The following is a 57671-nucleotide window of genomic DNA, read 5'->3' on the forward strand; positions in this document are numbered from 1 at the left end:
TTTCAGTTCTTCGCCGCTTGCGATCCATTTGTCGGCAACCTCTTGAGCTATATCTGTTTCTGCCAAGGTTACTGCAACCACATAATCGGATAGCATAAAAAAATAAGCCTCATCAATCCAACGATCAAAATCCGCTTCAGTCATTGCTTTCGGGTCTGCAATTACGCCGGCAAAGTACATGGCATCGTAGTTCCCTGTGGCGTACAGCTGCTCAGCCAAAGCTTGATTTTTTTTAATTTTCTTGGCAATCGGCTTCATACTACCTGTTGTCACTCCAAAAAGCGGCTCGTGTGCGCCATTGGATTCGTAAATTTTCTTAGTTCGTTCCTTGCCTAGAGCTTCAAGCTCCTGCATAACTATTTCTAAATTCATACTTTAGCACTTCCTTCTTTGTAGAGGTTTACTTCATAAAGCGCGAAAGCTTTCAAGAGGACGGGATAAGCTCGATTTAGGCTTGCGGTTGACCAAATAAATACTGACTCCGATGAGAACAAGCCCCACCAAAAGATAAATAGAAAAAGATTCGTTCAAGAATATAACTCCGCTAGCAACGGATATGAGTGGGACTAGAAAGGTATAAGAAGCGACCTTGCTGGCATCTCCTGAACTCACCAGCTTGAAATAAACGACCCAAGATGTTGATATTCCGAGAATGATCCCGAAGAGAAGGCCGAAGATCAAATGCTCATTCCAAACGATGTCCGACCATTTTTCCGTAACCGAACCAACAGAAGTGAGAGCAATTCCCCCAAACGTACATTGAAAGGCCACCAGCCATATTGAATCTACCCGCAGACTCACTTTTTTGACATAAATCGTGCCGATAGCCCAACTAAGAGAGGTAATAAACGCCAAAACGATACCTAGAGCAGCGATATGTCCGGATAAACCTCCTGCGCTAACCGCCGCAACGCCAAGTATCCCAATAATCAAGCCTGCGATTTTTAACCTCGTCATCGACTCCCCTAGCCATAACCAAGCCATAATCCCTACAAGAACAGGCTGAAGGTACACGATAACCGAGAACAATCCAGCTGGCGTATGCATCATCCCAACAGTCTGAAGCCCATAAAATAGAGCAATATTAAACAAAGACGAAATGAGATAGATCGGCCAGCTTTCTTTCCAACGGATTTCCTTCCGTTTGGACCAAAAGACGACTATTAAAAGCATTCCTCCAATAAAAGTACGTAATCCGGAAAAAAGAAGAGGAGGGGTATATTCTAAGGCAATCTTATAGATCGGCCACGATATTCCCCATATAGTAACAAGAAAAGTGATTAGGATAATGGTCTGGGAGCGTGATAATTCCTTCATTGTGTGTGCCATTCTCCTATTCTGAAGTCTAATAACTCCTAAGAATCTATCATACGCCCCTTTTTTTTAGTTATCAAATGACTTTTTTAAGAAAAGATAGGCCATGAGCTCTACTCCTGTAGAAGATCATAGCCTGTCTGTCCACCTATAAGTTGTGTTGTGTAGCGCGCTAATTAAGACTGAATTTCGTTTACGATTTGACGGAGAGCCTCTTCAAGCCGCGTGGCCGAATGTCCTAACAGCTTCTGCAAATCATTGCTCTCGATTTCCAATGCACCCTCTCGGATCGCGCTCTGAAACCCCACCAGAATCGGAACGACTGGTTCAGGTACGCCTGCGCTGCTCATGATGCTAGCATAAGTAGCGTCATCGACTTGTTGAACAGGAACTTCCCGGCCTAACACCCCGGCAAGGATCGAAACCAATTCTTCTTGTGTAGTTAGTTTGCCAGATAGTTCATAGATGGAATTCTCATGACCTTCCCCGGTCAGTACAGCTACAGCTGCTTGTGCATAATCGCGTCGGGTTGCCCAACCTACTTTACCGGATCCTGCCGACGTTAACCAAGGAGCTCCTCCAAGGACCGCCTGAATGCTGCTCGTCTCGTTCTCCAAGTACCAGTTGTTGCGTAGGAAGGAATAAGGAATGCCCGTGTTTTTAATGGCTTCCTCAGTCGCACGATGCACTGGCGCAAGGAAAATGGGGTTCTCGCTAGCATTCCCTAAACTGGTATAAGCAATGAAACTAACATTAGCACGCTGAGCTGCCGCTACTGCAGCGTCATGCTGACGAATTCGCGTTTCGTTGTCGCCGTCCGTGGATACAATCAAGAGGCGATCGATACCCTCGAACGCTTTATCTAGCGTACCTGGTTGGTCAAAATCCCCAAGACGTACGTCCACGCCACGGGCACGAAGACTTTCCGCTTTCTGCGGGTTGCGGACGCTGACGGCCAAATCCTTAGCCGGAACAGTTTCCAACAACGTCTCTATTACAATCGATCCTAATTTCCCTGTTGCGCCTGTCACCAAAATTTTCATGTTAATTCCTCCATATTGTCGAATTTATTGTAACCCCGTCGTTATAACCGATTTAGTTACAACAAAGAGGTAAAAAAAAGCTCTAAGAGCTTTTTTTATACAAAGTGAGCTGTCAGCTGGCTTAAGTTTACTTGAGCTAACCTTTGTTCCATCGCTGATTGAGCTTCCTTCATTTCCAAACGAAGAGCTGCTTCAATGTTCCGGCCTACCAGGCAATGAGGATTCGGTTCATCGTGAAAATTAAACAGTTGACCGTCCTCGATGACTTCCACTGCGCGGTAAACGTCCAGAAGAGTGATCTGATCCCGGTCCCTCAGCAGGGAAGCACCGCCCACCCCGGGTCGAATGTCCACTAATCCTGCCTTCTTAAGCATCCCCATAATTCTGCGGATGATAACAGGATTCGTATTGACACTGCCCGCAATATAATCGCCGGTACAATCTTTCGAACTAGTGGCGATCAGCGAAAGGATGTGAACCGCAATGGAAAATCTGCTACTAATCTGCTTCACTTAGTATCACCACCGTTGTAACCATTGTAGTTACTACTCAACATAATGTCAACCTATAACCCATAATCCTGGCGTTAAGGAAGAAAAACGAATTTAGACTTATTCGATTTATCTGGCTCGAGCATAATAAGCTCACCTGCTTTGGTTACAGCAAGATTGGTATCCACCTTGACGATGCCCCGTTCCCCATCAATTCGTTCCACTTCCTTGCCCGTCATATAATCAAAGCCAAGCGTCGTTCCGTCATCGGCGACTGCCCACAATATCTCTGTATTGCCTCCGCCAAGCGATACGATGGAATGACCTTCCTTAAGCTTCGGATGAACGGTTACAGTTGAATTTTGTCTATCCCAAATGGAAATAGAGCCGTCTTCATGCAATGCCGCCTGATATCCTCTTCTGCTTGTAATCGCAATCGACTTGGGAAAATCAAGAGTTTCACTATACGGCTTACTCCTACCACCCCAAGTAACGATCGAACCGTCTGTTTTCAATGCAAGAGCTATATCTCCTGCCGAAATGGCTACGACATCCTTCAATTCGGATGGAACCTTAGTGTATCCAAGTCTGCTTGTCCCCCAAGCGATAACAGACCCGTCCTTTTTGAGCGCGAGCGAATACTCGTAACCTGCTTCTACGGCAACAACATCTCTCAAATCGGCAGGCACCGTTGATTCTCCGTAAGAGTTGTTTCCCCAGGCGAGTACATTCCCTGCTTTCGTTAAAGCAAGACCATGATTGGAAAGCGATACTGAGGCTATTCCCTCGGTAGTCGCCGGAATATCGCTTAACCCCGCGGTGCCAAGATCACCTTTTACAAATACCGTCCCATCCGATCGGACTGCAACATAGTCACTACTATAACTAGGAACGGCAATTGAAGCAATCGAAGTAAGGGCCTCTCCGCCTAGCGCCCTATGAGAGAAAGACTGACTCCATTTCATATATCGTCCGTCGCTTGTAAGACCGATCAGCTCGTCCTCGCCGGATGAAGCGATTGCCGCAAGCTTCGGCAAGTGTGTGGGCGTGTACGCTTGTCCTTCCTGCCAAACAACAAGGGAACCGTTTGACCGTAGTAGGAAAACCTCGGCAAATCCGGCGGCAATACCGACGACATCGCGGTACGGAATCTTTTGCTTCGATGGGGTATTCAGTCCCATCCCCCATGCAACGGCCGTCCCGTCACTTCGTAGCGCAGAGGACACCGTTGTTCCTGCCGCAATAGCAACGACATTCGAGAGACCGCTTGGCACGCGCGTGTTGCCCGCATAATCTTTGCCCCAAGCCACTACCGCTCCGTTCGATTTCAAAGCCAGCGCATGACTGTCACCGGCAGACACATCTTTCACGCCCGAGAGATTTTTCGGAATATTCGTTATGACATGTCCACCATCATCAATATAATGATAAAACGAAACTTTACCTGTGCGGTGTACCGTTAATAAAGTTCCTCTGTTCGACGAGATGGCAACAGCGTCTTTCGTCGTCGAAGGATTAATGCCCATAGTAACGGGGGAAAGGTCTTTCCCAGTGCCCCACTGCGCAATAGAGCCGTCTTTCCTAAGAGCGAACGACTTTGAGCGAGATGAGGCTACGCCGACAATATTTTTCAAGCTGTTTGGCGTCGTCGGCTCTCCTTTCTGCCGAGCCCCCCATACAGAAACGCTCCCATTACCCTTAACTGCCATATAATGCTTATCCATGGACGAAAGCTTTTTTTGCGAGGCTAACACCTGCTGATAGGTCAATGGCTTCGTTTCTTCGGCAGCGCTAACAGTTCCTCCAGCCGAAATCGTGCTAATAAGGAAGGTTAATGCCAAAAATAGCATTCCTGCCGTTTTCATCTTTCTTGCTGTAAGTACCTTCACGTGTGCAGCCTCCGAGTAGTTATTTCTTTGATAGTTACAAGTTCATGTCTAATAGAAAATATTAAATTCAAACTGACCGGATTGAGGATTATGACTCATAGAATATCTCATCTTGACCCCATTAATCTGGACAGTAGCATCAACATCCTCTTTTTCGTTAACTACTTTTTTAAGTAATTCCTTTAAACCCACTAGCTTAGTATTCGTTTGCTTTTCCATAATTTCTTTCATTACATCTAAAATCTTATCCTCTGTTTCAGGAAAGATGCGAATAATAGAAAGGCGATGTATGAAGGGATCATTTGAACCCACATCATAAAATAGTGCTGTTTCATCGTCCCCCTGCTTGAATGAATACCATCCACTATCGATATAATCTTCGTCAAGTATATATCCATATTTTAATCCTATTTCTTTAATTGGAGCCATATGCTTTACCATCTTATTATGCACGTAATCGGTCAAGCTCTCAGGCTCACCTAAGTCGGCTTTAATATGTACCGTCTGTGTAGCCCCATCCCATTTCACTTCAGCACCTATCGCTTCACTAACAAATCGGATTGGCACAAACGTACTGTTCATTTTTACAAATGGAGCCGCTCCAAGCTTAACCATTTTCCCGTTAACAAAAGCTTTTGTATCCCCAATAGTTAGTTTGATTTCAGTTTGCTGCTTATTGACAATAACCGTACGAGTTTTGGGATCCCACGTTACCTTTGCGTTAAGCATCTCAAAAACACCCCGCAACGGTATATACACATTCTTGTCTACTATGACTGGACTTTGGTCGAAATTGTATATGTTTTTCCCATTGATGCTTACCTTTACTCCTTTATCATAGGCCTCTTGCTCTGCTTTGCTAAAAGAGTGCTTTATCGTCTTAAAAGACCAGGTTTTGTTCTGCTTATTACCATTGATTTCATAATCAACGGATACGGTATAAGTCTCATCGTACGATAATTCACGTGCAGGATAGAGGAACAATGTTCCGGCGTATTCTTGAAAAAAGGGTATTTTATCTCCATTGCTGTTCTTTATGGTGGCCTTGATACTATCCGTTAGATCAGCGGGATGATTAAATGTAATGATGTATCCAGAATGGACGAGATCGTATTTTTTAATCGGGTTAGGTATTTCTGACTCTCCAAAAAAACTCAAAGCTACATTATTCATCCCATCATAAGGAAATACACTTATATCCTTGTTGCCTGTCCCAGTAACCATATTTAATACAGCAGCACCCTGTTCAATTCCAAAGCCGAACTCAGTCGCATTCGGATCAACTAGTGGTTCTCGGTGATAGGCTGTATCTAACCACGAATCTATAGCAGCTTTTGCAGTCGAAGCCCCTGTTACGATTTCACCAGCCGATTGAAACCCTCCAGCAGCTATTATCCTATCAGTAGGAGTAGCACCCGTATAGCCTACTTTCCCCGCTCTTTCAAAATGAACTTCTAATCCATCCCATAAGGTCTTATTAATTGAAATGTATTTCGCATGATTTTCAGCTGCTTTCGTAACATAGGCATTTAGCTTGACCGGCTTCACTCCGATCTTAGCTCTGATCTCATTCACGTAGTTCAGTGCTTCTATTTGATATTTTTTATAGGCATAGTCGGTGATTTCAGTGGGATTAATATTAACGATTATTGGGTCATGGTGAAAATCATTTTCCCATGTGCCAAATGTAATTGTTGCTTGAAATTTATACGAGAGTGGTTTGGTAGTAACAGTAAATGTGCGATCTGCTCCAATGGCAGGTTCATAGGTTTCATCACCTGTAAAAGGGTTGCCTGTTTCTTGCATCGCATACGAATTGGAAATGTAAATAGTTACTGCAGACTCTGAGCTATTCGTTATTCCTTTGAACGTTAGGGAACGATCATTATTAACATAAACTTGAATGCGATTATCCGAAAATGCGGCTGCATTACTGGATTCTGAAGCTGATACAGTAGCATAACCTAAATGATTTAATAGCCCAAATACTAGAACTAAAAGTAAGCCTTTTAACGTTTTTTTCACTGTTAGTCACTACCTTTTCATTATGTATTTCTTCACTATCGCTGCTTTAAAAGTAGGAACTTAACTAGTTAGACAAATAAAAAGAAAGCCATTTCGTTCAAGAATCGGACGGAATGGCTCCTTTTTATTATGAGATGTACTTACAAATCAGATTAATTCTGAATTTTGAAGAAGTCTTCTGATAATAACCGCTACCTCTGCTCTTGAAATATTAGCTTTTGGAGCAAGGGTTGAACTGCTTCTACCTGTAATGATTCCCGATTGAATGACTTCAGCAATACTTGCTTTAGCCCACTCTGCAACTTTATTGCCATCTGCGAATGGTTTAAGCAAATCAGCTGTTTCTTTAACGGAGAGCTTAGATTTCAGGTCGGTTAGTACCATTGCTTGAGAAATAATCTTCATCGCCTGCTCACGAGTAATGGTATCCGTCGGTCTGAAGGTTCCATCTTCAAATCCATTAATAAGCTTATACTCATATAAGGTTTGAACAGCCCCGCTGAACCAATCTGTTGTTTTCACATCGCTAAAAGAAGTAACTCCATTAACTAACTTTAAGCCTAATCCACGTACCATAACGGCTGCAAACTCAGCCCGTGTAATAGCTTGATTTGGATTAAACAAATCATTACCGATACCATTAATGACCATTCTTGAACCCATGTCGTTAACCTCTGTTTTAGCCCAATGCTGAGCTACGTCATCGAACGCTATCGGGTTATAAACAATGGAATAGGTACTATTCGTCAAGCTGTTCACCTTTGCATAATACTCGGTCCCGATAACAACGATTTTGGTAGGTACATGACGAACCATACCATCTGGTTCCACGACAATACCTGTTGTAATTTTATTCGGATCTACGCCGTCCGGGATCGCAATCGTTCTTTCTACATAGGCTTCAAACTTAGTAACGTCAATCCTTTTATCTCCATAGACAGCTCTTACGATAAAGTCAATAGATGGAACGACGATGGAAAAATCACCTTTCTGAGCGGAGCTTTCCACTAGGTTTACAGTATTCAGAGTTGGTGAGGCTATTTCAATCTGAATTTTAATGTCCTGAAGTCCTATAGCCTTTCCAAGTTGTTCGGATATAGAGCTAATATTTATTTGCTGTGCAGGTATCGTATAGGTTGCTTTATCTGACTTGATTTCGATAACTGCTTGCTTTTGCTCCATACTTTGGATCATTCGTCCGTTAAGCTCTCCGACAACAACGTCAACCTTAGTATCAATCGGGATAGTAATAACAGCTTTTTGACCTTCTGCTGTAAGTCTTTGATCCAGCTTTTTCTCATCTACGAGTATGTTTATTACCTTCTGATTGTTTCTTGTTGATGCTGTGGCATTTCCCGCATTTACCACCTTACCATTAACAAGTACATTAACTGTAATATCCTCCGGCGCTGATGGTGTTGATGTTGAAGGGGCCGACGGGTTTGTTATGAAGCTCAGCGTCGTTTCTGCTCCTGCTGGCGTTCCTGTTCCTGGGTCTGCTGCTACTCTGACTTTGACCGTATGCGTGCCCGAGAGATTAGGTGCATTCGTTCCCGTGTATCTCGTATAAGCTCCACCATCAACCTGGAACTCCATCGCTGTTGTTAAGCCTGTGATTGTGTTTGTTACATCATCCGCGCTCACGCTTGGCGCTGCTGGCGGGTTCGGCGTGAAGCTCAGCGTCGTTTCTGCTCCTGCTGGTGTTCCTGTTCCTGGGTCGGCCGCTACTCTGACTTTGACCGTATGCGTGCCTGAGAGATTTGGTGCATTCGTTCCGTTGTATTTCACATACGTTCCACCATCAACCTGGAACTCCATCGCTGTTGTTAGACCTGTGATCGTGTTTGCTACATCATCCGCGCTCACGCTTGGTGCTGCCGGCGGGTTCGGCGTGAAGTTCAGTGTCGTTTCTGCTCCTGCTGGCGTTCCTGTTCCAGCATCAGCTGCTACTCTGACTTTGACCGTATGCGTGCCTGAGAGATTTGGTGCATTCGTTCCGTTGTATTTCACATACGTTCCGCCATCCAGCTGGAACTCCATCGCTGTTGTTAGACCTGTGATTGTATTTGTTACATCATCCGCGCTCACACTTGGCGCTGCTGGCGGGTTCGGCGTGAAGCTCAGTGTCGTTTCTGCTCCTGCTGGCGTTCCTGTTCCAGCATCAGCCGCTACTCTGACTTTGACCGTATGCGTGCCTGAGAGATTTGGTGCATTCGTTCCGTTGTATTTCACATACGTTCCACCATCAACCTGGAACTCCATCGCTGTTGTTAGACCTGTGATTGTGTTTGTTACATCATCCGCGCTCACGCTTGGCGCTGCTGGCGGGTTCGGCGTGAAGCTCAGCGTCGTTTCTGCTCCTGCTGGTGTTCCTGTTCCTGGGTCGGCCGCTACTCTGACTTTGACCGTATGCGTGCCTGAGAGATTTGGTGCATTCGTTCCGTTGTATTTCACATACGTTCCACCATCAACCTGGAACTCCATCGCTGTTGTTAGAGCTGTGATCGTGTTTGCTACATCATCCGCGCTCACGCTTGGTGCTGCCGGCGGGTTCGGCGTGAAGTTCAGTGTCGTTTCTGCTCCTGCTGGCGTTCCTGTTCCAGCATCAGCTGCTACTCTGACTTTGACCGTATGCGTGCCTGAGAGATTTGGTGCATTCGTTCCGTTGTATTTCACATACGTTCCGCCATCCAGCTGGAACTCCATCGCTGTTGTTAGACCTGTGATTGTATTTGTTACATCATCCGCGCTCACACTTGGCGCTGCTGGCGGGTTCGGCGTGAAGCTCAGTGTCGTTTCTGCTCCTGCTGGCGTTCCTGTTCCAGCATCAGCCGCTACTCTGACTTTGACCGTATGCGTGCCTGAGAGATTAGGCGCATTCGTTCCGTTGTATTTCACATACGTTCCGCCATCAACCTGGAACTCCATCGCTGTTGTTAGACCTGTGATTGTATTTGTTACATCATCCGCGCTCACACTTGGCGCTGCCGGCGGGTTCGGCGTGAAGTTCAGCGTCGTCTCTGCTCCTGCTGGCGTTCCTGTTCCAGAATCAGCTGCTACTCTGACTTTGACCGTATGCGTACCCGAGAGATTTGGTGCATTTGTTCCCGTGTATCTCTCATACGTTCCGCCATCAACCTGGAACTCCATCGCTGTTGTTAGACCTGTGATCGTGTTTGTTACATCATCCGCGCTCACGCTTGGCGCTGCAGGTGGGTTCGGCGTGAAGCTCAGTGTCGTTTCTGCTCCTGCTGGTGTTCCTGTTCCTGGGTCGGCCGCTACTCTGACTTTGACCGTATGCGTACCCGAGAGATTAGGTGCATTTGTTCCCGTGTATCTCTCATACGTTCCGCCATCAACCTGGAACTCCATCGCTGTCGTTAGACCTGTGATCGTGTTTGTTACATCATCCGCGCTCACACTTGGTGCTGCCGGCGGGTTCGGCGTGAAGTTCAGCGTCGTTTCCGCCCCTGCTGGCGTTCCAGTTCCAGCAACAGCCGCTACTCTGACTTTGACCGTATGCGTGCCCGAGAGATTAGGCGCATTCGTTCCGGTATATCTCGTATAAGTTCCACCATCAACCTGGAACTCCATCGCTGTCGTTAGACCTGTGATCGTGTTTGTTACATCATCCGCGCTCACACTTGGCGCTGCCGGCGGATTCGGTGTGAAGCTCAGTGTCGTCTCTGCTCCTGCTGGCGTTCCTGTTCCAGCTGCTACTCTAACTTTAACCGTACGGGTGCCTGAAAGATCAGGCGCGTTCGTTCCGGTATATTTTGTATAAGCTCCGTCATCAACCTTGAACTCCATTGCTGTCGTTAAACCTATGATTGTGTTTGTTACATCATCCGCGCTCACGCTTGGCGCTGCTGGCGGCGTTACTGTTATAACGGGGTCACTAATTTCAATGTTATTAAATGCAATATTAATTCCATAATTCATATCCCCACCGGTCTGATTAGTTAATCTAACTTCATCGACATTTTGAAAATACGAAGCGGTCAATCCGTTAGATTGCGTAAAGGTTTCCATATAGGTGTCTCCATTAATACTGAGAATGACCGATCCCTTCGATTCAGCATTAAGAAATCCTTCAAATTTAACTAACCTAGCCTCGTCTGGATTCATCATAAAAATGGATTTAAAACTAAAGGCTTCGCCATTATCACTTTTAATAATCATTACATCGACGCCACCATCTACAATTCCGGAGCCTGATGTCGCATCAATCGGTGCAACGCCAGATTGATTCCCAGCAGAGGGTAGCCAATCCGTCCGATAAGCAAAGCTGCCCATTCTTAACGATATACTGTCTTCTTTGTTTACATCGCCTCTTTTTACATTGTATATTTTCAAACTAATTCCCAGGATATCATCGGCTTTCACATCTCCACTATTATAATTCATCCCGTCTGTTAAGATTAAGCCCCCATTAGCTTCATTAACACCAGAAAAAGTTAATATGCCCGATGCCGCAAAAGCTTTGGGTACCAAATGACCAAATACTGGCGAACTGAGAAGAACGATCGCTAGCATTCCCGAAAGCAATTTTCTTTTTGTCGATAGAAATTTTGATGATTTTTCACCCACAATTAAAGCCTCCATTTATATAGATATTAACTTGCATGATCAGACCCTATAAAATAGATTCCAAATATTACATTCATGATTATACTACAGTTATATCGACAAATTATGACTTATATTTATGTTTTTTGCTACTATTTTTCTACTGATTTTTTGTTCATCCCGACCGTAAAATAGTATACGAATAACGTTGATATGATCAGCTTTATTGATCGCATCAGTCGGTTACATATCTTCGCGCTTGCCCCCTACAGTTAAGATATATTTTCAACACGAAAAAAAGCCTCCACCCTGTTCGAAGGGGAGAAAGTGGAGGGTTAAAATGTAGGGAGATTGCAAATTTAACCGTTCATTCTTAATGAAGATAAAATTTCTCGCTACATATCAAGTTATGAGTGTTATAATCTCCATAGTTTTGAATTTCAGAATACAGAAACTCACAGAAGCCGGTGATCGAATGTTTCAGCTCAAGTGGTTATGGCACAATTTGATAGGGGATCGGGTACGGTATATTCTCGCGTTAATTCTCTCGGTAGTAGGCTCATCGCTCACCATTATAAACCCGTATATCGGTCAACGCATTGTCGATACATTTATCGCGGGAGACGATGCGGCGCAAAATCTAACGAACGAGCGAGCGTTGCTGATCGGCCTTTGTTTGGGCATCATTGGATTTTCCTTGTTGCGTACGGGTTTGGCTTATTTTACGACCATCCTGTATGAGCGTGCCTCGCAAAACATGCTGTATCGTGTAAGGATTTACTTGTACAACAAAATTCAAGGTCAAGACATGCACTATTACGATCGCAACCGCACCGGGGACCTCATGACCAAAATGACCGGTGACCTTGATATGGTGCGTCACTCCATGGCATGGATCATTAAGACGATTATTGAATCGCTGACGATTTTCATCGCAGCTATCGTATATTTCTTCTTCATTGATGTTGGTCTGACTTTGTGGTTGCTCATCCTGTCGCCTCCGATTTTTATCGTGGCGTTTATTTTCGCTAGACGCGTACGTCCCATGTATAGCGATCTCCGGGAGAAGCTGTCGCAGCTCAACACCACCACACAGGAAAATATCGCGGGCAATCGTGTCGTCAAGGCATTCGCGCGCGAGGAGTTTGAGGTTCAGAAATTCACCGAGAAAAACATTAATTACTCCAAGGCGAACAAGGCCGCAGCGATGGTATGGCTGGATTATTTTCCTTATCTAGAAATCTTAGCCCAGGCATTCAACGTGATCTTGATGATCGTGGGAGGCCTGCTCGTCATGAACGGACGACTCACCTTCGGGGAATTCTCCGCCTTCACCGCGCTTATCTGGGGTCTCTCTAATCCGATGCGCAACATCGGTATCATCATTAATGACCTTCAGCGATTTATGGCAAGTCTTAGCAAAATTATTGAAGTCTACTACGCCCATCCAGACATCGTCAATGAGCACAAGCCTGTCGTTAAACGGCGTTATAACGGACTCATTCAATTCGATCATGTTAGCTTCAAGTACGACAACGTGACGGTGTTGGAAGACATCAGCTTCACGGTCGAGCCCGGCAAGACCATCGCCATCATGGGTGCAACTGGATCGGGCAAAACGACGCTCATCAATCTGATTCCGCGCTTCTATGACGTGGCGAAGGGGCGCGTTCTCGTAGACGGTACCGACGTGCGCAAGCTGGAGCTCGATGAGCTGCGTGGTAATATCGGCGTTGCGACGCAGGATGTCCTGCTGTTCTCCGAGACGATTGACGGCAACATCGCTTACGGCAATCCTGATTTGCCGGAGGAGGACGTCATGAAGTTCGCCACACTCTCTGCCGCCCACGACTTTATCCGTAAAATGCCGGACGGTTATGATACCGTTGTCGGCGAACGCGGCGTCGGCCTATCCGGCGGGCAGAAGCAGCGCATCGCTTTAGCTCGAGCTATGGCTGTGCAGCCTCCTATCTTGATTCTCGATGATACGACTTCGGCCGTCGATTTAGAGACGGAGGAGCATATCCAGAAGAGCCTTCGGGATCTGGATTATTCGTGCACCAAAATCATTATCGCCCAGCGCGTGTCCACGACGGCACAGGCTGACCGTATCCTCATTCTGGACAACGGCCGCATAATTGAAGAAGGTAGCCACGCCGAGCTCTTGGCGAAACAAGGCTATTATTACGAAGTATTCAAGCTGCAGACCGAAGGCATTGGAAGGCAGGCGAACGCGCATGGCTAGAAATAAATTCGACATCGACGAGAATCTGGAGTCTCCGTTCAACATCCGACACTTCAGGCGCGCGCTTGTTTACATTAAGAAGCAGCAAAAACCGATGATCATCGCGTTCATACTAAGCGCACTCTCAGCGGGCATCGCGCTTTCTGCGCCTCTCATCATACAGCATGTTGTCGACGTGACGATTCCTGCGAAGGACAACATGAAGTTGATTGGATGGTCAGCACTTATGCTGGCTACTATCGTCATAAGCGTCATCCTTGCTACGATACGATCGCGTATCATGACCCGTGTCGGACAAGATATCATTTTCGAAATCCGCACGGATTTGTTTAAACACTTACAGCAGCTGCCATTCCAATACTATGACGATCGACCGCAGGGCAAGATACTCATCCGGGTCGTCAATTACGTCAACTCCGTTTCGGACGTACTGTCCAACGGTATCATCAACTTTATTCTCGAGATCATGAACTTACTCTTCATAGCCGCATTTATGTTCGCCGTCAATGCCAAGCTATCGTTCGTCATTCTCGCAGGACTTCCTGTGTTCGCCGCCGTCATGCTACTTCTCAAAACCAAGCAGCGCCGGGCATGGCAGGCGGTATCCAACAAAAGCTCCAACCTGAACGCTTATACGCAGGAAAGTATCAGCGGCATTCGCGTCACGCAAATCTTCACTCGCGAGAAGCATAACGAAAGCATCTTCACCCGACTATCCACCAACTACCGCAAAGAGTGGATGCGGACGATGTACCTTAACTTTCTAATCCCGTTCTCGGTAGACAACCTGGCGACGATCGTCACCACGTCCATCTACCTCGTCGGTTTGCTAATGATGGGACCGGAGGAAGCTACCTTCGGCGTCATTCTTGCAATGAGCAGCTACGCTGCGCGTTTCTGGCAGCCAATTCTCAACCTTTCGAACATATACAATAGCTTTATTAACGCAGTCGCCTATCTGGAACGTATATTTGAGACACTTGATGAGCCGGTTACCGTCAGCGACATTCCTAAAGCAAAGGAACTCCCACCTATCCAAGGCCGTGTAACCTTCGACGATGTGACCTTCGCTTACGAACCTGGCCACAACATTCTGGAGAACCTGACAATGGACGTCAAGGCAGGCGAGAGCATTGCCCTTGTTGGTCCCACCGGTGCAGGCAAGACGACGGTCGTCAACTTGATCTCCCGCTTTTATAACGTCTCAAGCGGTAATATTCTCATCGATGGCCATGATATTTCGGAAATGAAGCTCAAGTCATTGCGAAGCCAAATGGGGATTATGCTGCAGGATAGCTTTATCTTCTCCGGCACGATCCTTGACAATATTCGCTACGGCAAGCTCGATGCCACCGAGGAAGAGATTATTGCCGCTGCTAAAACCGTGTGCGCCGACGAGTTCATTCGCGAGTTCGAGAACGGCTATAAGACAGAAGTCAATGAGCGCGGTTCGAAGCTTTCCCAAGGACAGCGGCAATTAATCTCGTTCGCCCGCACGCTCCTGGCCAACCCGCGCATACTCATTCTTGATGAGGCTACTTCGTCCATCGATGCGCAGACCGAGCGCCTGCTTCAAAAAGGCTTGAACGAATTGCTTAAGGGACGAACCTCGTTCATCATCGCGCATCGTCTCTCCACAGTTAAAAATTGCGACCGTATCATGTACGTTTCCGACAAAGGAATCGCCGAATCTGGCTCGCACGATGAGCTCATGGCGCAACGCGGTCGGTACTACAAGCTACACTCCGCCCAGAAAATGGAGGCTTAAGCCTCTAGAGCGTTAAAAAAGCCCCCGATCTCGAGTCGAGATCGGGGGCTTCTTTGCAGGTAACAGCAAGTAAATCCATTTAAGACCGCTGAAACAGCTCAAAATCTATAAATTATAGCTATTGCTCCAGTTCACGCGACCAGAGGCGCTGTAACCATGAAATGTATGGCTATTTCTCCAACTAACCCGACCAAAGTCGCAATAACCATAATATGTATAGCTATTTCTCCAATTCACGCGATCAGAGACGCTGTAACCATAATATGTATAGTTATTGCTCCAATCAACGCTGCCAAAGTCGCAATAACCATAATAAGTATGGCTATTGCTCCAACCAACCCGACCAAAGGCGCTGTAACCATAGAATGTATAGCTATTGCTCCAAACCACGCTATTGAAGTCGCAGTAACCATAAACCAGCTATTGCTCCCTATTTCTCTTTATCATCGAAAAGTCGTCTCGGTTCTGTCATCACACAAAGCACATTACTATTTTAGTTATCAGACCCGAGGAGTCCAACAATTGATTATTCATATGTATGCATTGAAAAACTCTATAACCGTGCAAGACGGATTAATGCTACACTAACAGCACACAAAGTGCATAGGCTGCATTTTCAAAACCGACTTAACCTATAAGTTTTGTATATACGAATAATCGGAGGAGATCATATGTCTCAAAAGAAACAACTAAAGCTAGGAGCAATATTGCATGGTGTTGGAGGTAGTCATACAGACTGGCAGCACCCAGATGTATTGCCGGATGCAAGTGTAAACATCGATTTTTACAAGAAACAAGTGCAAAAAGCCGAAGAGGGAAAGTTCGACCTTGCTTTCATAGCGGACGGGCTATATATTACTGAAAAATCTCTGCCCCATTTTCTAAATCGCTTCGAGCCTCTCACGATATTATCAGCTCTAAGTGCGGTAACATCCAATATCGGTCTTGTAGGCACTCTTTCGACTTCATATTGCGAGCCTTTTAATGTTGCTAGGCAGTTTGGCTCTTTAGACAACATTAGCAGGGGTAGGGCTGGCTGGAATGTAGTGACTTCATATATGGAAGGATCCGCTGCCAATTATGGCAAGGAGAATCATATTGAACGCGAAGAAAGATATAAAGTGGCACAGGAGTATTTGGATGTCGTTCGTGGTCTTTGGGATTCGTGGGAGGATGATGCATTTGTCCGTGATAAGAAAAGCGGTCAATTTTTTGATCCTGAAAAGTTGCATTCCTTAAACCATAAGGGCAAGTATTTTTCCGTCCGTGGCCCGCTTAATATCGCACGCTCCAAGCAGGGGCATCCTGTTATTTTCCAGGCAGGGTCTTCAGAAGACGGACGTGAGCTCGCGGCTAAGGAAGCTGACGCTGTGTTCACTGGCCTTGAGTCGATTGAGGATGCAAAGGCATTTTATGCTGACATTAAGGCACGGGCTGTCAAGCACGGTCGCTCCCCGGATGAGATCAAAATATTTCCGGCAATCGGACCGATTGTTGGAAGCACGATTGAAGAAACGGAGCGCAAGTATCAGGAGGTAGCAAGCCTCGTGACCGTTGAGAAGGCGCTGGATTATTTGGGACGATACTTTAACCACCATGATTTGTCTCAATATCCCGTTGATGCGTTATTTGAAGATCTGGACATCTATAATTGGCCGAGCATTCGCAGTGGAAATGACGTTATTAAGCAGCAAGCCAAGGAGGAGCGCTTGACACTACGCGAGGTTGCATTACGTGTTGCAACGCCGCGCTCCGGCTTTATCGGTACGCCGGAGCGCATCGCTGATCTTATTGAGCAGTGGCTCAATGAGGATGCGGCTGACGGTTTTATCGTCGGAGCGGCTGTACCAAGCGGGCTCGATGATTTCGTGGATTATGTCGTTCCTATCTTGCAGGCAAGAGGCATCTACCGGACTGAATATGAATCCGACACCCTTCGGGGTAATCTAGGCGTGCCGGTTCCGGTGAATCGGTATACGAAAGCAAGAGCTTTGCAGCAATAAGGGTAAATGTGTGTGGCCTAGCGCCTGTATTGGAGAGCTTAATAGCCTCCTTGCAGAGCGCTAGGCCTTTTCTTTATGGCGTGGTATAGCGTGCATGAAACTGATTTCTGATGCTGCTGCACGCCTTTCGATCTTCCATTTGCAGCGTCCATCCGATAGTTACATATAAGAGAAAAACGGTGTGAGCTAGTAACAGAATCAGAATAGCGCACTGCGCTTAAAATTGCCTATTTGCTATACTTACTAGTTCCGCCACGAGTGCCGGCTGTTCACCGCGCAAGGTGACAATATTGGTCTGAAGTGCTGTTCCTGCAACCTCGGGGATCGTAATTTCATACAACCTGCCGGCAGCCACTTCCTCCCGAACCGTCATGCCTGGCAAAAACCCGATGCAGGCTTTACGCAAAATTAATTTTTTTGCCGTCTCCAGATTATCGACAAAAAACTGAATATTGGGCGCGAACTCCTGCTTTTCAAAAAAGTGATGAATTTCCTTCCAATCAAGTGCCCCGCACTCGAAAAAGACAAGCGGCTGCTCGGAAATAGCTTCCACGGTTACTTTTTCCTGATCGATAAAGGGGTGACCGTCATAAACGTAAAGTCTGATTGGATCGACATAATATTTGACCGACTGGATATTGGGATGGGTTACATTGCGCACGAAGCCAACGTCCAGCTCTCGATCAAGCAGCTTCTTCATAATTTCATCCGTGCTCCCTGTTATAATGCGAAAGCTAACATCGGGATGCTCTTGCTGCATGCGGGAAAGCACATCGGAAATAACGTAATTCGCTACAGAAACTGTACAACCGATATTGATAGACTCCATAAGCAACGTGTTCGGCTGTAATTGCTGCTTGCTTTTTTGATAGATACGCAGCAACTGCTCCGCATAAGGCAAAAATTTCTTCCCCTGCTCTGTCAATGTCACCTGCTTACCAACCCGGTCAAACAGTTTGCAATTCAATTCGCGTTCAAGCGACTGGATGCGAGCCGTTACCGACGGCTGGGACAAGTACAGCACGTTGGCCGCTTTGTTAAAGCTACCATAGTGGATCACATATACAAAAGCCTCCACATGATCAATATTCATTTAAATACCCTCTAATCATATAGAAATAATGTATTATATAATTATTGCTTACTTTTTCCCTTAAGTCAATTGATCCTAAGGCTTGGTATAACTAGGTAAACAAACTAACCAGTTGGTTGGAGCAATAGCTATACTTTCTATGGTTACTGCGTCTCTGGTAGGGTGAATTGGCGCAATAGCTATACTTTCTATGGTTACTGCGTCTTTGGCCGCGTGAATTGGAGCAATAGCTATACTTTCTATGGTTACTGCGTTTTTAGTCGCGTGGATTGGAGCAATAGCTATACTTTCTATGGTTACTGCGACTATGGTAGGGTTGGTTGGCGCAATAGCTATACATATTATGGTTACTGCGCCTTTGGTAGGGGTGGTTAGAGCAATAGCTATACTTTCTATGGTTACTGCGTCTTTGGCCGCGTGAATTGGCGCAATAGCTATACTTTCTATGGTTACTGCGTCTTTAGTCGCGTGAATTGGCACAATAGCTATACATATTATGGTTACTGCGACTTTGGTAGAGTTGGTCGGGGGATTTGGAATAACACAGGAAACCAAGATACCCATCCCCCAAAAAAACGAGGATGGGTATCTTGGTTAGAGGGCTCTCCCTCTCCTTTTGTATGTTCCAATCTCAAGAGCTAGGCATGCAGCAGGCTTGTTGTCTGTAGATCCAGCTTGTAGCATTTAACCAGAATACCTACTTTGTAAGTTTCGTACTCTGGGACACGAACAAATCCAAGCTGTTCATACAGGCGCACGGCATCAGCCATCATATCTGATGTATTGAGATATAGAAAGTCCTTGCCCTCGGCGGCAGAAACACGAGCGCACTCCTGAATCAGCGCGGTGGCAACACCTTTCCCTCTGGCAGACGGCCGCACTGCAAGCAATCGAACAAAAGGCGCACCTGCCCGGCCGTTCTCCACATCTTCTGCCGTCAGTGATGGACCATATAGAAATACGCTACCGACAATTTGTTCCTCAGAGACGGCAAGGAACTTGCGCCAAGCGCCGGATTCTCGGGCTTGACGAAGAATGTCGTCTCTGTAGCCTGTCCAATGCTCCTGCGATAGAAATTGTGAATATTGCCCATAAGCATCCAGCAGCACGTCCTCGATCTCCTGAAGATCGCCTGCCTCTGTCTCGCGAATATATATTCCTTCTGTTCCCATGAGATCTCCCCACTCTAGCATTAGTCTGTTTCCGCAGTTGCCGGTTAGTCTGAAGTGTGCAGACCCCGTACAGCATCCTTATTCCGTTTGATTTGAGCCAGATGCCCAATCGCATGATTGATGAAGGCCTGAACAACATCAGCTACACTCACGACCTGGCCTTTGAAATTCAGCCCGCTTTTTTGCCAATCGGCTGCATCCAGACGTGAAAACAAGCGATGGTTATAGATCAATAGTTGCCGGAAAAAGAACAGCAGCTCAGATACCTCAGCCGCATTGGCATGCTGACCGCTCACCCAATCGTCCTGACTGAAGGCAGGCAGCGCGGCCGTTGAGTTAGCGAGCAGCTCTCGAATGCGGAACGTTACGACAATATTATGATCGGTCAAATGGGTCAGCACCTCCAGCACGCTCCATTTGTCCGGCGCGGGCTTCCAATGCAGTTGCTCGTCGGTCAGCCCTTCTATCTCTTCTACTAGTAGATCGTGTACTGCCAAATAGGCTTGCAAGTCGATCGGTGTAACGCTCATCCCCTATTCCCCCTCTACTGATGCTTCTACTGCAGCCGAATAACGATTTTGCGGAATAGACAATCCTAGATTGCCACGCAGCGTGTCCGACTCATACTCCTGACGAAAGATGCCTCTCTCCTGCAAGAGCGGTACCACCTGCTCTATAAACGCATCATAGAAGCTCGGCAGCATACCGCGAATAACAAATCCATCCGCTGCCTCCTCTCGATACCACTGTTCGATTAGGTTGGCGACATGCTCCGGAGTGCCCACAAACGGCGTACGCGGAGTAGCCAGCTCAAGCGCTAGCTGTCGTAGCGTCAAGCCACCCTCTTGAGCTCTACGTTTAATAAGGTTAGTCGTGCTTTGGAAGCTATCCTTTCCAAGCTCGCCCAAATCAGGAAACGGTTCATCCAATGGATACTGACTAAAATCATGGTGCTCAAAAAAGCGACCAAGATGCTCCAGCGCATGATCAATGCTTGCGAGGCTTGCTACCTCCTGATATTTGGCCTCAGCCTCCTCAGCCGTTTGTCCAATAATTGGAGCGATACCCGGAGCTATGACAATATCATCGGGCGAGCGGCCATACTTGACTGCCCGTTCCTTAACGTCCTTATAGAACGCCTTGGCATCCTCTAAGCTCCCCTGTGCCGTAAACACCGCATCCGCACTTCTGGCTGCCAGCTCCTTGCCACTATCAGAGGAGCCAGCTTGGAATATAACTGGTTCTCCTTGTTTTGAACGTGCGATATTGAGTGGCCCCTGAACCTTGAAATAGGCTCCTTCGTGATTGAGATGATGCATTTTGTCAGGGTTAAAAAAGACCCCCGACGGCTTGTCGTGCACGAACGCGTCATCCTCCCAAGAGCTCCATAGCCCCCGAACCACACCAAGATGCTCGTCCGCTATGGCATAGCGCTCCGAATGGCTGGGATGCTTGCGGTTGTTATGATTTTTCTCCGATCCTGCAAGTGGAGAGGTGACGACATTCCATCCCGCCCTGCCGTTGCTGATCAGATCCAATGAGCCGAATTGTCTGGCAACAGTGAACGGCTCGCTGTAGGTAGTAGACAATGTGCCGACTAGCCCGATGCGCGAGGTGATGCCGGCAAGCGCCGATAAAATCGTAATCGGCTCAAAACGATTCAGAAAATGAGGGATGGATTGTTCCGTAATATACAGCCCATCAGCGATAAATACAAAATCGAATTTGCTCCGTTCGGCAGCAAGTACCTGCCTCTTATAAAACTCAAGGCTCACGCTAGCGTCCGGCGGAACCTCCGGATGCCGCCATGCACCGACGTTGCCGCTAATGCCATGAAGCATTGCGCCGAGCTTCAACTGTTTATGCGCTCCCATGCACGGTCACCTCACTATCCTTTTACTTGCGCTTCTAAGGCGCTTGAATCTTCTATTCCTGATGCAGCTTCATAAAGCAACTCGAATGAACGGAACCGTTTCTCCACATCCGCAGTAAGATTGCTAGCAATAAAGCCGTCTATATTGAATGTCTCCTTCAGCTCCAGCAATTGACGACGTACAGAAGAGACAGTACCGTGCACGACATTGGATTTCTTAACCTCTTTAGTGTAGGCTTTCCCGGACTGCTTGATAAACAGCTCCGCTTGCTCAAGTGACGTGACGTTGACCGTCTGCCCATCCTCAAAGGTAATTCGAACATTAACACCCTCACCTGCCAGCTCCACAGCCTCCTCCTCGGTAGGTGCAACTACGACAGCTATGCCGAGCAGCGCCTCCGGCTGCCTGCCACGTACAGCTTGAAATTGTGCACGATAGGCAGAAAAAGCGGCAGCAGCAACTTCAGGATTATTGTGAATAGACAAGGCATACACATAGCGGTAGCCCAAGCTCGCCGCCAGCTCCGCGCTTGCCACGCTTGTACCTAGCACATAAACTTCTGCCGCCTCAGCTGGCAGCGGATTCGCTTGTAGACCAGCCAGCGGATGCTCTTCTCCTGCGGGACCGTGCAAAAAAACATCCAGCTCAGCGAGCTTCTCCTCCAGCGGCTGCTGCTCCCCACCTACCTGCAGTGCCTTCGTCGTAAGCGGCATTCCGCCCGGTGCCCGACCAACACCCAGATCTACCCTGCCTGGGGCAAGCGTTGCTAGAAGATTGAAATTTTCCGCAACCTTGTACGGGCTGTAATGCTGAAGCATGACGCCGCCGGACCCGATTCGAATTGTTGAAGTCTGTGCAAGTAGATAAGCAGCCAACACTTCAGGGGAAGGCCCCGCGCTGAAAGGAGTACCATGATGCTCAGCTATCCAGAAGCGCTCATACCCGAGCCGTTCGCCAAGCTGCGCAAGCTTTATCGTATACTGCAGTGCTTCCTGAGTCGACAGCCCTGGAAAAACAACACTTTGATCTAAAATACCAAGCCGTAAAGCCATTGATATCACTCCTTTTTATCTAAATGGAATATTCCACCTGACGAAAACGATTTAAAAACTGCTTAGTCCGCTCTTCCCTCGGCGAGACAAATAACTCCTGGGGACTGCCCTCCTCGACGATTTGGCCATCCTCCATAAAAATGACATGGTTGGCTACCTCTTGGGCAAAAGCAAGCTCATGGGTAACGATTACCATCGTAATGCCTTCCTGAGCAATCTGGCGGATGACAGCCAACACCTCTCCTACCAGCTCGGGATCAAGCGCGGATGTTGGCTCATCGAACAAGATAGCCTCGGGATTAATTGCAAGGGCGCGAGCTATACCTACTCGCTGCTGCTGACCGCCGGACAGCCGGCTGGGATACGCATCGAGCTTGTCCCCAAGTCCTACTCTCTCAAGCAGAGCAACGCTTCGCTCCCTCGCCTCCGCCTTCGGGAGCTTTTTTACAACAACTAGACACTCCATCACATTCTCCAACGCCGTCTTGTGACGAAATAGATTATATTGCTGAAATACCATTGCCGTACGCTGCCGCAGGTTGTGAATGTCCCGCTTGCTAGCCTTCGCACAATTAACCGCCGCATCGCCAATGGTAATTAGACCTGCCTCTGGTCGTTCCAGATAGTTGAGGCAGCGCAGTAAAGTCGTCTTCCCAGAGCCGCTTGGCCCGATAATCGCCACTACATCGCCCTTTTGCACATTAAGATTGATACCTCGCAAAATATGCTGCTTGCCAAACGATTTTTCCAATTGCTGAACAGCTATCATGAGACACCCCCTCTGGCATATACTTGAATTCTTTTTTCAAGTACCGACGCCAATTTCTCAATACAAATAGTTAAACCCCAGAAGAGTAGAGCTGCTGCTATATAAGCCTCTAGGTACTTCCAGTTATTAGAAGCGATGATCTGCGCTTTTGCATTAATATCTACAACTGAAACGGCAAAGGCAAGCGTCGAGCCGTGCATCAGCCCAATAAAGGCATTGCCAAGATTAGGCACAGACGTGGCAAGCGCCTGGGGCAGCACGATTCGCCGAATCACTTGCAGTCTGTTCATCCCGATTGAAAGACCCGCTTCCGTCTGTCCCTTGTCAACCGCAAGCAGACCTGAACGTACCACCTCGGACAAGTAGGCCCCAGCTGTAATAGAGAAGGCGATATAGGCAAAACCAATCATCGGAATGTCTATGGCAGTGAACGACCAGTGGTAGTGAGCTGCCAGTTGATCAACAATTAACGGGAGACCAAAATAGACGAGCAGCAGATGAGTGAGTGTTGGAGTCCCCCGGATAAAGCTGACATAGGCAGCTGATAGCTGACTGACTACCGGCACGTTATGAACACGGGCAAAGGCCGTCAGCGTACCAATCAGCAGCCCGAAAACCATTGACACTGTCGTAATCAGAATGGTGTTCGGTAATGCAGGCAGCAGCTTCACAAACGCCGTCCAAATAAATGCCAAATCAATGGACATTTTCTGCCCCCCCTTTCGCTAGCTGACCGCGCCTCTTGCTAAGTAACCTACCGATAACTCCCCTGCGGTTAATCACATCATCCGGTAACTCATGTCTGAGCAGTCTGAGCTCCGCGCGCCTAAATAGCTTTTCAAGAACAAGACTGATCAAATAATAAATAATAGCCAGTGCTATATAGGTTTCCATAAACCGCTGGGACATCAACGGCAAAGTCTGTGCCTTGCCTGATAATTCCATGACGCCGAGAGTAAAGGCCAGCGAGGTATCTTTCAAGGTCGCAATGACTAGATTACCGAGTATGGGCATCGCGATGGCCAGTGCTTGTGGGAAAACGATACGGAAAAAAGCCTGCCGCCCCGTCATTCCAAGCGCATAACCCGCCTCTACCTGTCCGCGATCAACCGCACTTACTGCTGCTCGTATTCCTTCCGACACAAACGCGGCATTATGCAAACCATAGGCGATAATGACAAACACAAGGGCAGGCGCCCTTGTGACATCAGCTCCCACAAGCTTCAACAGCTCGGGTAACAAATAATAAATTAGAAACAGCTGGATTAGAATCGGCGTTCCTCGGAAAAAGGAAGCATAGAGCTGTGACACCCGCTGCAGCACTGGAATGCTGTACAGCCTCGGAAGAGCGACTATAAAGCCTGCCACCAGACCAAGCGCAACTGAACAAACAACGATAACCAGCGAGATGCGGACGAAAGGCAGCAATTTGATGAAATAATCCAGGACAAAATGAAAATCAAGTGATTGATACATCAAGCCGCCCTCCCTTCACCGACAGTCTATTTAACCGTAGCATCAAAACCAAGCCACTTATTACTCAAAGCCGTCAATGTACCGTCAGCACGCAATTCTTTCAGCACGCCATCGATAGCATCGGCCAATGTTTTGGAATCTGGATCATCCTTGCGGAATACGTACTGAATGTCTGAGGAGGTCAGTGGCTCGCCTACCGACTTCAACAGGCCTTTCGGATCGACAATGCCTAGCGTAAAGTCAGGAGCAATGAAGAAATCCGCTCTGCCAGAGGAAATCTGTGTAAGCATATCGTTGGCTGCACCGCTTTGATAAACAATTTTGATCGCGTTATCGTGTTCTTTGTTGTAGTTCTCCAGCATTGTCGCCGCAGCGCTGTTAGCCGTTACAATTGCCTTCTTGTCCTTCAAATCGGCTAGAGACTTAATGGGTTCATTATTATCCTTGGACACGATAATTTTGCTTTTCCAATATGCGTAAGGCAATTCATTGAACAAATACTCAGCTTCACGCTCAGGGTTTTTCTCAAGCTGATGGGCAATCAAATCCACTTTGTTCGTCTTAAGGCTTAGGAACAGATTAGTCAAATCCGAAGTTGTGAATTCAAATTCATACTGCGGAAGCCTCTTGTCGATTTCCTTCAGCAGTTCAATATCAAATCCCGCCAGCTCACCCTTATCATCTAGGAAAAATACTTGTGGGAACTTCGTACCTGTACCCACTACGATTTTCTTTACACTATCACCCTTGCTTCCCTCTGAATTACTTTTACCGCAGGCGGACAGCACTACTGCCAACATAGTAACAACCAATAAGGACAACATAATCTTTCTCATTCCAATAAACCCCTTCGCTGAAACGCAGCTCTTAATTCCTATAAACATACTAGGTTTTATCAAGATACCCCTTTACAGGCTAAAAGTAAATGGTTAGCCCAATAGAGTAGTTCTATTCTCTCATTGGATTTCTCTATCAGTACAAAATGGGAGTTTGTTTTACTGATCGAATACGAAAAAGCAGACCAGTCCAAGTTCCAGACAGATCTGCTTTTTTTGTAATATGGATTAGTTCAGGCTCTCTAATAGAGTTTTAACTTTAGGGTCGAGGTTCAAAGCATTCAGAAGTACTGTTAGAGCTTCTGCGCGTGTAGCTTTTCCTTTAGGATCGAAGGTGCCATTACTCTTGCCGCTAATAATACCGGCTTCAGCTGCCTTCTGGATTTCGTCAGCTGCATAAGGGCTTGAGGCATCCAGATCAGTGAATTTCCCTTTGGACGAATCTTTATTCAACTTATCCAGGTTCAAAATGCGGGAAAGAATGATGACAATTTCTTCGCGGCTAATCGATTTGTCCGGTTTAAAGGTCCCATCGCCATAGCCGCCGATCACCCCTAAGCCTGCAAGCTTTTCAATTGCTTCCTTAGCCCAGTGATTGCCCACATCATTCAGCACAATGGAATTATTGACATCACTGATACCGAATACTCGAGTGATGAGCACAGCGAATTCAGCACGTGTAATATTACCATTAGGCTTAAATTTCCCTTGTCCGTAGCCTTCAATGATGTGCAGGTTCACAAACGTATCGATAGTCTTCTCAGCCCAGTGTCCTTTAGTATCATCAGATTCAACCTTAACTGTCGAATTTTTACCTTCAGTAACCTTGGATTCGATAAAATCAACTAAGCTGCTTAAATTAATCACGTCGCTCCGATATACATCAACCGACGGTTGAGGTTCCGGATGAGGTTCCGGTATAGACGGAGATGTCGGTACAGACGGAGATGTCGGCGCCTCTACACTGTTATTTCCGCCGGAGTAAGTAAAATTCGCCGTTAAGGAAACGTTAGCATCCGGAACTGTAAATATAGTGGATACGCTGTTTGCATTTGCGAACGTTCCCCCATTTGAAGTCCAACCAATGAATGAATAATTGCTGTTTGCAGATGCTGCCAATGTGATTGTTTCCCCAACTCCAAAACTTCCGCTTGTACCCGTGGTAATTGTACCACCTGTTCCTGCTTGTATTGTGACAGTTACTCTTTTTGCCGCTGTCGTCGGGAATACCGCTGTCACGACTCCCGAGTTTGCAGCATGGGTTACGGTTGTTGCTCCAATTACTGTGAAAGAGTTAGCTGACACTCCTGTTAGCGTGTACCCTGTTTTTGACGTCAAAGTAATTGTCGCCGTATACGTTGTGCTCGCGCCAAACGTTCCAGCTGTTGGTTCCCAGCTCACTGTTCCTGTGTATTCATCAGTTGGCGTAATTTCCGTTACCGGTGTCGCACCATTTGCCGGTGCGTTTATACCTGGGATGGCAAAGATACTGATTACGGCATCAACATCCCGATCGGGATCTGCTGCTGTCGCCGGGAATACCGCTGTCACGACTCCCGAGTTGGCAGCATGGGTTACAGTTGTTGCTCCAATTACTGTGAAAGAATTAGCTGACACTCCTGTTAGCGTGTACCCTGCTTTTGACGTCAATAAAACTGTCGCCGTATACGTTGTGCTCGCGCCAAATGTTCCAGCTGTTGGCTCCCAGCTCACTGTTCCTGTATATTGTTCTGTTTCCGTAATTGCTGTTACCGGTGTCGCACCATTTGCCGGTGCGTTTATACCTGGGATGGCAAAGATACTGATTACGGCATCAACATCCGGATCGGGATCTGCTGCTGTCGCCGGGAATACTGCTGTTACGACTCCTGAGTTTTCAGCATGGGCTACGGTTGTTGCTCCAATTACTGTGAAAGAGTTAGCTAACACTCCTGCTAATGTATACCCTGGTTTGGCCGTCAACGTAATTGTTGCCGTATACGTTGTGCTTGCCCCAAAAGTACCAGCTGTTGGCTCCCAGCTCACTGTTCCTGTGTATTCATCAGTTGGCGTAATTTCCGTTACCGGTGTCGCGCCATTTGCCGGTGCGGTTACACCTGGGATAGCGGAAATACTGATCACGTTGGCTTCTGTTACCGGGAAAACAGCTGTTACAACTCCCGAGTTGGCAGCATGGGTTACGGTTGTTGCTCCAATTACTGTGAAAGAATTAGCTAACACTCCTGCTAATGTGTACCCTGGTTTGGCCGTCAATGTAATTGTCGCCGTATACGTTGTGCTCGCGCCAAACGCACCAGCTGTTGGCTCCCAGCTCACTGTTCCTGTGTATTCATCAGTTGGCGTAATTTCCGTTACCGGTGTCTCGCCCTTTACTGGTGCGGTTACACCTGGGATAGCGGAGATACTGATTACAGCTGGATTGGCTGCTGTCGCCGGAAATACTGCTGTTACAATTCCCGAGTTGGCAGCATGAGCCACTGTTGTTGCTCCAATTACTGTGAAAGAGTTAGCTGACACTCCTGTTAATGTGTATCCTGGTTTGGCCGTCAATGTAATTGTCGCCGTATACGTTGTGCTCGCGCCAAACGTACCAGCTGTTGGCTCCCATCTAACCGTCCCTGTGTATTCATCAGTTGGCGTAATTTCCGTTACCGGTGTCTCACCATTTACTGGTGAGGTTACACCTGGGATAGCGGAAATACTGATCACGTTGGCTTCTGTCGCCGGGAATACTGCTGTTACAACTCCCGAGTTGGCAGCATGGGTTACGTTTGTTGCTCCAATTACTGTGAAAGAGTTAGCTAACACTCCTGCTAATGTGTACCCTGCTTTTGCCGTCAATGTAATTGTCGCCGTATACGTTGTGCTCGCGCCAAACGTTCCAGCTGTTGGCTCCCAGCTCACTGTTCCTGTATATTGTTCTGTTCCCGTGATTGCCGTTACTGGTGTCGCACCCTTTACTAGTGCGGTTACACCTGGGATGGCTGTTATATTGATTGCAGTATCCGGAACTGCTCGTGTCTCCGGGAACACAGCCGTTACTATTCCCGTGTTAATAGAATTTGTTACGGTTGTTGCTCCGCTTACCGTGAAAGAGTTAGCTGATACGCCATTAAACGTATAGCCTGGTTTTGCAGTCAATGCAATTCTCGCCGTATACTTTGTGCTTGCACCAAAAGTTGCATGTGAGGGGGTCCAGGTTACTGTCCCTGTGTATTGATCCGTTGGCGTGATTACCTTTACTGGTGTACCGCCATTTCCTGGTGCGGTTACACCCAGGATGGCTGCAATATTGACGGTGATCTCCGTTGGTGTTAGAACATCAGAATCACTGCTTTTGGTATCTACCTTACTATTTGCTGTAGTGAGGGGAACAAATATAGCTTTGTATTTATCCGCTTTGGTTGATGGTATTACCGTTAATTGGGATGGGTTTGCTGCGTAGCTGGCAGGGTCAATCCGCGTCGAGCCATTGTACCATTCAACAGTAAAATCTTCTCCATAGACCAATTTGTAGTTACTTTTATTGAATACGTCAGATACGTTCGTAACAGAAAGCGTACTTTTTTCTCCAACGTTGAACTTGATAACTTCTACATCGTCATTATAAATTTTGATCGTTGGCTTAGTAGCAATGGTGCGTGATACTATACCGGAGCTATTAGGATTTACGTTAGTTAATGCCGTTGTCTCAACATGACCATAATAGGTCTTTCCAGCAGCTGTAATTTCAACCTGTCGTGTACCGACAGGAAGGAAAAGATAGATGTACCCGTTATTCAAAATCGAGGTGTTAAGTGTTTTCCCATCATAATTGACGGACACCGCAGTTCCGTTCGCGGGAACTGTAGAAGCATCCACTTTAATTGCTGTAGAATATAAAGTAGTGCCAGCCGCATTCACTGGCTGTCTTCCGTTGAGAAGATAGATCGTATTATTGTTGGTTCCATTTTTATTGTAAATGTTACCCCCATTAACGATGACCGTCGTCTTCAGCAAATTGTCAGCACTATTCGCAGGCGAAGCTTGTCCAAAACCAATCGAATCGTAATTGTTAGCTATAGCACCATTTGGTACTTTCGTAGATATAGTTCCGCCGTTAATAGTAATGTGCGTCGATTTAGCAGGGTAACTGAAACGTACATCGCCGCCGCCGATGGCAGCAGCGCTTCCTTCGTAAGATTCTACTGAAATGACTCCGCCATTAATGACGATTGTCCCCCCTGCTCCACCTTCTCCACCACCTATGGCAGCAGCCTTATTTCCTTTATTTATAAAACTTGCTGAAATTGTTCCGTGATTAATTGTAATCTTCCCCGCTGTTTCCCCATAATTCCCACCGATTGCTGCCGCACCGCTATAGCTACTAACGGTTAAGGAATGTCTATCCGTGTCGTCAATCGTATCAATAGTAAGCTCAGTGCCTTCAGGAACGCTTATTGCAGCTTTTTGGTTTTCTCCATTATAGGAAGACACGGTATTCTTCCCGCTCAAGATTAAGTTAACCTTAGTGCCCTCTCCTAATATTGAAATTGTCGGAATAGAAACATGAGATGTATCGTTTTTCGTAATTGATGTGTCGTGAAGCGTTACATTTTGCTCCACACCACCTTTAATAACAACGGTATAGCTGTTTATAATATTTCCCGTAATAATATAGCCATTCGAATTATAAGCTGCGTTGCTATTGTCAGGCTTCTTACCTATTACAGAGTCTTTGTCGATAATAATGTTCCCTTTTGATATATCTAAAATCGTCTTGTCCACTTCTGCTGCAGCAACCGGGATCGTGAGTGCAAAAAGATTAATCAAAACAGATACTGCAATCGCAAGCTGGAATATTCCAAATTTACGTTGTTTAACTCTACTTTCTTTAGCCATATGAAATTCCCCTTTTCTGTTTGACGAATAAAGGAGTCCTCCAATTGAAGTTCATTTCATTTGGAGGTGTTTTCGAGATGTTTACCATATTCGTCTAATTAGTTACACTTTTTAATTCCGTTAATTCATATCAAATTACTATGAATTATGGGTAAATTAACACAATTGATCGCTTAAATCAATGCATTATTTGCCATATAAGGAATTTACATAGTGGAATATACTAAATACCGCAGAATAAGAGGGAATTAAGAACTTGAGGAAGCCTTGAGGTACTAGGGAATTGAAATTACGGGGGACTCATAACGAATCACCCGCTTCTAGATCAATTCCCATGCGCCTAAGCATCTTCCTTTCCCGGCATTCCGGGCAGCGCTTTGGGTCATTGAACCCTTTCAACTTAAAAAACTCCTGTTCCTCCACCTCAAATACGAACCGCTCTCTGCAATCCCAGCACTTCAATATTTTAGGCTGCAGCACCAGCATGTTCATCTGAAGCGCCATGAGCACCTCTTCTCGTTCACGGGGATATAGAGATGAGCCTTTAGCGACAGATGACTGCTTCAGCATTTCATCTATTGTCATGTTAATAACAGTTGCGACTTTCTTGAAAGCGATTGCGGCCCACATTCGCATATAAGGAACGTACTTCAAATCGCCGCTCTCTTTGATCCGTTCAAGGAAGAGCAGCATCATTTCCCGGTTTCGTTCTTTCAAGTACGTCATATCAATATCCACTTTCCCTTGATCCAACCAGGTATTCCATTCATTCAGGAACGACTCTATTTGAAGAGACCGCGTGATTTTCCAGCCTCTTTCCGTAAATACGAGGAGTGGCAATTTACCGTATATCTCAATGGCAAGGAATTCATGCTTGAGCATCCAATCAATTTTTGTGGTTATTTCGTCCAACGTATTCTTGGCAAAATAGCCATAGCAAGGCGTCTTATCCAACTCCAATCCTATCAACCGCTTGTCCTTGGAGCCTTTTAGAAGTTTTGCCAGCATCGTCCTGCCTCCACGCGCGGAAATCTCGTCGGCTGCATTGAGAATGACGAAGATTTCCTCTTGAGGAAGGGGAAGCTGTTGTTTCTCATCGCGGCGATGAATAGTCATGATTCGATCCACCTTTCTTACCCCTCAACAATATATTTTTCGGAAGCGCTGCGATTCCTCATTGCCGATGGAGGGACCCCATACTTCTTCTTCCAAACTTTCGAGAAGTGCGAGACGTTTTCGAAGCCTGTAGCCATACAGACTTCCGTTATGGATATTCCGGGATGGGTCAATAGCTCCTTAGCCTTCTCTAACCGGCGATTACGAATCCATTGAATGGCAGGCTCATTATAAATCTTCCGAAATTCCCTTTTGAAGGTCGATAAGCTTCTGCCAGACAAATAGGCCAGATCCTGAAGCGATATCGGGTTTAGCAGATTCTTTTCCACTACCTCCACAATGCTTGTGCGACGTTGCTGCCTCAGCTGCAAAATTTGGTTCAATAACCCTTTGTCCGCATCCAATATATCAAATAAAAGCTCTAGCATTTTCAGTTTAATTAATTCGTCTTGAATGCCCTCCGGCTCGTCAAAATAGGGCTTAAGTGATGCAATATAGCTTAACAGGCGCTCGTTCACCGAATGAACGGCAACTGGAACAGGCGATACAGACTCGGAAGAAGGAAGACTGGATATCTTCATAAACTCATGAAGCAATTCATCCTTCAGAAAGAACATCATATAATCCAATACACGCCTCGAATCCTCTTCCCCATACTTCTTATACTCAATGACAATCCCTTTATGTAAAAGCACCATTTCGTTTTTCCTTACCGTATATTCCTGATCACCGTATCTGACAATGTAGACCCCTTCCAGAACAGCTAAAAGAACATGATCCTGCAGATACATCCTTCCGGTCTGGATATCGGAATAAGCACATGCCCCCATAACCGACAATCCTTTCATCTTCAGCATGCCAACACCGGATAGACCCTGAGGCATTTTCACAGCCTTGCTAATTACGGACCCCATTCGTCTCACTCCTTATCTGAGTAAAAGATAACATGAAGTCACCATGGCAATCCAATAGGGAATTTCTGGAGTCAGTTTGAATGAGCCAAATTGACAAACAGAATGAGCTTCACAACAAAGCTTTAATAAGTCGGCTCCGGTATCATGATGATAGAAGTGATGCAAAATATATGTTGAAAAACAGATACAAACAATATAAACAAAAAGGTGAGGATAACATGGAAAATGTAAATAAACTATCTCTTGAAGAAATTGCTGACCGTTATGCAATACGCGATCTCGTTGATGCATATGCATTTTGTGCAGATACGCGGGATGCTGAAGGTCAAATGGCATTATTTACTGAAGATACTCTTTTTAGAGTATTTATGGATGAAAGTCAGGAAGAACCAACCCAAGTCGTTAATAACAGAAATGATTTAGCACCCATTTTTGAAAACTTAAATACGTATAACTCCACCATGCACTTTAATGGTCAAAGTAAAGTAACTTTATCTGGTGATACTGCAGTTGGGACAACCTATTGCTTTGCTCATCATTTAACCATTGATGGCGATGCCCAAAAATTAATGGTCGCATCTATACGGTATTACGACAAATTCGTAAAAATTGATAATAAGTGGTATTTCAAAGAAAGAGATCTCAAGGTTGCATGGGTTGAAACTAAACCTCAACATAGCTAAAAAGCTAGTGTTACCATTTTGCCCTGAAGCTTAAATTTTTATTGGATTCATCATTTGGTTTGCCACAAAAATATCAAAACACCTATCAACACTGGACTCTCGTTGCCCAGTATTGATAGGTGTTTTATTTGTTAACAGGGAAGACTTTTTAGTTTCTCAAAATTCTAATGCTATAACAAAAAAGAGATTGTGAATGAGAATTATTATCAGTAATATGTAGGGAGAAGTCAATCAAGAATCGGCAACAGGTGGTGACGGAATGAAGATAAACGAGCATATGCTAATTTGGACATCTGCCTCTGTTAAACTAATGGATGTCAGACATGCAACAATGACCAGTGGCGACGAACCTCTGGCTTATCGACTGCCCGCTAACGGGTTTCTTTTTGCTATTCGCGGGTCAGCACAGATTACGCTTGATAACGTGGAGTATGTCGTGAACAGTATGTTTGTGCTCCATGGCGGCAAGGGAATGAGCCTGAATATTCAGCTCAACCAAGATCGTTTTGAATATTATCTTATCCTGTATAAAGCAGGTTTTCTGCTACCGGCAAGCCCAGAAATTCGCAGCATCTTGGCCGCCGGGAATCCTTTACAGATTCAATACGGCTATGCTCCTTTGTAACCATTGTCGTTGTATGAGCAGCTGGAGCAGATTGCCAAAGAATGGCGCACGCCTGGCGATCTCGAGCGGCTGCATGCGAGGACATTGTTTTATCAATTTATATACGAGCTTATTCGTCAGCTTCGCGAACAGGATGTTCAAATCATTCGGGCAGAACCAGCTGAGCAAGCACTAAAATATTTACACGAACATTATGCTGAGCCTCTGACTCTGGAGTTTCTGGCATCGCTGCTGGATTGTAGCCCCAGCCATCTATCGAGGATATTCAAGCAACGCACGGCCTGCAGTCCCATTGAATATATGATCCGCCTGCGTATCAGCAGAGCCAAAAGCCTGCTTGCCAATACTGAAGCACCTTTGCAGAAAATAGCCTTAAGCATTGGTTATGTAGATGTGTATTATTTTAGCCGTATCTTTAAAAAGCATACCGGGCAGTCTCCTCTTCGCTACCGTGAAACCTGCCATGATCCGATCGTTAAGCAGCATAATCCATTGCTAATGCTAAGATCATCCATTGTTCCTGATAAGCTTAGACGTTATATTAATAAACGCAATGATAATCATTATCAATATACGGATAAAGGGGCTCTTCACTTGATCAGAAATAGAAAACAGTCAACCGCTTTAACTGTGCTGCTTAGTCTTACTCTACTTCTAAGCGCATGCTCAGGAGTAACGAACAATAACATCAACGCAACCGCAAGTTCTGGTTCAACCTCCGACTCAACAGCCAGTGGAAACAATGGACAGGCAGAGACGAACCAGACTACGGCTGCTTCAGCAACTGTAAAGTACACAGGAGCCGATGGAGAAGTCGAGATCCCCAGAAATCCGCAAAGAATCGTCATTTTGACCCATGCCTATGTTGGCTATTTCATGGCGCTTGGCATTAATCCGGTCGGAGCACCAACGATGACAATGGGGAATCCTTTTTATAAAGGGAAGATCGATGGTATGGAGGACATTGGGGCACCGGATGCCTTTTCGAACGAGAAAATTATAACATTAAATCCAGATCTTATCATTGCCCTTAAAGGTACAAAAAATCTGGAAGAAATAAGTAAAATCGCACCAGTCGTAACGATAAATTATGGCGAAAAAAACTATAAAGAGCAATTGCTTGATTTCGGTAAAATGACGAATCGTACAGATGCGGCTCAACAATGGGTGGATAATTGGGAAAAGAAGATAGCTGAATATAAACCTCAGGTTCTACTGGCAGTCGGTGACCAAACGGTATCTGTGTTAAGCCAAACTGGAAAAAGTGTATCCATTTATGGTGAAGGTTACGGACGGGGAACGGAAATTTTATATGATGAGTTTGGACTAAAGGGCCCTCAAGCATTCGACCTGAAGCTTGGTTGGGCGGAATTCTCTCTCGAGAAGCTCCCCGAGTTTGCTGGCGATTATATCTTTACATCTCCGGATGCGTCAGAAAATGAGGATTCAAGTCCTATGTACACAAGTGATCTGTGGAATAAACTTCCTGCAATCAAGAATAAGCGGGTGTTTTACATCGATAAGAAATCAGCCGCCTTCAACGATCCCATTACACTTGACGCACTGCTGCCGATTGTTGTCGATAGCCTGACTTCTGCTGCTGGCGATAAGAGCTGACCAAAGATTGTACTTTACTGTGCTCCTGCAGATTTCACAAATTAATATTATTTACTCCCACTTCAAGAACCACAGGCGCATGATACTAATCATACGCCTACGGTTCTTATTTATTAGCCCCTGGCTTGGAAGTTCCCAATGAGCTTATTAGACTCATAGGCTTAAGAATAATTATTCTATAGCTATCCAAATGTCTAAAGCACGTGAGCAAATCTCAATATTTTCGTGATTTCTATATAATTTTAATAGATGAACACATTCAGGACTCCACAATAAAATGCTTCCCGCAACTTCAAGTAAAGAAAGTCCAATAAACTGAGATTCGTTACTACCTCCAGAACAGATTACTTCAACAATTTCTAATACCGCTTCTGGATTCCAATACCCTTTGCTATTTTTTAAATTTTGCGCAACCAGTTTATATGTATCGCCTAAAAGATGTGGATGATTTGAAATGCAATATACAATTCTGTTCAGATAATCAACGGATTCCTCTAACTTATTCCAATCTATTGATGCTATATACAACTTCATTACAACATGCTTTAATGTATCATTTGACTCCAGACAGTCAATAATCCCCTTATACAAAGGTGTAAGGTTTACACGTGTGTTCTGTGGCAAAGATATCAGCTTGTCTATAAATTTCAAGAGACGTTGACGATGAGGCAGATCTCTTTTGGCATTTGCATGCCAATCATCACTTATTTTAGCACCAGCCAAATTCTTAAATACTTCAATAATAAACTCATTGACCTTACCATCACGGCCTGTTTCTATCAATGTGTTCATTGCAGCAGCCCATCTAGCGCTATCATCCAAGTCCACAATTGTCTTTGCAGTGGCAGTCGCAATTATTTCTTCGCTTCCATTTGTCCAATTTACCATACAATTGAAAGCATATCTGCCAACATCGACATCTGAATGACTTGCAATTTTAATAATTAATTCTAAATATTGAGCTCTATAGTCTACCGGAAGTTCATTAGGTTGTTGGAATAATAAACTTTTTGCAATATCACTTTGAGATGAAGAAGCCATTGCATTCATAATATTCCATCCACGTTCATCATCTAGAAACTGCCTCGCTGCATGCCCTACTGCAATGATTACATCCTTATGTGAATTTGTTTTTTCAAGCTCGCTCATTAATAGTGGAATGCTATCACTACTTCTATATGTACCTAGTAGCCTAATGGCCTCTTTTCTAACCGTAATTTTTAGTTTGTCTCTATCCAAAAGTTGTTTAAGCATTGAAGTCAATAAAACCGGATTAACTCTACGAATGCATCTTGGTATCGAGTACATTGCTACACGAGCTCTATCTCCATCCAAATTGTTCAATAGAATTGGAAGTGCCGTTTCGGGTTCTTCAACTAATGAAAGTGCATAAAGTGCAGCTTCTACTACAGATACTTCATCATCCTTCAAAAGTTTTAATATCTTTTCTGGGCAAAGATCAGGCATTATAGCCATTGTTTTTATAACTTTTGAACGTTCAACCAGACTACGCTTAGGATCGAATGCGATTGTTTCTAATAAGGTACTTAAAGATTTTTGCTGACGAGGCAACCACTTATTAAACCCATGCATAGCTGGCACGAGATGAATGGTCTTACCCGATAAAAACCTACCTTTAATTGCAGCACCCGAAATAAATGGATCTAACCATTCTTGACGTTTTAGATGTAGATGCAAGAACACTGAATTTATTGTAATAAACGATTTATCCAAAGTTATTAATTCCTTGACTCTTTCATCACGTGTTTTATGAGGTGCGAGCCAAAGTCTTGTTGCTTGTATGGCTATAGAATCTGTATTCGCCTTCGTCGCTTCTTTTAATAGATTTTGAAGTTTTAATAGGTTAAAGCTTCTTTTTCCGAAGGAGTTCGCCAAGCTGATTACAAAATTGTAGTTTTCTCTTTTGTTCGCCTCCACAACTAGTGGATAAATCTCGTCAAATATAATCTTTTCTATACCTCGAGGTAAACTTTCTTGAAATGATGGTAGTGTTAGGTGACCATTCTGCTTTGCTAGTTTAATAATCGTTCTTAAAGAGAACTTAAAAATCTCGCTTTGAGGATTTACTGCATTGTATCGCATAATGACAAATGCTAATTTTTGAGTGGCAGCCTTAGTTGCATATGAACTATCTCTAGCTTCAATCACACTATCAACAAGTAAAGTAAGTTCTTTTATATTCTCATCCGTATAAATGGATGCAGGACTATTTGAAAGCTCTGTGAACACTGCATATCTCACTGGATCTTGATCATTTTTTATACGACCTAAATACACCAAAGTCTCATTAACACCTTGTCTCGATAGTGCAGTACTTTTAATCAGTTGTGCAAGTGCAATTGCACGTTCGTCTGCACTCGATACTTGTGCTGCTCTTTCAAGCATCTCTCTTGAATGATGAATAGATCGACAAGCATTAATACGAATTGTTTTTTCCCGACTATCATAAATTTCACGAAGACCAAGCATTCGGGTTGCTTCTTTGTCACGTAATGTATGCGGTAACTGGTTCAGTAATGTTTCTGGAAAAATTCGTTCCTTGCGCTTTTCTTCTTCATATACCGACTCAAAAAGCACTGTACGACTGGAAGGAGCAAAACAATGTAGTAATTTCGCTAAATGTAAGGGGCTATCTACAAGTAATTTAGCAATTCCAATCCATTGATCCATTGATAGATATTTTCTTCTTTTTAAAATCCCCGCAGGTACACCATGAGTAATTAGGTCGCTTCGCGTCTCAATTTGTGTTAGCAGCTTGTACACTGCATCAGGATTTATGCGAACTAAAGTGCCAAGATGTTTTTTTAGCGTAGGATGTATGATACCCATTGGCCCATGATTCATAGCACATTCTAAAACCAAATCCGCTTTTAATCGGCATAACATTTCGATAGCTGATGAAAACCTCCACCACACATATTCCTTTTGCCTCAGTGGCGCGCTTTCTAACGTTGTTTTAAAATATTCAGCAACCACGTCAAGATGCCGACTAGCTAATTTGTCCCAGTCTCTTATGACATATCCAATATCAACAATCCATTTACTAGCCGTTTCCTTACTACATACGGGTATTAAAATCGATGTCTCCTTCGCTCCCCATCGGGCATACACAACAGGCAATAAACGCTCCGCTAATTGTTGACGATTTATTAATGAAATACTGCGTAGTAATTTCCGACGACAATCATATGATAAATGTAGTATTTCACGTTCGATATCACTATCTGTAGCCACTTTGGCCAAAAGACCTGCTGCATGATTTCTAACCGAAGCCATAGGATGCTTTAAGGCTAATAAAACAATAGATGCATCTTGTGTTACACTAGCACCCGTTAATGCAAGATGTGCCTCATAGGCACCACCCTCCAGTAATGAAGAAAGCAAGTTTGAATACTGAATCGATCCATTATGATTAATGCCTAATAATGCTATTCTATTCATTCTATCTGAATAGCCTAGTGTATCTATTTCTTTAAGTAAATTTTTCTTATCCAGTAGATCCCTTTTGAAAATCATAAGTCCCCCTCTTTCACCTGTCTATTTGCCCCGAATTTTATTTCTATACCAACTCCCATTGTAATCTGTACTGTAACATTTTTACAGCTTCCCTTTTAGTACGATACCATCAATATTAAGCACTCCACATATGCGGACTGCCGATCGTTCGCAATTGTTAGCTTTATATGCATCCGTAAGCCACCACGCTTGCGATTTAACGATTTACAAAAAAACCCTTCCCAACAACGATGATCTTGTTAGGAAGGGATTTTGAATGATTATTTCATCGCTTAGTGAAATCTCTACTTAAATCAAGCCTGATGTTTGCAAAAGTCTTTGAATAATAGTTGCAACCTCAGCCCTCGTGATGAATGCCTTTGGTGCAAGCTCGGTGGCACTTCGTCCAGATACAAGGCCGGCCTGTACGCTGTCTATAACACTGCTGTGTGCCCAGCCGGATACGTTTAACTCATCTCTAAAAGAACGAAGTGTTGTATCATCCGATTGAGTGGACAGCTTTGCCTTCAATCCAGTAATCGCCATTGCTCTGGAGAGAATCATCATGGCCTGTTCTCGAGTAATCTTGTCGTTCGGTCGGAACGTGCCATTCTCAAACCCTTCAATCAGTTTATACGAATATGCCGTGTTGATCGCGCTGCTGAACCAATTCGAAGTCTTCACGTCAGAGAACACCGTTGAACTATTTTCCAGTTTCAGTCCCAGTCCTCGTACAAGAATGGCTGCAAACTCAGCTCGAGTGATATCGCGGCCAGGACTGAACAAACCGTTGCCCGTACCGTCAATGACCATCCGCGATCCCATGTCATTAACAGCGGATTTCGCCCAGTGGTTCGCGACATCCAGGAATTCGAGCGGATGCCAGACGACGGAGTAAGTGCTATTGGTTAAGCTGTTGATCTGAGCATAATGCTTGCCATCGATGACTACGATCTTAGTCGGTACGTGGCGAACCGTTCCGTCCGGCTCAACAACGACGCCAGTCGTAATCTTGTTCGGGTCAATGCCTTCCGGCAAAGCCACCATACGTTCGACATAGACGTTAAATTTCGTGACTTCGACTGTTTTTCCGCCGTAAGTACCTGTGACCGTGAAGTCAAGCGCAGGCACGACAACGGAGAACTTGCCCTCTGCCTCCGCGTTCTTGACAACCTTTGCCATCGTGTCCGACGTTTGCGCAATCGAGATTTTTAACTGAATGTCATCCAGCTTCACGTTGCTGCCGAACTTGCCGGCTACTTCGTCAATGTTGATTTCCTTGGCCGGCAACGTGTAGGTTCCTTTGCTTGTCTGCAAAACTAGCGTCGCTGACAGATTCTCCATATTCTTAACCATCTGGCCGTTCAGTTCGCCAACAATGACGTTCGACGCGGACTTGACTGGAATGGTGACGACTGCATTTACGCCCTCCGATTCCAACTTCGCCTTTAGCTTAGCCGGATCGACGACAACTGTCGTCGTCTTGATGCCGACCGATTCCGTCGTTGTTGCTTTACCCGCATTTTCAACCTTGCCATTAATCAGCACGTCGACTGCCTCTTCGTTCGTATCGGTCGATGTTCCGTTCGTAGGCTGAGGCCCCGACTGCTCGACGATCACAATCGCTGCCGTTTGACCAAACTTCACGACTCGGCCCTGTGCATCTACCTCGGCAATGCCGATCTTGTCCCCGTTCGCCGCCGGGATCAGGAGGTCGCTCGGTACGTTCGAGTAACCGCTAAGCGTGTCGCCGACATTTGGTACTTTTACTGTGCCGCTGCCGAAGTTGAAGTAGACCAACCGATGTTCGCCGTTAACACCAGGCGTTACCGTTATCCGGGTTTTGCCATCGTTTGCCGAGCCACTCGGATCTCCTGCCGTTACCGTCAAACCGCCAGCTGGGACGGAAACATTCGTCGTGAAGATCAGCGTAGTAGACGGGCCCGCCGGAACAGATCCGCTGGCTGCCACCCGCACTAGAACCGTGTGCTCGCCGCTAAGCTGGGGCATATTGGTTCCGTTATATCGGACGTAAGCCCCGCCATCAACTGAGAATTCCATCGTCGTGTCCAAGCCGACAATCACATTGCTTGCATCGTCGGCATTCACATTCGGAGCAGCAGGAATGGTTGCACCCGAGTCATGGATGGTGACTTGAGCGGGAATGGAGGCAAACGCCGTTTGCGTTGCGGCTACCCGCACATAATAGACGCCTGGCTCCAACCCGACTTCCGATGTCCCGGATGTATTCGTCCATGTTCCGGTATTTCCCTTTTTATACTCCATCGTAAGATTTAAGTTGAGAATCGAACCATCATTCGCTCCGTTGTAAGTGACATCCGTCACTGTAATATCGACCGGAGCTGCCGGGCGAGCCGGCAAGCTTAACGTCTGCTCTGCGCTGTCGGTCGTTGTCGTGCCGTTGCCCTTCTTCACCACGTTCACGGTTGCGCCCAGCCAACTGCCATTGATCGCCACTTTCCCGTTACCGTCCGCCGTCACTGTCGTGCCGTTGATGGTGTAGGTCTCATTCGGCTCCAATCCCGTCAATTGTTCCGCCGCGTAGTCGATCCCCGCCGCCGGCGTCGCTTCCGGCAATGATCCATATGTCGAAATCGTTACTTGCTGCGATTCCGAAGCAAATGCCGAAGACGTCGCTTTGACGCGTACGTAATACGTATCCGGCTCCAGACCTGTTAAGCTTGTTCCGGTTACGTCCGTCCAACTGCCGCCCGTTCCTTTCTTGTATTCCATTGAAGAAGTTACGTTCGTCAACGTCCCGTTGTTGCCGTTAATTGACGTCTCGTCCGTCTTCCCTGCGGTAGGTGTCGCCGGGCGAGCAGGCAAGCTTATCGTCTGTGCTGCACTATCGGTCGTTGTCGTGCCGTTGCCCTTCTTCACCACGTTCACGGTTGTTCTCAGCCAACTTTCGTCGATTGTCACTTCCCCGTCGCTGTTCGCCGTTACGTCAGTGCCGTTGATGGTGTAGGGGGCGTTCGGTACCAGTCCCGTCAATTGTTCACCAGCGTAGTCGATTACCGCCACTGGCGTCGACTCATGAGACGCGTTAAACGCCGCGATCGTTACCGTCTGCGCAACAGACGCGAATGCCGAAGACGTCGCTTTGGCGCGCACGTAATACGTATCCGGCTCCAGACCTGTTAAGCTCGTTCCGGTTAAGTCCTGCCAACTGCCGCCCGTTCCTTTTTTGTACTCCATTGCCGAAGTAACGTTCGTCAACGACCCATTGTTGCCGTTGATGGACGTCTCGTCCGTTTTCCCTGCGGTTGGCGTCGCCGGGCGAACCGGCAGGATCAACGCCTGCGCCACACTATCGATTGATGTCGTGCCGTTGCCCTTCTTAACCACGTTCACGGTTGTGCCAAGCCAACTTTCGTCGATTGTCACTTCCCCGTTGCTGTTCGCCGTCACCGCTGTGCCCTTAATGGTGTAGGAGGCATTCGGTACCAATCCCGTCAATTGTTCACCAGCGTAATCGATCACCGCCACTGGCGTCGCTTCCGGCGATAATCCAAACGTCGAAATCGTTACTAGTTGCGCTTGCGAAGCAAATGCCGAAGACGTCGCTTTGAAGCGCACGGAGTAAGTATCCGGCTCCAATTCAGTCACGCTCGTACCGGTTACGTCCGCCCAGCTGCCGCTTGTTCCTTTTTTGTACTCCATTGCCGAAGTTACGTTAGTCAACGTCCCATCGTTGCCGTTGATGGACGTCTCGTCCGTCTTCCCTGCGGTTGGCGTTGCCGGGCGAGCCGGCAGGCTCAACGCCTGCGCCAGGCTATCGATCGTTGTCGTACCGTTGCCCTTCTTCACCACGTTCACGGTTGTGCCCAGCCAACTGCCGTCAATCTCCAGTTTGCCGTTGCTGTCCGCAGTAACCGCCGTTCCTTTAATGGTGTATGCGCCATTCGGCACCAGTCCCGTCAGTTGCTCTGCCGCGTAGTCTATCTGCGCCGCTGGCCTCGCCTCCGCTACCGGCGCCGCAGTGACCGTAATCGTTGCCGTCCCTTTTTTGCTATTGTTAAACGTCGATGTTGCCGTAATCGTATAATCATCCGGAACGGCGTTAGCTGCGACTGTCACGTTACCCGTGCCGCTCACCGCTACCTTATTGCTTGCATCGCTACTCGACCACGTTACATTTGTCGTAGCTCCTCCCGCGGCATCCACCATAACCGCGAGCTGTTTGCTTCCGCCCTGCACGACGCTGTAGGTGGCTGGAGTGACGGTTACGCTGTTAACTGCAGGCGCCGCGGTGACCGTTATTGTCATCGTCGCTTTTTTACTATTATCAAACGTCGAGGTCGCCGTAATCGTATAACTTCCCGGCACTGCGTCCGACGCAACGGTCACTAAACCCGTACCGTTCACCGCCACTTTGTTGCTAACGTCGCTGCTCGTCCAATTGAGAGTCTTTGGCGTTCCTTCCACCACGTTTACTGTAAAACCGATCTGCCTGTATAGACCTTGCTGAATACTAGCACTGCCCTGGGAGAACGACACGCTAATAACGGCAGGAAGCAAGACTTTAATCGTCACCGTCGCTTTTTTGCTATTATCAAACGTAGATGTCGCCGTAATCGTATAATCGCCCGGCGCGGCGTCCGCAGCAACGGTTACATTACCAGTACCGTCTACCGCCACTTTACTGCTTGAGTCACTGCTTGTCCACGTGAGCGTCGTCGCCGCTCCTCCCTGCGCGTCTACCGATGCTTGAAGCTGCTTGCTTCCACCTTGTGCTAGGCTAATGGGACTCGGGGGCGTCACCGTTACGCTATTGACGGCCGGAGCCGGCATGTAGTTTACCCGAATCTGTTCGACCGAAGTGTTCTTCTCCTGCCACGCTACGAATGTCGCATTGTTCAGTGTGGTTATGGCAGGATTAAAAGCTGCTTTCGAAGAATCCGCGACGAAACCGTTTAAGCCGGCTTCTGCGCTCGTCCAAACAGAACCGTTATACTTCTTCGCGCGAATTTTGAATACCGCGGTAGAACCAACCCAACCCCAGTTTTCCGACCACACTGCATGGACTTCATGATTTACAACTGCTAATTTCACCTGGTAGGCTCGGAAAGAAGGATCTACGTTGATTCCATTCTTCCCATTACCGTCAATGCTTGTCCAGACGTTTCCGTCGTATTTCTTCACCCGAATTTGGTCGTCATTCGTCGCATCGACCGGTTCATTCCAAGCTGCGTACAAGTCGCCGTCGGCCGCGATTAACGACGGGGAATACGCGCTTTTATCGGTCTTTATATTTAATCCGGTCACGCCGTTTCCGTCGATCGGCGTCCAACTTGTACCGTTGTACTTCTTCGCCCTGAGCTGGTAAATGCTCCCGTACTGTTCCGACCATACCGCGATTAAATCATTTCCCAATACGGCTAAAGCAGGAAAAGCCGCCGCTTTGTTCGGATCCTTGTTTAATCCTTCCGCGCCTCCGTCGACGCTTGCCCACTCCCCACCGGTATACATCTTGACGCGAAGCTTACTCGCTTCAATCCACGACGCATACAGAGCATTTTTGTATACGACCAGAGTTGGACTGTTAGCGCCATTGTTCCCATCGTAGTTAATTCCGGTCAAACTTCCTTCGGCTGGAGACCAGCCTGCGCTGCTATATTTCTTGACCCGAATTTTACCGAGAGACGATGTGACCCCTTCGACCCATGCGACATATAAGGCGTCGTCGTAAACGGCCATAGTCGGTTGCGTTCCAGCAATCCCTGGGGCCATGTTTATTCCGTATGGACCGTTGCCGTCGACGCTCTTCCAACCCGTGCTGTCAAATTTCTTGACTCTGATTTGATTGGGGTTATTGCCCACGATTTTTTCCTGCCACGCCACATAAACTTCGCCGTTCCATGCGGCCAGAGCAGGATATTCCGCCAAATTAGTTGAAGTTACGTTTAGTCCGTTAGGACCGCCTCCGTCGATCATCGACCACCCCCCCGCTGCAGCAGCCTTGCCGCCCCCGCTCGCTAGAAGCGGTATCCATAGGATAACGGCGAGTAATAGATAGGCCGTTTTTCTAAATCTATCGTTTTTCTTTTCCATTCTTCGATTCATATTCGGGATCAATCTGCATCTTCCTCTCCTGATCGTCGTTCTTCCTCAAGTCCCGTGTGATCTTCGCCGTTCCTTTTTTGCCAGTGTTCACCGTTGACGTTACCGTGATTGTATAAGAGCCAGGCTCGGCATCCGCCGTTACGGTTAAGTAACCACTCCATAATAACGGAAGCGATGTTGCAAAATTGTTGCAAAACAAAAAGGAACCCTCTTGGACTACAGGTTCCTTCATGCGATATAGATCAAAGCTTTAAGGCGCGAAGCAACGCGGTAAGCGTGTCGCCCGGCAAAGTTCCCAGCTCGGTACGGATCATCTCGGCGTATGCTTCATAGTAGACGGCCGCGCGTTGGGAACCGCCGATGCGATAATTCAGCTTCATAGCCGTTTCCCGTAGCGATTCGTCGTAAGGGTCGTGTTCGACCAGCAGATCGGCCAGCAACAGCGCCTTGAGCGTCTCCGCCTCGGCTTTCTCGTAATATGCGAGTAGCTTTTTCCCCAGATGCAGGAAATACTGGCGATACTGCTTGCGATAAGGCTCGCACCAGACGCCGTCGAACTCTTGCAGGAACGGTCGACTGCAGCGGTGAACGAGCTGCTCAACATGGGTCAGATTATCCGGGTCCGGCTCTACGGCTTCCAGCACGAATAGCTCCAATTCCGCTGCGTCCACAGCCGGAGCTTCGTCGGACAAAACCAACCTGTAGCCGTTCCTGACAGAAGTCAGCGCCATCCCCGAGCTGCAATCCCGTAACGTCTTGTTGATTCTGCTAACCGTGCTTCGAAGGTTGATGCCCGCCTTCTCCTCATTCTGGGTCGGCCAGAGCGCCTCGAACAGCTCCCACTTGCTAACCTCCTTCTCCCAAGGCTGCAGCAGCATATAAGCGAGCAATTCCGCGCACTTGGCCGTTACCCAACGAACCGGCTCCAGGCCACCATCCAAATGGAGTACGAACTTGCCAAATAACTCGGCGACAGCCGTCCGTTGCCCGCTGCTGTCGACGGCGTCCCCGCGTTGCTGCCGTCTTGTTCCGACCCGCTCCAGCGAACGCTGCAAATCCTCTTCCATCACCGGCTTCAGCAAATAGTCGAGCGCATTCACCCGGAATGCGTCCAGCGCATATTGATTGTAAGCGGTAATGAACACGACCTCCATATCGAGCTTGTCCGCATATACCCGTTCAGCAATTTCTAGCCCGCTTAGCTCCGGCATTTCAATATCCAGAAACAGCACATCGGGCTGTAACGCTTTCGCCATACCAAGCGCCTCATGAGGATTAACGCAGTAGCCCACCACTTCCACTCCGGCATTGACCAGCATTCTATCCATTTGCTCCACAACTAACAGCTCGTCGTCTACGACGATGGCTCTCATCATCTTACTTCGCCCACCTCTCCGTCCGGTCCGACCGTTCCCGTACGGGAAGGAATCAGGAAGGCAACGGTTGTGCCTTTGTCCTGAATGCTCTCAATTCGCAAGCCTTGCCCGTATTCATTCATCAGACGCTTATGTACGTTGATCAGGCCAATGCTTCCCTCCAGCCGCTCCGGCTTAAAAATTCGATTCAGTTGCTCTGCGGTCATGCCGACACCATCGTCCTGAACGGCGATCCGCAAGCCTTGCGGCTCCAGCTTCGCCCGAATGACCACTGTGCCTCCCGACAGTCGCTTCATTACGCCGTGGCGAATTGCATTTTCGACCAAAGGCTGCAATATCAACGCCGGTATCAACATCTTCGTTCGGACTTCCACATCCCATTCCACATTCAGGCGTGCGCCGAAACGGGCCTGCTCTAACTCGATATAGGATTTGGTGAGAGACAACTCGCGCTTCAGAGTGACCTTCGCATGACGGGGGTCAAGATCAAAGCTGAGCCGCAAATAGTTGCTAAATTCGCCCAGCAGCTTGCCTGCCCGCGCGCCGTCGCTATAGCATAACGAAATAATGCCGCTCAAGGCGTTGTAGACAAAATGTGGCTTGATCTGCGATTGCAGAAATAGCGTCTCCATATGAATGGCCTGCTCGACTGCTTCCTTCAATTGCAGCAGCGTCTGCACCCGAGCCAGCAGCTCCTTGCCGCTGAACGGTTTCACCAGAAAATCATTGGCTCCCGCCTCGAAGCCCATCGCGATATCGGCCGGCGAGTTGCGCACAGTGAGCAGCAAAACGGGCAGCTTGTAGAGCGGGTTCTCCTCCCGAATACGTCTGCACACTTCATATCCTGAGAGCTCGGGCATCATCACGTCGAGCAAGACTAGAGATAGATCACCACGGTGTTGCTTAATCAGCTTGAGCGCGTCCGCCCCATTGTACGCCGTGAGAACATGATAGCGACTGGGCGCAAACAACTCCTGCAGCACCTTGATGTTGGAGGAATCATCATCCACAAGCAAAATCTTCACCTTGCCGGATCGCTCCGCCATATGCGGCGAAGTATCCTCCGTCGTCATCAAGCTTGCTTTGGGCAGCAGCTGTGGCTCCAAACTGACAGCGGCTTCAGCCCTCGCGACCCCCAGTGCCCTCTGCGTTGCCGTCGCCTCCGGTAGTCGCAGTTCGAACTCTGAACCTCTCCCTGGCTCCGACCAATTCAGTTCCAAATCGCCACCCATTTGCACGGCAAGCGCCTTTGATATTTTCAAACCCAGACCGGAAGATTGAAACGCCGAAAACGTCGGCTGCACTCCGCCTTCGTACAGATCAACTTTGAAAAGCCCTCGTCGCTGCTCCTCGCTCATCCCAGTACCAGTGTCCACAAATTTCAGACGCAGTAAGCCATCTCGCGAATCTGCGGTCACCGCCACGCTTCCCCGTTCCGTAAATTTCAACGCATTGCCGACCAGGTTCACGAGAATTTGCTTCAAGCGATTTTCGTCGGTGAACAGATAAATGGTCCCCGGAGGCACCTGATTCACCAGCTGTACCTGATCGTTCCTACGCAAAATTTTTAGTGCTTCAAGCGTACCCTGCACCGTACCGCTGACATCGAAGAACTGGTTGTGGAACGTCAAGCTTCCGCGCTGCAAGCTCTGAAAATCGATAATATCGTTCACCAGCGTAGACAGGCGGTTCGCCTGAGCAATAATGAAGATCAGATTCTCACGATGCCGTTGCGTCATCTCTTCGCCGCTCTGATCAATGACCACCTGCGCCAGGTTAATAATGCCGTGCAGCGGTGTCTTGAACTCGTGGGTCGTGTGGATGAGAAACTCGTCTTTCTGACGATCGTACGCAATGAGTTGCTCAGCCAACTGCTCGTTTCGCAAGAACGCCTCGTGGGCCCGGTCCGACATGAGGAAAGATTGCGATAGAACGAGAAGCAGCGGAGTTACGATCATATAATACGGGTTGTCCAACGCCAACTGATAACGTGTCTGGGCATACACCCAACTAATGATAAGGAAAAATAAACCTAACAAAATATAGTAAACTTGAAATCCGCCATTCCGATTACGGAAAATCCAGCGAATTATAAAAGCGAAAGCGGTCATTTGCAGGACGATCCCGAGCCAAAGAATATCATCTAAATATTCGTTCGGAATCCCAATCAATAAGCCAAGACATACATAAGAAACCCGGCTCAGCCACTTATATTCCATGCTTCCCTTTTGGTCCAGATACAGACAGACATAGAGGGCAAACGACAAGACAGAAACGTAAGACAGGATAAAGAGCATTTTCTGCAAGGTTATGAAAGACATCGTCGGGAACAGGGTCGCCAAGACGATTTCGTTGTCGATGCTGAAAAACAAACCTGATGACAAACAAAACAAACTGAAAAAGGCGAGATAGGGCTCCTTTTTCCATTGCTTGAACATACCTACAAAATAAATCCCAAATACCAGCAAAGTGGTGATGACAATCATATCCGCCAGACGGGAATTATCGCGCCTAGCTAATACATCATCTGTTAAACCGAATTCCGGCGCTTGCACCAATCCGCCTTCTAAATAGCGGTAGCTGGCTATCTGGATGATGATGTCAATGTCGCCGGTATCCGCTTTGATCGTATCGAATATCGGAAGATTGCTAGGTATAAATCGATCCGCCGACAAATCCGGTTTTCCTGTACCGCCGAGGTCGGAATCGTTTATGTAGATGTGGCTGGACATGCGAATCTTTTTAGCTCTGAGGCTATAAAAATCCGGTTCGCTAACCTCTATGTGTAGACGATACGTACCCGCACCATACCCGCTGCCGGTGGAAACGACTCCATCCCAGCCTCCAGGAACACGAACGATTCGGCGCTCCTCTTCCAGTGCCTTGCCATTAGCCTTGAAATCTTGCGGAGTCAGCAGCTTGTTCTCATAAAATTCCCATTCTCCCCGCAATGGTACAATGCCTTGCTTCGCAAAATTCCATTGTCTGGCGTCCAGCACCCCTCCTCGCGCTTCCGGGTATTGAAACGTAGGATTTAGCCATTCATAGATGAATAGTGATGTAACGACGGTGAAGACGACAATCATGCCGATTAGTACCGTCAATTGTTTCCTCATTGTACTCGGTTCCCTCTCCACCATATTCGCGCCCGATATCTATCGTTTGTAGCTTATTTTCATACACACCTTATCGGCTGTTGATTTATTTCTTATGAGGAATATAGCAACAAATGGCATCTCTTCCGTTTATGTGTTCATATTGGTGGGTTCTTAAGAGATTCCGCGAACGTACGGATCTCAGATATTGTTAATCCTAATGCTACGATTCATCTTTTCCTATTTTACTTTCCGGGTGTTCAATTTTAGTATGATAGGATGATCGTACTTCAGGGATAGAAAGGAATTATTGATTTTGTGGCTACTCTTGTCTTTAGCAACCGCTTTGATGTTTGGATTACGGGGAATTGTCTATCAATGGAGTGCAAATAAAGCGGCTGACCGCCGCCGCCTGTTTCTTCTTGGCATATATACGACGGGAACACTGGTAGCAGCAACGGCCAGCCTGGTCGATGGTAAAGCATGGAGCCTGGAATGCTTGTTTGGAATTGCTCTCGGCTTCACCTCGGTCATGGGCAACAGCGCGATGTACCGCGGTATGGCTGTAGGCAGCCCTTCTGTTGTCGCCGTCATGACTTCACTGTCCCCTTTAATTGTTGTAGCCGGCGGCTACTCGCTGCTGGGAGAGTCGTTAAAGGGACCGCAGTGGGCGACACTTGTCCTAATTATCGCAGGTGTTGTTCTAGTAAGGATTGCGGCCCGATCCGACAAGAAAGGACTGCAAAGCCTCAAGTGGGGCCTGCTTGCGATGCTCGCTTTTGGTATTAATGATCTGCTAAGCAAAAAAGCCGTCACATCGGGCGCATTATCCCATCAGCTTTTGGCGGTTTCCTTCTTTACCGGCACCCTTCTGCTACTTATTCAATGGAGGCTGCAGGTCCGTTCAAACGGCCGGTCGCTTGACAGTGAGCGTAGGACACTCTGGTCCGCCACCCAAACGATCGGCTACGGCCTGGGGGCAGGAACCATTAATGCTATAGGTCTATTTCTTCTACTGGCCGCATTTCAGACAGGTCTGGCCGCACTCGTATCGGCTATCTCTTCCGCAGGAGTTATTCTAGTCGTACTCTATTCCCGTCTATTTCTGGGCGAGCGGCTGTCTGCTCCTGCAGCAGCCGGCATTACCCTTGTTTTCTGCGGCATCATTCTTCTCAGGCTCTTATCCTAATTGTGCTAACCGTCGCCTTCCTCGTCTCCGCTAATACGGTTGCGGGTCGGGTCCGGAACGGGGACTGCCTCAAGTAACGAACGGCTATACGGATGCTGCGGCTGGCTGAAAAAGGTCTCAGCGTACGACACCTCCACCAGCTTGCCTGATTTCATGACAGCCATCTGATCCGCCAACCAGCGTACCGTCTGCAGTCCATGCGTAATAAACAGACAGGCTACACTGGTTTCCTGCCGAATTGTTTTGAACAGCTCCAATATTTGAATTTGTGTAGAAGTATCCAGTGACGCAACTGGCTCATCCGCAACGATAAGCTCGGGTTCGGCCGCTATCGCTCTGCCGATAGCAATACGCTGAAGCTGGCCGCCCGAAAACTGATGCGGATACCGCTCAAGCGCCTTCTCCGGCAGCATCAGCCACTCCATGATGGTAGAAATCCGGCGCTCAGTACGGGAGCGCTCCCACCCGGCTAGCCTGAGCGGCTCGGCAAGCGAGTCGGCAATGGTATGCCGGGGATTAAGCGAGCTGTGTGGACTTTGAAATACCATCTGACGCTTGCCTCTCCATGCTTCCGGAATCTGCTTGCGCGATCCTGACCATTCCGAATCGTGGAAGATGACCTTCCCCGCGTCTGGAACCTCCAGCCCTACCGCAATACGCCCGAGCGTCGACTTACCGGAGCCGGATTCACCGACCAGCGCGATAATCTCATTGCGGTGGATCGTCAGACTAACCCCATCGACTGCCGCAACAGATTTCTTACCGCCTGCCTGCTGCTTAACGTCTCTGCTCGTAAAATGCTTGACTATACCTTCCAGCCTTAATAAAGGCTTCTCTTCTATACTCATTGATGATCCTCCTGTTTCCAAAAGGGTACGTCCAGCCGTGGAGTAGCCTTCAGCAGCTTTTGCGTATATGCGTGTAAAGGTGAGCGAAATAAGGCATATACGTCCTGCTCTTCTACAATTGAGCCGTTCTTCATGACACTTACGCTATCGCCTACCTGTGCAACTACACCCATGTCATGGGTGATGAGCAAAATCGTTTTACCGCTATTCGCGATCTGACGCAGCAGAACCAGAATCTGACGCTGAACCGTCACGTCGAGTGCTGATGTCGGTTCATCGCAAATTAGCAGGTCAGGGTTTTTGGCGATTGCAATCGCAATGACAATGCGCTGCCGCAGTCCCCCGGATAATTCGTGTGGATAAGCCCGAAGTACCCGATCAGAGTCCGCTATCCCCATCCGTCTGAGCAGAGCTCCCGCTTTTTGCAAGGCTGAGGCCCGCTTTTCGGTCCTGTCTGCCAAACAATAGGCTTCAGCCATTTGCGCGCCGACACGATAAAGGGGGTGAAGCGATTCAAGAGGGTCCTGCATGACCAGCCCCACCTTCGTTCGCGTCCAGCTTTTGTGCGCTTCGCTCCCAAGCTTTAAAGCCCGTCCCCCGGGAAACGACAGCTGCCCCGCTTCGATATGGGCATGTTTACCTAACAGCCCTGCCGTCGTATAGGCCAGCGTCGACTTGCCGCTACCCGATTCACCGACCAAACAATGAATGCTTCCTTTGCGGAGCGAGATTCCAACGTCATGGACGACAGTCGTGTCGTGAGGCTTAGAGCCGTAGGCGATTGTAACCTGCTGCAATTCGACCAGTATATCTTCCATTTACAAACACCTTCTTCTTATCTCTTCGGACTCCATCTGCGCTGGATTTCATCACCAATAAACTGAAACGACAGCGCGGTAAGGGTAATGGCGAGGCCTGCGCAAATTGTCCCCAGCGGCGAAACCAGCAGTGTATGCCGGCCCTGTGCCAGCATTGCTCCCCAATCAGCAGCAGGGGGCTGAACGCCGACGCCCAGATAGCTTAGTGCGGACAAATCCAGAATGGCATAACCAAACGTCAGACTGGATCTGGCGAATACGACCGGAATAATGCCAGGCAATAGATGCTTCCATATGATGAATCTGTTGCTCGCACCAGCAAGCAAGGCCGCTTCGACATAGGGCGTTCTCCGCAGCACTTTTGCCTCTGCGCGAACTAGCCTTCCCATGACTGGCACATTGACAATGGCAAGCGCCAGCGAGGCTGTATAAATATTTCTACCAAGCACCGTGACCAGTACAAGTGCGAGAATCAGACCGGGAATAGCCATAATAATATCCCATACTGTCGTAGATATTCGATCCGTCCATCTACCGTTTAATCCGGCAGCGAGACCGTTAAGTGCTCCAATCGCAGCTGCCAGCAGCGTACATAATAAAGCGCCGATCAGCGTAGGCCCTGCGCCTGTAAGCAGGCGGGTTGCAATATCTCTTCCCTGCTGATCCGTACCCAGCCAGTGCTTCCATGAAGGCGACAGAGAGCCATCCATTATAGAGCCGTAATTGGGATCAAAAGGTGACAACCACGGGGTTGCAAGCGCGGCCAGCGCTACAAAGACGATCCATGCTGCCGCTATCGCGGGAACAACAGGCCAGCGTACAAACCACTTTCGAAGCGGCTTTAGCCAGTCCGCAGAATAGGTTGGGAATATACGTTTCATAGCTCATTCTCCTCCCGCTCCCCAAGTCGCGGATCAATCCACGGATGGAGCCAGTCCGCTAGCGTGTTCGCTGCGACGAATACCGCAGAGACAACAAGCGCACACGCTTGAACAACATTGTAGTCCGATTCCTGAGCTGCCTTGATCATTATGCTGCCGAAGCCGCTAATGCCGAAGGTGTACTCTACGAGTACTGCCTGAACAAGCAAGTATCCAGCATTCATCGCCGTTATACTTACAATCGTCATCCACGATGCGCGAAAGGCGTGCACCCATACGATGCGAAGACGCCCAGCGCCTTTGGCAGCCGCTAGCCGGATATAGCTCTGGTCCATCGCCTCAGCTACAGACGAGCGTACCATTCGAGTGAGAGAGGAACCTGCCTGCAAACCAAGCAGCAGGCAAGGCAGCAACAAATGCACCACTCTGTCCCAGCCCGGCTCCCCTTCGCCGAAGGTCGGCAGCCAGTTCAAGGTTGTACCAAACAGCTGAATGACCAAGATGCCGCTAAAAAAAATCGGCACAACGCCAAACAGCATACTAAGGCTACTAAGCAACTGATCTAGACGACCTCCTTGATTAGCTCCCGCCCAGACGCCTAGCGGCACCGAAATCAAAAAAATGACGATCAGGCTTCCCAGCAGTAACTGCAGTGTAATCGGAAGATAATTGCCAATCATGGTCAGTACGTTCTGGCGCGTTTGGATGCTTATGCCGAAATCACCCTGCAGCAGCTTGAACAGCCAATCCCCGAGCTGTGCAAACAAAGGCTGATCAAGTCCAAACTGCGCCCGTAGCTCTGCAATGAGCTCGGGGTTCGCAGACTTGCCTCCCGCCAGTGTAGCAAGCGGATCAACCGGTAAAGCGCGCATCAGCAAAAAAATGAGTACACCGACAGAAAAAATAATAACGACGGCTCGAAATAACGATATCCATATCCGCACTTTGCATCGATCCTCCAAGTCAAGCTTACCTTATTGAGCAAATACGTCTGCAAGTCCCCCATCCATACAAGCGGGGGTGCAGACGTATGGTTATGCTTATTTGCTCACGCGATAAATGCGAGCAGCAATCGGGTCGTATAAATCAGGCGTCAGCTTGTAGCCTGCAAACTCGTCCCGAATCGCAAAGTATGCGACTCTTCTACCCAGCAGCACATATGGCGCATCGTTCACGAGAATTTCGTTGGCGGAAGCCAGCAGCTCTGCGCGCTTCTTCAAGTCCTGCTCCTGGTTCGACTGCTCAAGTAGCTTGTCAAACTCCGGATTGCTGTAGCTGGAGCGATTTGATCCGCCATTCGTAATGTTGCCGCTCCAGAATAGCGGCTCCAAATTACCTGCAGGGTCCGGGAAGTCCGGCGCCCATCCGCCTACGATAAAGTCATAGTCACGGTTTTGACCAAACAGATAAGTATAATACTCATCGATCGATACCTGCTTTATCTCAACTTTAATACCGATTTCTCTAAGTGAAGAGCTGAAGGCTTCAGCTAGATTAAGCCGGCTTGGCCGGTTATCAGTAATCAGCGTAGCTGTAAACCCGTCAGGAGACGAGGAGGAAGCCAGTGTTTTCTTCGCTTCTTCTAAGTTGTATTCATAGGACGGAAGCTTATCAAACGATTGCTGGAACACATCCTTCTCGAAGGTCCACAGCGTCGGGCTGATGAAATCCTTAGCCGGAGTGCCCGCTTCGCCGAGCAGCTTCTCTACTGCTTGCTTTTGCGGGAACGCCTGATTGATCGCTACTCTGACATTGCGGTCGTCCAGCGGCTTACGAGATACGTTGATCGCAACCCAATCGTAGTTAAAGGTTTCTGCCTGCTGTACCGTTACATTTTTAAACTGCTTGACCTTTCCTACCAGCTCAGTAGAGAGGCCGATACTGTTGCCGCCTGGATTATGCAAGGCATCCAGTTCTCCCGATTGCATTGCACTTACTCGTGTATTGTCGTCAGGGATCACCCGGAATACGACCTGATCCATATGCGGCGGATTTTCGGCATCCCAGTATTGTGCATTCTTAGCCAATGTAATCTGGCTGCCCGTTTTCCAAGATTCGAATTTGTAAGGGCCTGTTCCAATTACCCCGACATCTGGCTTGCCAATGTCATTGCCGTACTTATTAATGAACGCTTCAGGGAGCACGCCGCCGGCCGGTGTAGCCAGATAAGTGTTCCACAACGTGTCCGGCGTGCTGAGCACCACTTTAACCGTATAGTCATCAAGTGCTTCAGCCGATTTGAAATTTTTAAACATATAGTTGAACTCAGAAGCTGTCTTCGGATTTTTAATTCGATTCAAGCTGGCTACTACATCAGTCGCCTTCAGCTCCGTGCCGTCATGAAAAGTAACGCCTTTGCGCAGCTTGTATTCATAGACCGTTGGTTCCGGCTGTTCAAAACTCTCTACCAATACGGGCTGCAGCGACAGATTGTCGTCAAAATGGAATAGACTTTCGACGATATTCACTTCTACTACAATCGTTGCCGAATCATACGTATGCGCCGGATCAAGCAAGCGAGCATCATTGCTGAGTCCAACCCGGAACTTGCCCCCCTGCTCGCTCGCAGCGCTGCCCTGATTAGTAGGGCTCGGTGTGACGTCCGCTGTACCGCTTGGCTTCTCCGTACTGCTGCAAGCCGATAGAACTAGAGTTAAAACCAAAACAATAATAATGCCTACTCTTTGTGTTAATCGTGCCATCTGTAAGCTCTCCCTCTGAAGTCAATTAAGCCTAACGGCTATTGAGCCTTTTTTGTATTTTTTGAAGCAGCGGCTGCTTGTCATATTCTAAATACTGTGCGGCAAAATTTCGCACCGGGTCTCCTGAGAAAAAACGCTCATACAGCTCCTGCCTGGAGCCGGCCGGACTGCCGATCAAATCCCATGCCAAGCGGAACAGCTTGACCTTTGTGTCCGCATCCACGCGGGCGCCGCGATAATATTTGCCGATTCGCTCGCGCAGCAGATCGTTCGCCCAGGCATCCGCTGAAGGTACCTGCAAAAATCCGCCTGCGCCAATCAGTTGCAATATTTCGATAGCCCTTGGGTAAGCGCGTGATGCAGCGTCAATAGCTACTCGCAGCGGCAGCGCCTTCGGCCACCAGGTGCCGAATTCATCGGGCTGCGCTTCTATTTCGGCGACGACAAGCAACGCCTTCAGGCTTTCAAGCTGGACAACCAGCTCGCCAAGCTTCTCTTGCACATGCAAGAAGCGTTCAGCTCCGATCGCTTCTGCAATGGAAAAGCCAGTAGCAGTCACGAAAGCATATTTGGCAATAAGACGGATTACGCTTTGATGGTGCATTAAGCTGTTCTCTTTCTTATGCAATGCCGCCTGATAGACACCCTCCGGATTGCGATAGAATAACACCCGCTCCCAAGGAACAAATACATCATCAAAAACGACTGCAGCATCCATCTCATCATACAATGCGCTTAACGGTCCTTCCTGTGGAGATAACGCAAAGGAATCGCGGCAAACGATCTCCACGCCCGGCGAATTAGCCGCTACAATGATCAGGTTGGCATACTGCTCATACCCTTCCTGCAATCGTCCCTCAGGAAGCACCAAAATATCGTGGGCATATGGAGCAGCTGTCCCGAGCATCTTGGCACCGCGAATGACGATGCCCTCTTCGTTCTCGCTAACGACACGCAGCGCTAGATCAGGGTCTGATAGCTCGGTTTGTTCCTTGCTTCTATCAATTTGCGGATCTGCGACTACGGATACCAAAATGCGGTGCTCGTCTCTGGCCTGCTCGTAATAGGCCGTAATTTTCCGTTCAAACTCCTTGTCGTAGGCGGCGAGCTTAGCTCTTGAAGCATACCAGCCCGTCACGATTGAACGACCGGACTCCGATAAACGGCTCATTAATCCATCCGTCTCATCTACCCAATATTCAAAGGCAGCCTTCCGTTCCAGTAGCTGTTCCTTCGTCTGGGGAACTAAAAACGATTTATGCACATATTCGCCGGTAACCGGACTGACATAACCGACCTTATCCTTAAGCTCGGGATCATGCAGCTCGTTAAAAAACGTCTTCAATACCCCAACAGGACCTGCAAAGGCAGGATGCACGGCAACATCCTCTACTGGGTTGTCATTAATCCATACTTTTCTGCCATCATTCAAGCTGGCAATATAATGATCCCCAGGTCGAGTGGATGTACGATCGTAATTGGTCATCTGTCTTCTCTCCCTACTCCTGCATTGCAGCGCCAGTGCTGCGTTCTTTCGTTAGCTATTCTTCACTTACATATTTAACAGCAAGATAAGTAAACAGACGTACTGCATTCGTTAACGCCGCCTCATCAAAATTAAATTTGGGGTGATGATGCGCATAGACGATGCCTGCCTGCTTATTTCCTGCCCCGATGTCAAAAAAGACGCCCGGCACAACCTGC

At 47.5% G+C, this 57671-nt stretch carries 40 protein-coding genes (2 of these 40 cut by a window edge); 7 read left to right on the plus strand and 33 right to left on the minus strand.

Features of this window, described 5'->3' with window-relative positions:
• The 7 genes from KCTCHS21_RS24405 to KCTCHS21_RS24435 all read right to left on the minus strand — a co-directional run.
• Positions 1-372, minus strand: the 5' portion of a protein-coding gene (locus KCTCHS21_RS24405; RefSeq protein ID WP_130614294.1) for a DNA alkylation repair protein. It extends 336 nt beyond the left edge of the window; only the first 372 of its 708 coding nucleotides appear in the window; it begins with the start codon at positions 370-372; the stop codon falls past the left edge of the window.
• 33 nt (positions 373-405) lie between these two features.
• Complete coding sequence (locus KCTCHS21_RS24410; protein WP_130614296.1) at positions 406-1317, minus strand: DMT family transporter; 912 nt, start codon at positions 1315-1317, stop codon at positions 406-408.
• A gap of 173 nt (positions 1318-1490) precedes the next feature.
• Positions 1491-2357: an SDR family oxidoreductase gene (locus KCTCHS21_RS24415; RefSeq protein ID WP_130614298.1), complete on the minus strand. Its 867-nt coding sequence runs from the start codon at positions 2355-2357 to the stop codon at positions 1491-1493.
• 95 nt (positions 2358-2452) lie between these two features.
• Positions 2453-2869 (minus strand): Rrf2 family transcriptional regulator, encoded by a 417-nt coding sequence (locus KCTCHS21_RS24420; RefSeq protein ID WP_130614300.1) that lies wholly within the window; start codon positions 2867-2869, stop codon positions 2453-2455.
• Positions 2870-2943: 74 nt separating this feature from the next.
• Entirely contained in the window at positions 2944-4737 is a 1794-nt protein-coding gene (locus KCTCHS21_RS24425) for an RCC1 domain-containing protein (protein ID WP_130614302.1), read from the minus strand.
• A 48-nt stretch (positions 4738-4785) separates the two neighbouring features.
• Positions 4786-6762, minus strand: coding sequence for a stalk domain-containing protein (locus KCTCHS21_RS24430; RefSeq protein ID WP_130614304.1), 1977 nt, complete (start codon positions 6760-6762; stop codon positions 4786-4788).
• A 147-nt stretch (positions 6763-6909) separates the two neighbouring features.
• Positions 6910-11352 carry an S-layer homology domain-containing protein gene (locus tag KCTCHS21_RS24435; RefSeq protein WP_162309369.1) on the minus strand — a complete coding sequence of 1481 codons (4443 nt, stop codon included), beginning with the start codon at positions 11350-11352 and terminating at the stop codon, positions 6910-6912.
• Positions 11353-11806: 454 nt separating this feature from the next.
• Here KCTCHS21_RS24435 and KCTCHS21_RS24440 point away from each other — a divergent pair, with 454 nt between their 5' ends.
• The gene (locus KCTCHS21_RS24440) at positions 11807-13576 is read left to right on the plus strand and encodes an ABC transporter ATP-binding protein (protein ID WP_130614309.1); all 1770 of its coding nucleotides are present in this window, start codon (positions 11807-11809) and stop codon (positions 13574-13576) included.
• Positions 13569-15344, plus strand: coding sequence for an ABC transporter ATP-binding protein (locus KCTCHS21_RS24445; protein ID WP_130614311.1), 1776 nt, complete (start codon positions 13569-13571; stop codon positions 15342-15344). Before KCTCHS21_RS24440 ends, KCTCHS21_RS24445 begins: the two co-directional genes overlap by 8 nt.
• 233 nt (positions 15345-15577) lie before the next feature.
• Here KCTCHS21_RS24445 and KCTCHS21_RS24450 read toward each other — a convergent pair whose 3' ends face one another.
• Positions 15578-15757 (minus strand): hypothetical protein, encoded by a 180-nt coding sequence (locus tag KCTCHS21_RS24450; protein WP_130614313.1) that lies wholly within the window; start codon positions 15755-15757, stop codon positions 15578-15580.
• Between the two features lie 258 nt (positions 15758-16015).
• Here KCTCHS21_RS24450 and KCTCHS21_RS24455 point away from each other — a divergent pair, with 258 nt between their 5' ends.
• Complete coding sequence (locus KCTCHS21_RS24455; RefSeq protein WP_130614315.1) at positions 16016-17347, plus strand: LLM class flavin-dependent oxidoreductase; 1332 nt, start codon at positions 16016-16018, stop codon at positions 17345-17347.
• Positions 17348-17564: 217 nt separating this feature from the next.
• Here KCTCHS21_RS24455 and KCTCHS21_RS24460 read toward each other — a convergent pair whose 3' ends face one another.
• The 13 genes from KCTCHS21_RS24460 to KCTCHS21_RS24520 all read right to left on the minus strand — a co-directional run bounded on the left by KCTCHS21_RS24460 (position 17565) and on the right by KCTCHS21_RS24520 (position 32530).
• The gene (locus KCTCHS21_RS24460) at positions 17565-18440 is read right to left on the minus strand and encodes a LysR family transcriptional regulator (protein WP_130614317.1); all 876 of its coding nucleotides are present in this window, start codon (positions 18438-18440) and stop codon (positions 17565-17567) included.
• A gap of 75 nt (positions 18441-18515) precedes the next feature.
• A complete protein-coding gene (locus KCTCHS21_RS24465; RefSeq protein ID WP_130614319.1) occupies positions 18516-19004 on the minus strand; it encodes a hypothetical protein in 489 nt (162 codons plus the stop codon).
• A gap of 74 nt (positions 19005-19078) precedes the next feature.
• Positions 19079-19633 (minus strand): GNAT family N-acetyltransferase, encoded by a 555-nt coding sequence (locus tag KCTCHS21_RS24470; protein WP_130614321.1) that lies wholly within the window; start codon positions 19631-19633, stop codon positions 19079-19081.
• Between the two features lie 23 nt (positions 19634-19656).
• Entirely contained in the window at positions 19657-20142 is a 486-nt protein-coding gene (locus KCTCHS21_RS24475; RefSeq protein ID WP_130614323.1) for a DinB family protein, read from the minus strand.
• 3 nt (positions 20143-20145) lie between these two features.
• A complete protein-coding gene (locus KCTCHS21_RS24480; RefSeq protein ID WP_130614325.1) occupies positions 20146-21486 on the minus strand; it encodes an LLM class flavin-dependent oxidoreductase in 1341 nt (446 codons plus the stop codon).
• 14 nt (positions 21487-21500) lie between these two features.
• Positions 21501-22538, minus strand: coding sequence for an MsnO8 family LLM class oxidoreductase (locus KCTCHS21_RS24485; protein WP_130614327.1), 1038 nt, complete (start codon positions 22536-22538; stop codon positions 21501-21503).
• A gap of 19 nt (positions 22539-22557) precedes the next feature.
• Positions 22558-23307, minus strand: coding sequence for an amino acid ABC transporter ATP-binding protein (locus KCTCHS21_RS24490; RefSeq protein WP_130614329.1), 750 nt, complete (start codon positions 23305-23307; stop codon positions 22558-22560).
• Positions 23304-24014, minus strand: coding sequence for an amino acid ABC transporter permease (locus tag KCTCHS21_RS24495; RefSeq protein ID WP_130614331.1), 711 nt, complete (start codon positions 24012-24014; stop codon positions 23304-23306). Before KCTCHS21_RS24495 ends, KCTCHS21_RS24490 begins: the two co-directional genes overlap by 4 nt.
• Positions 24004-24783, minus strand: coding sequence for an amino acid ABC transporter permease (locus KCTCHS21_RS24500; protein ID WP_130614333.1), 780 nt, complete (start codon positions 24781-24783; stop codon positions 24004-24006). Before KCTCHS21_RS24500 ends, KCTCHS21_RS24495 begins: the two co-directional genes overlap by 11 nt.
• Positions 24784-24809: 26 nt before the next feature.
• On the minus strand, positions 24810-25619 hold the full coding sequence (locus KCTCHS21_RS24505) for a transporter substrate-binding domain-containing protein (protein ID WP_130614335.1): 810 nt from the start codon (positions 25617-25619) through the stop codon (positions 24810-24812).
• Positions 25620-25847: 228 nt separating this feature from the next.
• Positions 25848-30500: an S-layer homology domain-containing protein gene (locus KCTCHS21_RS24510; protein ID WP_130614337.1), complete on the minus strand. Its 4653-nt coding sequence runs from the start codon at positions 30498-30500 to the stop codon at positions 25848-25850.
• A 300-nt stretch (positions 30501-30800) separates the two neighbouring features.
• Positions 30801-31616, minus strand: coding sequence for an RQC-minor-1 family DNA-binding protein (locus KCTCHS21_RS24515; RefSeq protein ID WP_130614339.1), 816 nt, complete (start codon positions 31614-31616; stop codon positions 30801-30803).
• 17 nt (positions 31617-31633) lie between these two features.
• Positions 31634-32530 carry a helix-turn-helix domain-containing protein gene (locus KCTCHS21_RS24520; protein ID WP_130614341.1) on the minus strand — a complete coding sequence of 299 codons (897 nt, stop codon included), beginning with the start codon at positions 32528-32530 and terminating at the stop codon, positions 31634-31636.
• Between the two features lie 80 nt (positions 32531-32610).
• On the opposite strand from KCTCHS21_RS24520, the gene KCTCHS21_RS24525 reads away from it, so the two are divergent.
• The 3 genes from KCTCHS21_RS24525 (at position 32611) to KCTCHS21_RS24535 (ending at position 35455) form a co-directional block, all read left to right on the plus strand.
• The gene (locus KCTCHS21_RS24525; RefSeq protein ID WP_197726483.1) at positions 32611-33213 is read left to right on the plus strand and encodes a nuclear transport factor 2 family protein; all 603 of its coding nucleotides are present in this window, start codon (positions 32611-32613) and stop codon (positions 33211-33213) included.
• A gap of 259 nt (positions 33214-33472) precedes the next feature.
• On the plus strand, positions 33473-33838 hold the full coding sequence (locus tag KCTCHS21_RS24530) for a hypothetical protein (protein ID WP_130614343.1): 366 nt from the start codon (positions 33473-33475) through the stop codon (positions 33836-33838).
• Positions 33839-33847: 9 nt separating this feature from the next.
• On the plus strand, positions 33848-35455 hold the full coding sequence (locus KCTCHS21_RS24535; RefSeq protein ID WP_162309370.1) for an AraC family transcriptional regulator: 1608 nt from the start codon (positions 33848-33850) through the stop codon (positions 35453-35455).
• Between the two features lie 171 nt (positions 35456-35626).
• Here KCTCHS21_RS24535 and KCTCHS21_RS24540 read toward each other — a convergent pair whose 3' ends face one another.
• From KCTCHS21_RS24540 to KCTCHS21_RS24560, 5 genes are all read right to left on the minus strand, one after another.
• On the minus strand, positions 35627-38992 hold the full coding sequence (locus KCTCHS21_RS24540; protein ID WP_130614347.1) for a HEAT repeat domain-containing protein: 3366 nt from the start codon (positions 38990-38992) through the stop codon (positions 35627-35629).
• A 288-nt stretch (positions 38993-39280) separates the two neighbouring features.
• Positions 39281-45046, minus strand: a complete 5766-nt coding sequence (locus KCTCHS21_RS24545) for an S-layer homology domain-containing protein (protein WP_162309371.1) — start codon at positions 45044-45046, stop codon at positions 39281-39283.
• Positions 45027-45257: a hypothetical protein gene (locus KCTCHS21_RS24550; RefSeq protein ID WP_130614351.1), complete on the minus strand. Its 231-nt coding sequence runs from the start codon at positions 45255-45257 to the stop codon at positions 45027-45029. The genes KCTCHS21_RS24545 and KCTCHS21_RS24550 overlap by 20 nt, the downstream gene beginning before the upstream one ends.
• A gap of 43 nt (positions 45258-45300) precedes the next feature.
• Positions 45301-46434 (minus strand): response regulator, encoded by a 1134-nt coding sequence (locus KCTCHS21_RS24555; RefSeq protein ID WP_130614353.1) that lies wholly within the window; start codon positions 46432-46434, stop codon positions 45301-45303.
• A complete protein-coding gene (locus KCTCHS21_RS24560) occupies positions 46431-49550 on the minus strand; it encodes a hybrid sensor histidine kinase/response regulator (RefSeq protein ID WP_162309372.1) in 3120 nt (1039 codons plus the stop codon). The genes KCTCHS21_RS24555 and KCTCHS21_RS24560 overlap by 4 nt, the downstream gene beginning before the upstream one ends.
• A gap of 307 nt (positions 49551-49857) precedes the next feature.
• Between KCTCHS21_RS24560 and KCTCHS21_RS24565 the strand changes: the two genes are divergently transcribed.
• Positions 49858-50718 (plus strand): EamA family transporter, encoded by an 861-nt coding sequence (locus KCTCHS21_RS24565; protein WP_269472731.1) that lies wholly within the window; start codon positions 49858-49860, stop codon positions 50716-50718.
• Between the two features lie 5 nt (positions 50719-50723).
• On the opposite strand, the gene KCTCHS21_RS24570 is transcribed toward KCTCHS21_RS24565, so the two are convergent.
• The 7 genes from KCTCHS21_RS24570 to KCTCHS21_RS24600 form a co-directional block, all read right to left on the minus strand.
• The gene (locus KCTCHS21_RS24570; protein ID WP_130614360.1) at positions 50724-51566 is read right to left on the minus strand and encodes an ABC transporter ATP-binding protein; all 843 of its coding nucleotides are present in this window, start codon (positions 51564-51566) and stop codon (positions 50724-50726) included.
• Positions 51563-52384 carry an ABC transporter ATP-binding protein gene (locus KCTCHS21_RS24575; protein ID WP_130614362.1) on the minus strand — a complete coding sequence of 274 codons (822 nt, stop codon included), beginning with the start codon at positions 52382-52384 and terminating at the stop codon, positions 51563-51565. Before KCTCHS21_RS24575 ends, KCTCHS21_RS24570 begins: the two co-directional genes overlap by 4 nt.
• Positions 52385-52401: 17 nt before the next feature.
• Positions 52402-53265 carry an ABC transporter permease gene (locus tag KCTCHS21_RS24580; protein ID WP_130614364.1) on the minus strand — a complete coding sequence of 288 codons (864 nt, stop codon included), beginning with the start codon at positions 53263-53265 and terminating at the stop codon, positions 52402-52404.
• Complete coding sequence (locus KCTCHS21_RS24585) at positions 53262-54209, minus strand: ABC transporter permease (RefSeq protein WP_130614366.1); 948 nt, start codon at positions 54207-54209, stop codon at positions 53262-53264. The genes KCTCHS21_RS24580 and KCTCHS21_RS24585 overlap by 4 nt, the downstream gene beginning before the upstream one ends.
• A gap of 96 nt (positions 54210-54305) precedes the next feature.
• Positions 54306-55967: an ABC transporter substrate-binding protein gene (locus KCTCHS21_RS24590; RefSeq protein WP_130614368.1), complete on the minus strand. Its 1662-nt coding sequence runs from the start codon at positions 55965-55967 to the stop codon at positions 54306-54308.
• Positions 55968-55998: 31 nt separating this feature from the next.
• Positions 55999-57453 carry a 4-hydroxyphenylacetate 3-hydroxylase family protein gene (locus KCTCHS21_RS24595; protein WP_130614370.1) on the minus strand — a complete coding sequence of 485 codons (1455 nt, stop codon included), beginning with the start codon at positions 57451-57453 and terminating at the stop codon, positions 55999-56001.
• Positions 57454-57508: 55 nt separating this feature from the next.
• A protein-coding gene (locus tag KCTCHS21_RS24600; protein ID WP_130614372.1) for an amidohydrolase crosses the window boundary here: on the minus strand, positions 57509-57671 show its final stretch. The gene runs 1022 nt beyond the window's last position; 163 of the gene's 1185 nt are visible here — the last part of the coding sequence; its start codon lies off the right edge, out of view; it ends in the stop codon at positions 57509-57511.

The sequence above is a fragment of the Cohnella abietis genome, assembly GCF_004295585.1.
Taxonomy (GTDB): Bacteria; Bacillota; Bacilli; order Paenibacillales; family Paenibacillaceae; genus Cohnella; species Cohnella abietis.

Coding starts and splice junctions, on each gene's coding strand:
- KCTCHS21_RS24485 (WP_130614327.1), bottom strand. CDS start 22,538: ATGGCTTTACGGCTTGGTATTTTAGATCAAAGTGTTGTTTTTCCAGGG.
- KCTCHS21_RS24480 (WP_130614325.1), bottom strand. CDS start 21,486: ATGGGAGCGCATAAACAGTTGAAGCTCGGCGCAATGCTTCATGGCATT.
- KCTCHS21_RS24525 (WP_197726483.1), top strand. CDS start 32,611: ATGAGCCAAATTGACAAACAGAATGAGCTTCACAACAAAGCTTTAATA.
- KCTCHS21_RS24540 (WP_130614347.1), bottom strand. CDS start 38,992: ATGATTTTCAAAAGGGATCTACTGGATAAGAAAAATTTACTTAAAGAA.
- KCTCHS21_RS24410 (WP_130614296.1), bottom strand. CDS start 1,317: ATGAAGGAATTATCACGCTCCCAGACCATTATCCTAATCACTTTTCTT.
- KCTCHS21_RS24570 (WP_130614360.1), bottom strand. CDS start 51,566: ATGAGTATAGAAGAGAAGCCTTTATTAAGGCTGGAAGGTATAGTCAAG.
- KCTCHS21_RS24530 (WP_130614343.1), top strand. CDS start 33,473: ATGAAGATAAACGAGCATATGCTAATTTGGACATCTGCCTCTGTTAAA.
- KCTCHS21_RS24445 (WP_130614311.1), top strand. CDS start 13,569: ATGGCTAGAAATAAATTCGACATCGACGAGAATCTGGAGTCTCCGTTC.
- KCTCHS21_RS24490 (WP_130614329.1), bottom strand. CDS start 23,307: ATGATAGCTGTTCAGCAATTGGAAAAATCGTTTGGCAAGCAGCATATT.
- KCTCHS21_RS24495 (WP_130614331.1), bottom strand. CDS start 24,014: ATGTCCATTGATTTGGCATTTATTTGGACGGCGTTTGTGAAGCTGCTG.
- KCTCHS21_RS24505 (WP_130614335.1), bottom strand. CDS start 25,619: ATGAGAAAGATTATGTTGTCCTTATTGGTTGTTACTATGTTGGCAGTA.
- KCTCHS21_RS24455 (WP_130614315.1), top strand. CDS start 16,016: ATGTCTCAAAAGAAACAACTAAAGCTAGGAGCAATATTGCATGGTGTT.
- KCTCHS21_RS24465 (WP_130614319.1), bottom strand. CDS start 19,004: ATGGGTATCTTGGTTTCCTGTGTTATTCCAAATCCCCCGACCAACTCT.
- KCTCHS21_RS24520 (WP_130614341.1), bottom strand. CDS start 32,530: ATGGGGTCCGTAATTAGCAAGGCTGTGAAAATGCCTCAGGGTCTATCC.
- KCTCHS21_RS24575 (WP_130614362.1), bottom strand. CDS start 52,384: ATGGAAGATATACTGGTCGAATTGCAGCAGGTTACAATCGCCTACGGC.
- KCTCHS21_RS24440 (WP_130614309.1), top strand. CDS start 11,807: ATGTTTCAGCTCAAGTGGTTATGGCACAATTTGATAGGGGATCGGGTA.
- KCTCHS21_RS24460 (WP_130614317.1), bottom strand. CDS start 18,440: ATGAATATTGATCATGTGGAGGCTTTTGTATATGTGATCCACTATGGT.
- KCTCHS21_RS24560 (WP_162309372.1), bottom strand. CDS start 49,550: ATGAGGAAACAATTGACGGTACTAATCGGCATGATTGTCGTCTTCACC.
- KCTCHS21_RS24515 (WP_130614339.1), bottom strand. CDS start 31,616: ATGACTATTCATCGCCGCGATGAGAAACAACAGCTTCCCCTTCCTCAA.
- KCTCHS21_RS24450 (WP_130614313.1), bottom strand. CDS start 15,757: ATGGTTACTGCGACTTCAATAGCGTGGTTTGGAGCAATAGCTATACAT.
- KCTCHS21_RS24545 (WP_162309371.1), bottom strand. CDS start 45,046: ATGGAAAAGAAAAACGATAGATTTAGAAAAACGGCCTATCTATTACTC.
- KCTCHS21_RS24510 (WP_130614337.1), bottom strand. CDS start 30,500: ATGGCTAAAGAAAGTAGAGTTAAACAACGTAAATTTGGAATATTCCAG.
- KCTCHS21_RS24590 (WP_130614368.1), bottom strand. CDS start 55,967: ATGGCACGATTAACACAAAGAGTAGGCATTATTATTGTTTTGGTTTTA.
- KCTCHS21_RS24595 (WP_130614370.1), bottom strand. CDS start 57,453: ATGACCAATTACGATCGTACATCCACTCGACCTGGGGATCATTATATT.
- KCTCHS21_RS24475 (WP_130614323.1), bottom strand. CDS start 20,142: ATGAGCGTTACACCGATCGACTTGCAAGCCTATTTGGCAGTACACGAT.
- KCTCHS21_RS24500 (WP_130614333.1), bottom strand. CDS start 24,783: ATGTATCAATCACTTGATTTTCATTTTGTCCTGGATTATTTCATCAAA.
- KCTCHS21_RS24415 (WP_130614298.1), bottom strand. CDS start 2,357: ATGAAAATTTTGGTGACAGGCGCAACAGGGAAATTAGGATCGATTGTA.
- KCTCHS21_RS24555 (WP_130614353.1), bottom strand. CDS start 46,434: ATGATGAGAGCCATCGTCGTAGACGACGAGCTGTTAGTTGTGGAGCAA.
- KCTCHS21_RS24470 (WP_130614321.1), bottom strand. CDS start 19,633: ATGCTAGAGTGGGGAGATCTCATGGGAACAGAAGGAATATATATTCGC.
- KCTCHS21_RS24580 (WP_130614364.1), bottom strand. CDS start 53,265: ATGAAACGTATATTCCCAACCTATTCTGCGGACTGGCTAAAGCCGCTT.